This is a genomic window from Deltaproteobacteria bacterium (assembly GCA_016874755.1).
Lineage (GTDB): Bacteria > Desulfobacterota > Binatia > UBA9968 > UBA9968 > DP-20.
Genome location: VGTH01000045.1, coordinates 1 through 46,496 on the forward strand (window position 1 = coordinate 1; position 46,496 = coordinate 46,496).

The following is a 46,496-nucleotide window of genomic DNA, read 5'->3' on the forward strand; positions in this document are numbered from 1 at the left end:
CCTCAGTGTGCTTTTCTCTCATCGGCGTATCCTTTCCTGCCTGCGCCAACAGGCAGCCTTTCGTTTTTAGATTCGCGAAAGGGTACGCCTACCTATTTCCTATTTCCACACGCTTTGATCATAGCTCAAATTGTTCCGGAGGATGACAAATGAGACTGCTAATCGCCACCATGTTCAAGAAAGTTCCAGTGCGCAAGACCAAACAGCGCGCTTGTATCTGCAAACGCTGCGGTACACGCATCTATTCGTTGGCTTTCTTGAAGGCGCACCTCGAAGCGCACGATCGCAAGAACCACTAAGCCGAGCGGCTCGATCGGTGCAAAGTTATGAAGCCCGCCTCATCGCGTCCGGCTTTCTGCGTAACAGGCGCACAGAGCATGTTCAGAAATCATCGGACCGAAGACAATGGCAGAGATCAAAATTATCGCGCGCGGGATGGAGCGCCGGCCTTGTGTCTGCGGCGCTGCCATCGCCCGATCGCCCATGCACACTGAAGGTAAGTCCGAGTTGTGGCTATGCACACGCCACTGTGGCGCGCGCGGACTGACCTATCAAGGCGCGCTGCGCCGAAAAGTGCGACTCGATCTGTTGAGCTGGGGCGACTTGCGCCGCAACGCCCGCGCTCTCATCGACTCGGCTGAAGACGCGCACAGGTTGTGCGCCGCGCCTGCAAGCGAAGCGGCGCTGCCATCTTGTAGATCTGCGCTAATGTGAAAGGCGAGGCGTGCTGTCGCCGCTCGGACACTGTGTCGTAGTGCGGAAGTTTCCGGTTATGTCATCCTGAGCGCTAGCGAAGGATCTGCTTTCGGGCGCCGTCGGAAGCTCAGCCGATCAAATCGTGGATGCTATAAATGGCAAATACGGTGTAGATGGTACCGGTGATAACCAGCGCTTTGGCCGCCAGTTCCGGCTTACGCTTGCCCAACCAAACGATCAGCACCAGTAGTAAACACGCCAAACTCTTGTGATAGAGCACGCTCGCGACCGTGCTCCAGGACAGCGGACCGAAAGTTGCCATGGTGTGGCGCGAGTAGGTAAAAACCCCGTCGACTATTTGCAGAAACAGATTGAAGAGCAGGAGCTGCTGGAGGATTTCCCGCTCTGGTAAGCTTGCCTTGGCGATCTGACCGGTGGCGGTTTTCATGGCGCGACGCTAGAGCGAAGTTGGTGCCATGACCAGCATGGCAACTATTCCACCCGAGAATGCCAAATCCTATCCGTGCGAATCTATGCTAATCGCCTGGCAGCGATCTGCGGGTTTCGACATCGGGCGGCGTCGTCCGCGCCATCGCTCAAAGTGGCTAGTCGCAGCATCAGCGTGGGCTGGCTTGTCACCGATCGGGCGCCATGAAATGATTTGCACCCAGTGATGACGAGCTTTGAAGCGATCCCACTGCCCGATGCTGAGATCTCCTACCTGGCGCAACTGCCGCTGGCCGACACGCCAGAAGCGATCATGCAGGGATTGATCACTGGCACCGCCTGGCGCGCCGAAAAGATTGTCGTTTGGGGCAAAACCTATGCGCAGCCGCGGCTGACCGCTTGGTATGGCAACGAGGGAATCGCTTACACCTACTCGGGCATTCGCCTTGAGGCGCAGCCCTGGACCGAAACATTGCGTGACATCAAACAGCGCGTCGAAAAGCTCGCCGGCGTGACATTCAACAGCGTGCTGCTCAATTATTATCGCAACGAGCGCGACAGCATGGGGCTCCACAGCGATGACGAGCCGGAGCTTGGACGCCGACCGACCATCGCGTCTTTGAGCCTCGGCGCGGAGCGCATGTTCCTCTTGAAACACAAGAGCCGAAAAGATCTCAAACCGGTGCGACTGAAGCTTGCCTCCGGCAGTCTGCTGTTAATGAAAGGGGAGACGCAGCACTGCTGGAAACATGGCATCGAAAAAATGACCCAGCCGTGTCTCCCGCGAGTGAACCTGACGTTTCGGCGGGTGGGTGGTTAGCCTAATATAGCGGCGCAGCGAACCGGCAGATGCTTCGCTTCGCTCCGCATGACAGGGAAAAAAAAGCCAAGAATCCTTCGACGGGCTCAGGATTGAACGGACTTTTGATAAACGATTTCAACTCCGATGCCGCCCGACAAGGGCGACTCATGCGCCGTTCGTCTTGAAACCTTGGCGCAGGACCCTGAATGTTTTCACATCATCACTTAACGCCTGGTCTGAAAGCCTTTGTAATTCTGCGGTTCCTGCCACTCGACCGCCACCTCGGTGACGCGCGCGCCCTCGGGGCCTTGACGGCACCAGGCGATCAATCGCTTGACCTGCTCTCTGTTTCCTTCAGCCCAAGCTTCGACGGAGCCGTCGGGACAGTTCATCACCCAACCGGTGAGCGCTAAAGCCTGCGCTTGCTGCACAGTCGAGGCGCGGTAATAGACGCCTTGGACGCGGCCGGTGATTTTCAGGCGCACGGCGCACTGGTTTTCGGGTGCCATGTGGTACTCCTCAATGTCCTGCAACGGCTTGAATTGTCTCAAAAGTGCCAATTATTAGTTTGACAATCGCTGGTCGACTTCAGTAGTCTGGCGCCGATTTTAGGGTCTGTCTAGCGAAGAGCGCGCCTAGAGAGTGATTCTTAGATCTGTTGCGGCCCTGCCCTTTAGCTTAGCCGATCCCGCGCACATGACGAGCGACGCTTGAGTTGTACAACAAGGAGGGGCCAAGATGGGGGCAAAGCTTTACGTCGGTAATCTTCCCTACAGCATTACCGAAGATCGCCTGCAGCAACATTTTGCACAACATGGAACAGTTGTCAGCGCTCGAATCATCACCGACAAGTTCACCGGTAAGTCTAAGGGGTTTGGCTTCGTCGAAATGAGTTCGGACCAGGAAGCCGGGCGCGCCACCACGGCGTTAAACGGCACCGACTTCGAAGGCCGCAATATCGTGGTCAGCGAAGCGCGCCCGCAGGCGCCGCGCGACTCGCGCGAAGGCGGCGGATTGGGCGGCGGCCGGCCGTCGCGCCGTGAGCGCTACTGACGGCGACTGGGCAAGCTAGCTCAAACTGTTTTCCAGCAACTTTAGCAGGGCGTCTTCGTCGAGAACGGCGACGCCCAACTCCTGGGCTTTTTTGAGCTTGGAGCCAGGGTCGGCGCCGGCGACAAGATACGTGGTGTTTTTGCTAACGCTGGAGGTGACGCGACCGCCAAGCGCCTCGAGGCGTTTTTGCGCTTCGAGACGCGACATCGTGTCTAAACCGCCGGTGAGCACAAAAGTGGCGCCTGAGAGGGCACCGGTTTTTTTCTGTTCGATTCTGAATCGCACGCCGGCGTGGCGCAGTTTCTCGATGACCCCGCGGTTACTTTCCTGATGAAAAAAGCGCACGATGCTTTTGGCTACTTCGGGGCCAATCTCGCGCACGTCGACGAGCTCCTCTTCGCTGGCGTCCATGATTTTGTCCAGCGTGCCAAAGTGCTCGGCCAATAACTTGGCGGTGGCTTCGCCGACATGGCGAATGCCCAGGGCGGCGATGCAGCGCGGCAGACTGGCGCCTTTGCTTCGTTCGAGGGCGGCCAACAGGTTCTGCGCCGATTTTTCCGCCATGCGCTCAAGCCCGGCCAACTGGTCTTTGGTCAGACTGTAAAGATCGGCCACGTCGTGGACGAGCTCGCGGTCGACCAATTGCTCGATCAGTTTCTCGCCGAGTCCTTCGATGTCCATGGCGTTGCGCGAGCCAAAGAATTTCAAACTTTCTTTTAGCTTGGCGCCGCAGGAGAAGCCGGTGCAGCGGTAGGCGGCCTCGCCCTCTTCGCGAAACACTTCCGCGCCGCAGACCGGGCAGCGCTCCGGCATGACGAACTGTCTTTCGCCAGCCGTGCGCTTTTCTTCGAGGACTTTCACGACGTAGGGAATGACGTCGCCGGCGCGCTCGACGACAATGGTATCGCCGATGCGAATGTCCTTGCGGCCGATCTCGTCCATGTTGTGCAGCGATGCGCTCTTGACGATGACGCCGCCGAGGGCGACCGGTTCCAGGCTGGCCACCGGAGTCAGCGTGCCGGTGCGACCGACGTTGGCTTGGATGTCCAATATCTTTGTCGTCGCCTGGCGCGGCTTAAATTTGTAAGCGATCGCCCAGCGCGGCGAGCGGGCGATCTGGCCGAGCCGCTGCTGCAGCTCGGTGCTGTTGACTTTAACCACCAGCCCGTCGATCTCGTAGGGCAGCGCATCGCGCTCGGCTTCGATCTCATCGCGGTAGCGCAGCACGTCGTCCAAGCCATGACAGAGGCGGCCGCGCGGCACCGGCTTTAAGCCCCAGTGGTGAATCATCTCACGAAAATGCCAATGGCTCGTCAGCGTCGCGCCTTCGACGCTGCCCACGCCGTGGCAAAAAATATCCAGGGGCCGCTTAGCGGTGATCGTCGAATCCAGTTGCTTGAGCGATCCCGCGGCGGCGTTGCGCGGGTTGGCGAACGCCGGCTGGCCTTCTTCTTCGCGCTCGCGGTTCATTTTCTGAAACGCCTCGCGGCCAAGAAAAACCTCGCCGCGCACTTCCAAGCGCCGCGGCACGGGGTGGCCATCGGTGCGCAAGGTGAGCGGAATGGACCGAATGGTTTTGAGATTCAACGTGATGTCTTCGCCGTTGATGCCGTCGCCGCGGGTCGAGCCGACGGTGAACTTGCCGTCGACGTAGACCAACTCGACCGCCAGACCGTCGATCTTGGGCTCGACGGCATATTCAATTTTCTGGTCGTGTTTGAGAAAGCGTTGGAGGCGTTCTTGAAATTCCTGCAACGATTCGGCGTCGGTGGCGTTGTTAAGCGAGAGCATCGGCACCGTGTGCTGCACGGTTTTGAAGCGCTCGAGCGGCGCCGCGCCGACTTTCTGGGTCGGCGAATCCGCGCTTGCAAATTCGGGATGCTGCCTTTCCAGCTCCGTCAAACGGCGAAATAACTGGTCGTACTCGGCATCGCTGATCTCCGGATCGTCGAGCACGTGATAGCGGTAATTGTGCTTCTCAATCTGCTGGCGCAGCTGCGCGATCTCTTGTTGAATTTGCGTTGTCATTGGGAATCGTCGTCAAAACCTATGTACGATTAACATACTCCTCCGAGCGAATGAAGTTTTGGGTCGCGACCGTTAGCGTCGTCAGATTCCTTTTCTGTGACAAGGACGGTTCTATGACTTCGTCCTCTTGCCTTCGTGATCTCCGTGTCTTCGTGGTGAACCATTTCCTTGCGAAACCGTCGCTGATCTCCAGCGATCCATCGTCGTTGACACGCTCGACCGAGCGGCAGTATATTTTCGGCTAGGGAAAGCGATTCCCGTATCCTAAAAGATTTCGAAAAAAGACCAGGCGTGCCGATGCTGTTCATTGATTTTGCAACGATTGCGAGCCCACCCGTCAGCACCGAAGCCGCTGCTCGGCATTGTGTCGTCGACACCGAGCTCGACGTGATTGGCTCTCGATCCCATACCGAGGTGTTAGCAGTCTCCACCTTGGCAAGGAGCCTCTCATGTACGGATTCGAAACCATAGGAAACGCCACAGTTACCTGTTTTGACGGTAAGCCCGTCCTCACCACCGATCCCTGGATTACGCCCCACGCGTACTTTGGCAGCTGGACCCGTGAGCAAGAGATTCCCCAGGCTCAGCTCGAGAACATTCTGACGAGCCGCTACGTTTGGTTCTCGCACGGCCATCCGGATCATCTGAATGCGGACTCTCTGGCTGAGCTCACCGGAAGGGAATTTCTGTTGCCGGATCACGTCGGCGGACGCATCGCCAACGACTTCCAGCATGCTGGACTAAAATATCAAATCTTACCCGACCGCAAATGGGTGAAGCTGTCTCCTCGAATCGAGGTGATGTGCCTTTCTGACTACTACCAAGACGGGGTTCTGTTAATAAAGATGGGGCAGACGCTGCTCCTGAATATGAACGATACCTCCCCCAGGGGTCACGCCGGTTTCGTGCAGCGACTCGCCAAACAATTTAACCAGCGCATCCTGCTGAAGACCTTTGGCTACGGCGACATCGACATGATCCATTGCTTCCGCGAAGACGGGTCGCCGATGATTCCGGTTGCCGCGGATTTGAAAAGTCGCGGCACGCTAGCGGATCAATTGGGATTTTGGGGAAAGTTTTATCGAGCGACCGATATTGTGCCCTTTAGCTCCTTCCACGTGTATCAGCGCAGCGACAGCCGGTGGGCATCCCAATACACCGCTCCTTTGGAGGCCTTCTACAACCGCGGGAGCGAAGTTCAGGGCATCAGAATATTGCCGGCGTTCATCCAGTACAATTGCGAAAATGATTGCGTGACGGAGATCCGGCCAAAGAAACTTCCTCTGAGCATCAAGCACCCCGAGGAATTTGGCGACCGATGGAACGAGGTTTTGGACAAAAGTGAGGCCTTGAGGTCGAGAGTTATTTTCGCAAGATCGAGTCCCTGCGTAGAAGTATCGCGGCCATTGAGCTGAAGGTCGGCGGCAAGACCTTGACGGTTGCTTTTTCTGAGGCCGAAACCGAGCGGCGGCTGCGATTCGAAGTCCCGCGGCAGTCGCTGTTAACTGCGGTTCGTTACAATGTCTTTGACGACTTGTTGATTGGTAATTTCATGAAGACGACTTTCTTAGGAAAGTGGGAACCGCCCAGTCTCGGTGAGTTCACCTTCCTGACCGCGAAGGTCGCCGACAATGGCATGGCGAGGAGCGCTGCGGAAGTGGCTCGCTACATGCAAACCTATCGCGACCGGTTTCCCATTGACTTTGTGCTCCATCGGTTTGGCTCGCGCACGGAACGGCTCTTCCGGAATTTCGTCGGAAGCGGCGGGCCGGCTTTCAAGGCCGCCAAAAAGATGTACTCGATCTTGCGCTAACCGAGCTGCAATGCGCCCAAGAAAAGTTTGCAGCAACACGCAAGCTTGATGTCAATGCTACACTCTACGCGAACCACCTTACGTTGACCCCCCAGGGGGAGTGTGTTAACCGTTCTAGAACATGGGTACACGCCGTTTCGGTTTGATCGCTGCGCTCTTTGTCCTCTCCGGCTGCGCGGCTGCGGTGCCCAATCCTGCCGTCCCCCCTGATGGTCCCGCTGGACAACCCGAAGGGCCGTTCCCCCGACAAGGTCGTATTGAGCTCTCCGGCGATGCGCTCAGCATGTCGCACTATTTGAGAGGCACCCTGCTTAGCAGCGAAGGCGATTTCGAAGGAGCGCTCAAAGAGTTTGAAGCGGCGGCGCGGGCCAATCCCAATGACGCCTTTCTGCACTACCGGCTTGCTACATTGTACCTGCGCCGCGGCGATTTGAAGAAAGCGGTCGTGGAAGCCGAAGCGGCCGCGGCGTTGGAGCCGCAACGGGTGGAGAACCGGCTCTTGCTCGCGGGTCTCTATTCTTCCTTGGGCGAAAATCAAAAGGGGTTGGCCGAGTACAACGCGGTCCTGAAGCTTGACTCGAAAAACCAGGAAGCGCTGCTCTACGCCGGCGCACTATACTTGCAGCTCGATGACCATGCGCGTGCCACGGCGCTGCTCGAAGAGCTTTTGAAGGTCGACGATAATTCGCTCCTGGGTCACTACTATCTCGGGCGCGTGCGCGCCAAAAGCAAACTCTATCTTGCCGCCGAGCAGAGCTACCGCAAAGCGCTGGAGATCAATCCGAAATCGGAAGCGGTGCTGATGGATTTGGCGTTGGTCTATGAGCTGCAAGGCAAAGCCGAAGATGCGATTCAGACCTATCAACGGTTGCTGCAGATCAACGCGCAGAACGTATGGGCGCGCAAACGGCTGGGTGAGCTCTACGTCGGGCAAAACAAACTGAGCGAAGCGCTCAGCCAATTTGAGAAGGTTGAATCCACCGAGGCCGATCCGCGCGAGACGCGCATCAAGATCGGCCTGATTTCATTTGAACGCGGCGATTTCGAGCGCGCCGCCACCGAGTTCAATCTCGTTCTAGTGGGTGATCCGCAGAATGACCGGGCACGCTACTATCTTGGTGCCACCTACGCCGAGCTCAAGTCCGACGACAAGGCGTTGGAGCAGTTCGAGCGCATTCCCGAGAAGAGCGATCTCTACGTCGACGCGCGCTTGCAGGCCGCCTATTTGCACGATCGCAAAGAGTGGCCGCAGAAAGCCATCGAAGTCCTGCAGCCGGCGCTACGCAAGGCCAACGATCGCAAAGAGATTCATGCCTTTCTGTCGTCGCTCTACCGCAAGACCAAGGACTATCCGAAAGCCATCCAGGCGATGGAGCGGGTCGTCACTCTCGATCCGAAAAACGACCAGGCGCACTTTCAATTGGGCGCGCTGCACGACGAAAACAAGAACAAAGAGAAGACCATCGCGAGCATGAAGCGGGCCATCGAGCTCAATCCAAAAAACGCCGCGGCGCTTAACTATCTTGGCTATACCTGGGCGGAGATGGGCGTACAGCTCGACGAAGCCGAAGAATTGATCGTGCGCGCACTGAAAATTGAACCGAACGACGGCTTTTACATCGACAGCCTTGGCTGGGTCTACTATCAAAAAGGCGATTACGTGCGTGCGGTGGAGCAGTTGGAAAGGGCAGCCGAAATCACCGTCGACGACCCGACGATCATCGAGCATTTGGGCGACGCCTATGAAAAAGTCGGCAAGCTCGATCGCGCGCTGGCGCGCTACCGTGATGCGCTGAAGCGCTCCAAAGAGGCCGACCAAACCAAACGCATTCGTGAGAAAATCCAACGGCTGGAGAAAAAGACTTGATCTTGCGACGGCTCAGAAGCTTGAGCTGTCCGCGAGTTCTTGTCACGTTGGTGTTGGCGGCCATGTGCGCCAATCTTGGCGGTTGTGCAACTACTGTGTCGCAACCGGCTCCGGTGCAAGCGCCAGTCCGGCCGTGGCAGGCGAGCGAGCTGATCGGCGCGCTTGAACAAAGAAGCCACCAGTTTCGCTCAGTACGCGCATTGGCGCGGGTCAACTATGCCGGCCCTGAGGGAAAGCAAAGCTTTCAGGAGGCAATTTTGGTGCAGCGGCCGGATCGCCTGCGTTTGGAAACCCTGACGTTCTTGGGCGCCATCCTGATTGTCACAGTCAACGGTGAAGAGGTGATCGCCCATCATCCGCGCGAGGGCATCTTGCTGCGCGGCGCGCCGTCAAAGCAAAACCTGGTGCGCTTCACCCAGATGCCATTGGAACTAAACGACATTACCACGCTGCTAATCGGGTTGCCGCCGGTCAACACCAAAATGCCCTCGGTGCAGGAGAGCAATGCACTGATTTTTTCAGCCAACGGCCGGAAACAAGATCGAGTTGCCTTTGAGTCGCAGCTGCCCGTGCCCACGGAGTGGCAGCGTTTTGCCGAGACGGGTGAAGTTGAGCTGGCGGCGCGCTTCGGCGATTACATCGAAACTCCCGCGGGCGCTTTTGCCACGCGCCTGCAGCTCGAAGCGCCGCTGCAGAACAAGCGCTTGGAGATTCGCATTGAAGAGCCGGAGATCAATACCGCGATTCCGGCCGATTTGTTTACCCAAACTAAACCGGCCCATGTCAAGGAGTATCGGATGGAGGCGGTGGGTTGGTAGGACATGGCAGATTATTTTCGACGGCATTATTTAGGAGGAAGTCGATGATGGCTGTCAGGAAGTTAGCCTTAGTTGCGCTCCTGGTCACCGTGGCCGTTGGGCCCGCTAGCCGGAGCTTCGGCCAAGCGCAGCCAACACCGGTGACCGGCGATTGGCTGTTGGCGCATATCCTGAGCGATCCCGAACAGCTCAATCCGCTCACCAGCAACGACGCCGGCGCCAGTGCGATTCTCGGCTATATCGTGCAGACGTTGTTGACCCGCGATCCGCGCACATTGGAGCTGAAGCCGCTGCTCGCCGAAGCGCGTCCGACCATCGCGGCGGACAAGTTGACTTACACTTTCAAAATTCGCAAAGACGCGCACTTCCAAGACGGCCGCAAACTGACGGGCGAGGATGTGTTGTTCAGCGTCAAAGCGATCAAGAACCCGCTGGTCAACGCGCCATTTGCGCGGGTTTACTATGAGTCGGTGACCGATGCGCAGCTAGTCGACGAGCACACGATACGCTTCAGCATCAAAGAGCCGTACTTTCTCAACGAAACCATGCTGGGCGGCATCGAAGTTTTGCCGCGCCATTACTATGACCCGCAAAATTTGATGAAGGATGTCGGCATCAAAGATCTTGCCGACCCGGCCAAACTTTCCGATAACGCGAAGAAATTTGCCGAGCAGTTCAACAAAAATTACAGCCGCAACCCGATGGGCAGCGGGCCGTACAAGTTTCAAGCATGGAAAACCGGCCAAGAAGTCGAGTTGGTGCGCGACCCGAAATATTGGGGCATCGGCAAGCCGGGCATCGATCAAGCCTACTTCGACCGCCACCGATATCGCGTGATTAACAACCCGGATGCCGCGTTGACGAGTCTCAAGAGCGGCAGCCTGGACACCATGGGGCTGCAGCCGCTGCAGCATATGCAGCAAACCGGTGGCGACCGTTTCAAGAAAGATTTCGAAAAGCACGAATACTTTTCACCCAATTACTCCTACATCGGCTGGAATAACGATCATCCGATTTTTAGCGACAAGCGGGTGCGCAAAGCGATGACCCATCTGACCGATCGCAAGCAGATGGTCAAGACGATTCTCTTCAATCTCGGTCAAGTGGTCGACGGGCCGATTTACTTTCATCGGCCGGAATACGACAAGAGCTTGGCGAGTATTCCCTACGACCCGAAAAAAGCGCTGGAGCTGCTTGCCGAAGCCGGTTGGAAAGATAGCGATGGCGACGGCATCTTGGACAAGACCATCGATGGCAAGAAGGTGCCGTTCCGGTTTGAGATCAAGTTCAACTCCGGCAACACGACGCGCAAGAGCGTCGCCCTGGCGCTGCAGGACGAGTTGAAGAAACATGGCATCGGTGCCACCGTGCGCGAGTTGGACTGGACGGTGTTTCTCTCGGAAATCAAAGGGCGCAAGTATGACGCGATGATTCTCGGTTGGGCGATGAGCGTCACCGAGCCGGACGCCTACCAGGTGTGGCATTCGTCGCAGGCGGCGAACAAAGGCTCGAACCACATCGCCTATAAAAACCCGCGGGTCGACAAGATCCTCGAAGAGTATCGGCGCGAGTTCGATCCGAAAAAGCGCATCGAGCTCTATCGCGAGTTTCAGAAAATTCTCCACGATGATCAGCCGTACACGTTTCTCTTTACACCCAAATCGATCTCGGCGGTGAGCCGGCGCTTCCGCGGCGTCGAGGTGCTGCCCATCGGCGGTCTGCGGCCGCTCGATTGGTGGACGCCGGCGGGTGCGCAAAAGTATGGCAGCAAACCTTCCAACAATTAAGCCGCTCGATGGGCTCGTATCTCGTTCAGCGTTTTCTCTTGCTGATACCGACCTTTGTCGGCGTAACGCTGATCAGTTTTTTGATCATGCGGCTGGCGCCCGGCGATCCGGCGGAGTTGCGCGCCGGCGGCGGCCTGCGCGGCGCCGGTGAAGGCGGTCTTGCGACGGAAAAGCGCGGCGTGGTCGACACCGCGATTGCGCAGTGGCGCGCCCAGTACGGTCTCGATAAGCCGCTGCCGGTGCAGTACGCCGTCTGGATGAAGAATCTTTTCACGCTTAATTTCGGCGAGTCCTACAAAGATAACCAGCCGGTGGTGGATAAGATTCGCGAACGGCTGCCGGTGACGATCAAGCTCAACCTGCTGTCGATTTTCTTGGTTTATCTGGTCGCGATTCCCTTGGGTATCTACTCGGCGACTCATTCTTATTCCATTGGCGATCAGCTGACTACGTTGTTTGCTTTCGTCCTGTTTGCGTTGCCGGTCGTGTGGCTTGGCACCATGGCGATTGTTTTTCTTTGCGGCGGCGACTTTTGGTTTATCTTTCCACCGGGCGGCTTGAGCTCCATCGATTACTCGCCCGATTGGCCGCTTTGGCAGCGGCTCAAAGACCAGGCGTGGCATCTGTTCTTGCCGGTTTTGATGCTTTCCTACGCGGGATTCGCCGGTTTATCGCGCTATATGCGCTCAGGCATGTTGGAGCAGCTACGCCAGGACTTCGTGCAGACCGCGCGCTCCAAGGGACTCCCTGAAGGAATCGTGATCTACAAGCATGTGTTGCGCAATTCGTTGATTCCGATGGTGACGATTCTCGCCGGATTGCTGCCGGGCTTGATTGGCGGCAGCGTTATCGTCGAGACGATCTTTTCTATTCCCGGGTTGGGGCAGTTGGGCTACGAAGCGGTGCTGGCGCGCGATTTTCCGGTGGTCATGGCGCTGTTTACTGTAAGCGCTTTGTTGACGCTGTTGGGCATACTGCTTTCCGATTTACTGCTAGCGATGGTCGATCCGCGCATCGCCTTTGGCCGGCGCGGCTAAGTCTAGCCATTTTTTCCGAGAACAGCGTGGAGCAGGTAAACGAAAACCAAGCGCGAGGCGAGACGCTCAGCGCGCGCGTGTGGCGCGAGTTCAAGCGCAATCGCGTTGCCGTTGCCGGCTATTACGTCGTGGTTTTCTTGGTCGGCGTCGCGCTCTTTGCCGACTTTATCGCCAACGAGAAGCCTTACTACGTCCACTACCAAGGCAAAACCTACTTCCCGATTGTGCGCGGCTACTTTGAAAAATTGGGCCTGCTCAAAGTGGCACCGGAGCTGGTGAATGCCGATTACCAGCAGTTGAGTCATCAAGGTGCGCTGTTCCCGCCGATCCCGTACCGGCCGAGCATGGTGAATCTAGACGTGCCCTTTGCGCGCCCGTCGCGGCAGCACTGGCTTGGCACCGATCGTTTGGGCCGCGATGTCATGGCCGGCATTATTCATGGCTCGCGCATTTCGCTCTCCATCGGTTTCGTTTCGGTCGGAATTGCTCTCGTGATCGGCGTCATTCTTGGCGCGCTGGCGGGCTACTTCGGCGGCTGGGTGGATTTAGTGGTGTCGCGCTTGTTCGAGTTGATGTTGGCGATACCGACATTTTTTCTGTTGATTACGATCGCCGCGGTCTTTCCGCCAAGCATCTTTCTGACGATGATCATCATCGGCCTCACCGGCTGGGTCGGCATCGCGCGCTTTGCGCGCAACGAGTTTCTCAAGCTGCGCAGCCTCGACTACGTCACCGCCGCGCAAGCGCTGGGAGTTTCCAATCGCAAGATCATGTTTCGGCACATTCTGCCGAATGCTCTTGCGCCTGTGATGGTCTCGGTGATTCTCGGTGTGGCCGGCGCAATCTTGCTCGAATCGGGATTGAGCTTCTTGGGCATCGGCGTGCCCGCCGACACGGTGACCTGGGGCTCGATTCTCAACGAAGCGCGCAGCAACACGTTTGCGTGGTGGCTGGCGGTTTTTCCCGGCATTGCGATCTTTGTTACCGTGCTCGCCTACTATCTCGTCGGCGAGGGCTTGCGTGACGCTCTCGATCCGCGGCTGCGGGGCTTGCGTTAATCCGACGCTTTCTGTTAATTCGGGTATCCACTTTCGTTGGGGGAGAAGTTCATGAAACGACTGTTGGTCGTCGCCCTGTTTTCTGTTCTGTTGCTGCCGGCGGCTGCGCCTGGGCAGCAGCACACCAAGCCGATCTATGTTTCGCTGCCTGGGCCGGGCAACGTGCAGCACTTGGCTTACTACGTCGCCAAAGAGAAGAAATTTTACGAAGAGTTTGGCCTGATGAACGTCAACATCGTCGTCCTGCGCGGCAACGCGATGAACGTGCAGGCTTTGGTGTCGGGCAGCGTCCACTATTCGTCGGCCTTCGGTCCGTCGATGCATGCGATGTTCAAGGGCGAGCCGCTGCGGGTGTTGCTGCAAATTTTTAATCAGATTCCGTTTGGTTTGATCGTCAACCCGGAAATCAAGCGGCTCGAAGACTTAAAAGGCAAAAAGATCGCGGTGACCTTCGGCGGCTCGACGTATAGCGTGCTGCAGGCGCTGTTCGTCAAGCATGGCTACAACGACAAATTCGCCGAGTATCTCAATATTCCTGACAACGAAGGCAAGGCGGCCGCGATGATGCAGAATCGCGCCTCGGCAGCATTGATGGCGCCGCCGACGGACCGCCACTTGATCAACGCCGGCTTCAAGCGCTTGGTCTACATGGGCGACGAATTCAAAAACGTGCCCTTCAGCGCGCTGCAGGCCATGCAAAAGCAAGTTCAGGAAGAGCCGGACGTGACGCAACGCATGGTCAACGCAGTCATGAAGGCGCTTTATTGGACGCGCGCCAACCGCGAGGGCGCCATCGATATCATCATGAAAGCTGGGAGAATGAATGAACGCCCGGTGGCGGCGTCATTGTGGGATTTGATGCGCGACGCCTATATTCCTGCGCTCAGCGCGGATGGCCTCTACAAACGGGCGGAATTGGAATTTGCCGTGTTGAAAGAGAAACCTAACTTCAAGCCGGAACAGTTTGTCGACGATCGGTTTTACAAAACTGCATTGAAGTTACTAGCCAAAGAACCTGGGGCGAAACTGTAAGTCTGACTAAATTCATTTCTCGCGCAAAGACGCAAAGACGCAAAGGCGCCAAGGTTCGGATCAAAAACCCGAAAGAAAGTTTCAGAGGAGCATCCAGATGGCGGAAAAAACTCTCGAAGAGATCAAAGCCGACATCGCGCACCGCGCCGGGCGCATCAATCCGTTCGAGCGGGTGAAGAAGCAAGATGTCGATGACATTCTGAAAAACTTGACGAGTCTCGATCCAGAGCTGTGGGGCCGCGAGTGGGGCAAGTTCGGTGACAAGTATGAAACGCTTGGTGACGAACAGTTAAAGCAGAGCAAGACCAAAGATGCGGGCGAAACGTTCTACCTCGCCTACGAATATTTCCGCGTTGGCCGCTATCCGGTGCCGAGCAGCCCGGAGAAAAAGAAGTGCTACGCGGGTGCGCTAAGAACTTTTCTCAAGGCCGCGCCGTATATGGATCCGCCGCTGGAGCGCTGTGAGATTCCCTTCGAAGGGAAGAAAGTCGTCGGTTATCTGCAAGTGCCCAAGGGCGTCACCCGCCCGGCGGTGGTCATGCACTGGGGCGGCGTCGACGGCTGGAAAGAAGATCGCCGGACTAACAATGACGTGTTGCTCAAGATGGGCATCGCTTGTTTCACCATCGACATGCCGGGCGCCGGTGAGAATCCGTGCCTTGGGCAAGAGCCGAAAGCGGAACGGACATTTTCCGCGGCGATGGACTATTTGGAAACCCGCAAGGACATCGACGGCAAGCGCATCGCTTGCATGGGCGGCAGCTTTGGCGGCTACTGGGCGGCGAAGCTGGCGCATACTGAACCGAAACGGCTGCGCGGCGCGGTAAATTGGGGCGCCGGTGTGCACCGCACGTTCCAAGAAGAGTGGCTGCGCCCAGCGCTGACGCTGACCGCGTCGCAATATCTCATGGGGCCGTCGAGCCTGCTCGACGCGCGCTCTTATATATTCGGCGTGAAGACATTGGAAGAAGTTCTTAAGACCGCGCCGACATTATCGCTCGTGACGCAGGGGCTGATCGATCAACCCAGCGCGCCGCTGCTCTGCATCAACGGCAAGGACGACGACCAGCATCCGATCAGCGATCTTTATCTGCTCGCCGAGCATGGCAGCCCGAAAGACTTGCGGATCATGGAAGGCGCCGGCCACATGGGGCGAAAAAAAGGACAGTCGAACGACGAGGTGGTGAATATCGTCACCACCTGGCTGAAAGAAAAATTAGCCTAGAAGAATCTGGAATCTGAAATTTGGAATTTGAGATTACGAACGAAGTGAGGACCCATGCCTCGCATTGCAACCATCGACAAGAAAGAAGACCTAAAACCGGAAGATCAAAAAATTTACGACGCCATCGCGCAAAGCCGCGGTGTGGTCGGCGGACCGTGGAAGGCGCTGTTGCACAGCCCCGAGATGGCCTATCGGACTATGCACCTTGGCAGCTACGTGCGGTTCGAGTCGACGCTAGACCATAAGGTGGTCGAGTTTGCCGCCCTGGTCGCCGCGCGGGAGCTGGAGTGCAAGCATGAGTGGGCGGCGCATGTAGGGCATGGACAAAAAGCTGGCATCCCGATGGAAACGATCCGCGCGGTTTATCAGAAGAAGCCGGCCGAAGCGTTTTCATTTGAAGACTCACAGATCGTCAGCTTTGTGCGCGAGATGATTCACAGTCATCGCGTCAGCGAGCCAACGTATCAGGCGATCTATGGCCGCTTTGGCGAAAAGGGCATGGTCGAGCTAACGGCGACCATCGGTTACTACGCTATGCTGGCTTGTACGCTGAACACTTTTGATGTTTACACGGCGACGCCGCCGGATGATTTGAAAATTTGAGCGGGAGAATGCGGCAAAATTCCCTCGGAGTCCTTCGACAAGCTCAGGACGAACGGAGTATTTAGTCCGTTCGCTAAGCAGGTGCTCGACGGCCCTACGCGCTCAGGCGTGCCGGTTCTTGCTCACGTAGTAGGTCGGAGTAGAAGAGCGAGACGACGCGGTTGCGGCCGCTGCCCTTAGCTTTGTAGAGGGCGCAATCGGCACGCTGCACGACGTCGTGCCAGGGTTCCTGGCCGGCGGCTTCGTCGGGGCCGCTCAGGCCGCCGCTGATGGTGACGACTTTGAGTGGATGTTTCTCGTGGGCAATTTTCTTGTCCATCACGCCATAGATCATCCGGTGGGCGAGGGTCTTGGCGCCTTCGCGCGAAGTTTCCGGCAGCAAGACTAGCAGCTCCTCACCGCCGTAGCGGTAAACGCGGTCGGTTTTGCGTACGCTCTCCTTGAGTAGTCCCGCCACTTCTTTCAAAGCCTCATCCCCGGCAACATGACCGTAGTGGTCGTTGTAGAGCTTGAAATGATCGACGTCGAAGAGCACCACGGCGTAGGGACGCTGATAGCGCAGCGCCGAGGCATGCGTAAAGTTGAGATCGACCTCCATGGAGCGGCGGTTACCAATCTTCAAGAGCGGATCTTCGAGCGACATCTCGCGTAATTTCCTATTGACGTCCATCAACTCTTGGGTGCGATTGGCCACGGCGCGTTCGAGAATTTCCGTTTGAGTCTCGAGCACGCGAAAATGAGCCGAGACCAAGTCTGTTTGGGTGACCAGACCGACGAGTTCTCCAGAACCATCGACGACTGGAAGATGGCGAATCTGATTTGATTTGGCGAGGACGAGCGCTTCAAAGAGCTGGGTGTGTTCGGCGACGGTAACCGGTGGGGCAGACATGACCGCTCCCGCCGGCGGATCGTAGTCTTTGCCTTGCTGCTGCAGCTCAAGAAAACGTTTGACAATGTCGCGCTCGGTGACAATGCCGACGGGCCGATTGTTTTCGACCACCACCATGCAGGAGTGACGATTATCTTTCATCGTCTGGACCACCTGCGACAGGGGGGTCGTGGGGGTGGTGCATTTCACCGCTTTGGTCATCAGACTTCTTATTTCGAGATCCTGCATGATTCTCCCGTGCCCGCTTTGCGAGCGCATCGCGGACGCTGCATTTTTTGGAATAAATCGGCGTTTGCGTGTGCAGCTTTAGTACTTGTCTCTAAATGCACCGCGGGTGCTCCGATCAGGCGGGAGCCTCCGAAGAACGGATGGAAGCTTCTCAATGGGACAAAGAATTCCCGAGTTGACACCATCCCCGCCCGGCGGATAGGCTTCAAAAAAAATCGCTGAAAGGAAACGTTAATGAAACTCCAAGGACAAGTCGCGCTCATTACCGGCGCGGGGCGTAATATCGGCAAGTCGATGGCGAAGCTATTCGCCAGCGAAGGCGCCAGGATCATCGTCGCGGAAATGCACGAAGGGCGCGGTCAATCGGTCGTCGATGAAATCAATAAATCCGGCGGCCAGGCGGGGCTCGTCTTGGGCGACGTGTCAAAGTCAGCAGACGTGCAGCGGATGGTCAAAGACGCGGTGGCCAAGTTTGGCGGCATCGATATTCTCGTCAATAACGCGGCGCTGACCGATCACGCCAATATCTTCGACAGCACCGAAGAAGAGTTCGACAAGATCATCGCCGTGAGCTTGAAGGGGCCATATCTGGTTACCAAATATGTCGCGGTGCAGATGAAGAACCAGGGGCGCGGCGGAAAGATCGTCAACTTCGGCTCAACCTCGGGTTTGGTGGGTCGCTTCGATGGCATCGCCTACGCTGCTGCCAAAGCGGGCGTGATCAATATGACCCGTGCCATGGCGGTGCAGCTGGCGGAATATGGCATTCGCGTGAACTGCATCGTGCCGAATCGCTCCGGCTCTCCAGTCGGTTACGATGATGACGTGACCGGCAGCCGCACGTTTCAAAACCTCGCCGGCCGCCTCGGCACGGCGGACGATCAGGCCAAAGCGGCTTTGTTCTTGGTCAGCGATGAATCCAGTTTTGTCTATGGCCATCCCCTGATCGTCGACGGCGGCGTCATGGCGACGGCCAATTTCCCGCGCGAACAGTTTCAGAAAAAATAAAAAAGTGGTGGCGCGCGATTGCTAGCCCGGATTATTCATCGCTGCGGCGCGATCGAAGCGAAGCTCTTCCGGAGCGAAGGCAACAGGTATCCGCTTCGACGCCGCCTTGTGGGGGCGACCGGCGGATCGCCCTTCGTTTTATCGGTAAAGGGTTAGCTTGGCGACACGCCGCTCGATATCCGCCATGACCTCGTTATAGGCCGGTGAGCCGACACCGCCATAGGTGTGCTTGAACTGTACCGCAGACATGTACTCAGGCAGATCTTCGGTGACGGGTATGATGTAAAGCTCGCTCAGACCTGCGGCAACGCGGCGCTGCAGCTTGGTTGCACTGGTCACATTCTTTGTCGCGTGCTCGCCGAATACCGTGCCGGCGCGATCGGCGGCGATATCGTTGAACGAAAAACCGCTGCCGCCGCGAGTATCGGCGATTTCTTTGTAGAGACCGACGGCGTCAGCGAGAGGGGTGCCGGCAAAGGCCGCCAAGGCAGCAGAGACGATGAAATGCTTGGGGAAATCCTCGCGCTTGCTGAGGGTCACAGCTAGCCGCCTGGGGGCGCGCCAACTTTTCGCGCTGGGAAAAAACGATCCCGCCGGACGACCGTAGGTGTACAGCGTCAAGGCCAAGACTGCCGCGCGGTTCTCCGCCACCGCGTCGCCGTCGATGGAACGCTGTTCGGCGAGCTTGAAGAGCGGCACGAGAAACTCGATCAACGAGGCGCTGTGGCTATTGATTTCGTGGGTTAGCGCGGCGAGCCGCTCGTGATAGATGCGCAAGCGCTCTTGCTCCTCGGTGGGCATCAGCGTGTTGCGCACGGTGTCGAGCAAATCTTTGCGCCATTCGTAGGTAAGCGAGACGCGCCCGCTGCCGGCTCTCAGGTTCTTGACCGACGCGGCGACGATCTCTAGTTCTTCAGCGCCGAAAGTCTGAATCAATGCCTTGCGCAGCAGCCAATCGGCGAGGCCGCCGGGCACCGTGATCGCGCCGAATTTCAAAGATTCGAACGGCGGCAGTCCCGCGCCGTCCCGCAGCGTTGCTTCAACGTTGATAAAACGGCGCACGCGGGCAATCGGCAATCGCAGGCTGACGGTCAGCTCAGCCGCGCCTTCCCGAAGTGCGACTCGAGCGCTGCCTCCGGCAAAGCGATGGGCCAGGTAATTGGCGGCGAGATCGAAATCGGCCTGGCTTACGGTGACCGTCTTGATCGTGCCCGCTTTAATGTGGCGTGGGTTGTTGGCTTCGAGGATGCGTTTGGCACGTTCGATGTTCGCCGGGGTGACGTCGGCTTCCCGGTCGACCAACGGCGTGCTATCGATGGCGAGGAAGACCGCGCCGACCACGAGGAACGGGATGGCGAAGAGCCCGAGAACAATCAGTCTCAATAGAAATCGCATCTTGATCGTATAGGGTAATCGATCGCAGGCGCGAAATCCAAAGGGTGGCGAGTCCAGGCTTGGCTTGTTGCTCAAATCGACCGATGCGGCTAAGGTCTTTTGACGGCTTCTTAATGGGCACCATAAAACACCTTCGATGGCTCGATCACTGGGTCGGGCTCCCGCTTTGTTTCCTGCTCACTCTAGCGAGGCGTTTGATCGATTTGGCCCAGCGCACTACCCAGACGCCGCCGCGTTCTGTTGTTTTCATCAAATTGGTCGAACAGGGTTCCACGGTCTTAGCTTATGCGGCGCTGCGCCGCGCCATCGATCGCCTTGGCAAGGAAACCGTCTATTTTATGGTGTTCGAGGAGAATCGTTTTATCCTTGACGCCATGAAAATGATCGAGCCGGCCAACGTGTTGGCGATTCGCAATCGCGGCCGCTTGACGGCCATGGCCGATATGCTGCGAGCGCTTTGGACGCTGCGCCGGCGCCGGGTCGAGGCAGCCATCGATCTAGAATTTTTTGCCCGCGGCTCCGCCGCTCTTGCGTGGCTAAGCGGCTGTGCCGTGCGCATTGGCTTTCACGCCAGCGGCGGCGAAGGACCCTATCGCGGCGATTTGATGACGCATCGGCTGCGCCACAATCCCTATCTCCATACGGCCGATACTTTTGGTTTGCTGGTGGATGCATTGGAGTTGCCGCCCGGTTCGCTGCTGCCCATGGCGAAGACTCATGGCGCCGCGCCGGCGCATGCCGACTTGCCGCCGCAGGTGGCGCCCAGCGATGCCGAACTGATTGACGTCAGCAGCATCGTCCAAAGCGCGCTGGCCGTGGGCAAGTGCAGCTCGCTGATCTTGCTCAATCCCAATTGCAGCGACATCCTGCCGCTGCGGCGCTGGCCGGAGCCGCACTACGTTGAGCTCGCGCGTCTCTTGATTCGGCGCTATCCGCACGTTCACGTCGCGGTGACTGGCGCGCCGGCGGAGCGCAGCGCTGCCGAAGCATTTGTCCGCCGGGTCGATTCACCGCGCTGCTTCAGCCTGGCAGGCCGCACGACGCTGCGCCAGCTGCTCGTGCTTTACTGCATGGCGGAAATTCTCGTCACCAACGACAGCGGCCCGGCGCATTTTGCCACGCTGACGCCGATCGACGTCGTGACATTGTTCGGACCGGAAACGCCGCAGCTCTTTGCGGCGCGCAGTCCGCGCAACCACGTCTTTTGGCGCGCTCTTGCGTGCAGCCCCTGCGTCAGCGCGCTGAACCAGAGAACTTCTGACTGCCGCAACAACACCTGCATGCAGCAAATCACGGTGCAGGAAGTCTTCGCCAAAGTCTGTGAAATCTACGATCGCCGCGCGCTGGCCAACGCGGCGAGCCACGAAGCTCCGGCGGCGGCGGCGCGCGCCACCGGGACCTAAAACGCCGCGCTGCGATTCCCCTCACGGTTTTCCGAGCCGGTACGTCTAACCAATTGGGCCTACGGTCGCAGGAACCGTCGTTCGCGGGAGCACGCTTGAGATTTTCCAATTCTTCACTGGTTTTTGGCACGGTGTTGCTGCTCGCGCTGCGTTTGACAGGCGCGTTCTTGATCGAGCTCGCGCCGCAGGAGGCCTATTATTGGAACTACGCGATGCATCCGGCGCTCGGTTACTTCGATCATCCGCCGGCGGTCGCTTGGGTCATTCGCGCCGGCTACGAAGTAGTCGGCAAATCCGAGATCGGCGTACGGATCGGCGGCTACGTCCTGACTTTACTTTCGACCGGGCTGCTCTATCTGCTCGCGAAGTTGTGGTTCAGCAAAAGGGCCGGTCTATGGGCGGCATTTCTGTTTCAGATTGTGCCGTTGTTTTTGGTCTACGGGATGTTGATCACGCCCGACGTGCCGTTGACTTTTTTTTGGCTGCTAACGCTCTACCTGGTTTCCCGCGCGGTGCGCGAAGCAAGGTCCGGCCTCTGGTACTATGCAGGGGGTTCGCTTGGCCTTGCCTTTCTCTCAAAATATAGCGCCGCGTTTCTAGTGCTGTCGACGTGTTTGTTTCTCCTCTGCGACCCGCGCTACCGCTTTTGGCTGCGGCGCAAAGAGCCCTATCTGGCGCTGGCCATCGCGGCAATATTTTTCACTCCCGTGGTGCTCTGGAACATGGAGCCTGGCTGGGCGTCGTTTAAATTCCAAGTGAGCGATCGATTGGCGGTGCAAGCGAATAACCCGCTGCGCCGCTTTAGCGAGTATGTGCTGATCCAGCTCGGTGTCACCTCGCCGATGTTTATTGCAGCGTTGCTGTTGATTGGCGCCGTGCCACGGTCGCTGCCGTGGCAGCCGCGCCGCGGTGCTTGGCGTTTTGCCTTGGCGTTTAGCTTGCCGCTGCTGCTTTTCTTGTTGGCCTATGGCAGCCGCGCGACGGTGAAAGCGAATTGGCCGCTGCCGGGATACTTGCCGCTCCTGCTGGCGGCTTATCCGGCGTATCGCTATCTGCGCTTCGGCAGCGGCCAGCGCATGAGGATAGCGGCGCGCCGCCTGCTGGTCTGTTGGTTGTGTGCGATGCCGCTGCTCTACGGCGTCGCGATCTATCACTTGACGAAGACTCTGCCGCACGTGAAGGTGCATCGCTGGACCACCGGCTGGCGCGAGTTGGGAAAGCTCGTCGGCAGCCACGCTCGCGTGTTGGAACAGGAATCAAGCCAAAAAGTGTTCTTGTTGGGCCTCGACACGCACTATCTGGCATCGGCCCTTTCGTTTTACGCCGAAGGCGGCTATCCGGTTTTTTCGCGCAACTTGATCGGCCGTCCGGCGTTGGCTTTCGCTTACTGGGGCGCGGCAACGGAGCCGCGAGGCATGAACGCGCTGGCGATCGATGTCAACGAACCGGATCCCTCGAAGCTGCGTCCGTACTTTGAGCGGGTGGACGAGCAGGTGACGCGCGTGCCAGTCATGCTCGGTGAGCGCAGGCTCTACGATTTCTATTTGGTCAAATGTTACGGTTACAAGGGTATCGGAGCGGCGCAGAAAAAGCTGAGCTCAGGTAGTGACTGACGGTGAAATCTAATAGCAATCAATTGAATTGTGGGAATGAAGGAGGGGAAGAAGTCTCTCTAGTTGCTCAAGAATAGGCTGGCGGCCCAGTTTCGCGCCTGCGTTTCGCGCGATTCGCAGATATACGCCATCGCCAAGCGCGCCCGGCAGCGCTGGCTCAACATGCATTAACCGGGTGACCCGTGAGTTTTTATTGGAGCTCGTTTTTCAGCCAGTTCACGATCGTCGGAAAGGTCTGCGGCGTTTGCCCCATGTGGCCGCCGGGAAAGACGCGGGCGGATTTGGGGCTGCCGTATTCCAATAAAATATAGAGATCGGCGATCGGCGTTTGCAAATCTTCTTTGCCGTTGACGATCAACATCGGGCACGACGGTTTGTCGAGCCAGCCTTGATCCTTAAGTGAAAGCGCCGACCAAGGTTTGAAGAGATCGTCAAATTTCTCGACGCCGAACAAGCGGCAGCGGGCGATATCATGGTCCATCAGATAACTTTCGGCGTTGGTCGATTCGCGCAGCCAATCTTCTTGAAAGAAATAATGCACACCGCCGCCCCATACGATCGAGGCGCGTAAGCGTTTGGCTTCGACGTAGGCCATCTTTGCTGACCAGTAGCCGCCGAAGCTGCGGCCCATGATGGCGATTTTTTTCGGATCGACGTCGGCGCGAGTTTCGAGATAATCGATGACTGAGCTGAAAATTACATCTGCCGTCGGTGAGGCTTTGATCGGACATTCGCCGACGCCCGGCATGTCGACGGCGCAGGTGGCCATGCCGTTTTTTTGCAGGCCTTCGTCATATTCGTAGCTTTCGGCCTTGAACGAATCGATGCCGCCGAAGTTGATGACCATCGCGTGTTTCTTGCCGTCTTTGGGCAGGCGCACGTAGATGGGAATTTTCCCGACCTTGGAGTTGATCTCGACGCGCTCCAGCACTGGCTCGAAATATTTGCCGGCCTTCTCGTAGACCTCTAAGCTTTTGCGAAAACATTCCATCTTCCCCGGCGTATGCGGTGTCGGGTAGCGGCCGGTGGCGTAGTAGCAATAGGCTTGGACGTAGTTTTCCCGAGCTTCTTTAAAGTTGCCTTGCTTTTCAGCTTGCGCGGCCTTGTCTTCGTAAGGCTTGGCCACCCGCGACCATTCTTTGGCCCAGAGCTCAGGGTCTTTGCTGGTGAGGTTGGCGAGGACCGATTGGACGTCCTCCATTTTGGCATGGCGAAAGGTGTTGCGTTTGCCGGTGCGCGACAGCACCATCGCTTTAACTTCTTCGAGATTTTTCACGCGGCCCATAAAACCTCCAGTGGCGTTGAATTTCGACACGGTCCTGCGAGCTTACTCGGGAAATTGGATCGTAGCCCGATCGTCCCGAGTAGCGCGCAGCGCGTATCGAAGGATGCCCTTGTCCGTCTACGCTACCTTGACTTTGACTGCAAGCGCCGAGTAATATTCGCCAATTCTTAGACCTAAGTCGCATTCGAGGAGAATGTAATGAAGCGTTTTTCGATCCTAGTCTTAGCCATGTTTTTCCTGGCTTCGGCTTACTCGCTGAGCCAGGCGCAGCAGCCCAAGCGCGGCGGCACGCTGACCATCGGCTTCAAGGAAGAGCCGGACCGGCTCGATGCGCGCTATCAAGGGCGGCGCTTCATTCTCTTTCCCGAAGTCTTCGAAAGCCTAGCGGTGTTTGGCAAAAACATGAGCGATATCCGTCCGGCGCTGGCGGAAAAGTGGGAGCAGCCCAATCTGACCACCTACATTTTTCATTTGCGCAAGGGTGTGAAATTCCACAACGGCCGCGAGCTGACCGCGGAAGACGTCAAGACCAACATCGAGTGGCGCAGCAAGGGCGCGCCCAAAGACTGGCCGCGCATGCGCAATCTGGAAGCGATGAGCAAGATCAAAGAGGTCGAGATCCTAGACAAGCACAAGATCAAAGTCACCATCGATGAGCCTGGCCCGATGATGGTGACGGCGTTTACCGGCGGCGATACGGGTCTGCCGGGAATTATTCCGCCAGAGACGGCGGGCAAGTTGATGCTGGGCAAAGGCGGCACTCTGCCGATCGGCACGGGACCCTTCAAAGTCACCGAATGGGTTTCGGGCAGCCATATTACAATGGAACGCTTCAACGACTACTGGGGACCGAAAGCGCTGGTCGACAAGATCGTTTTCAAGTTTATTTTCGATGACGATGCCCGGCTGATCGCGCTGCAGCGCGGCGACGTCGACATCGCCGAGCAGATCACCGGCGCGGGGTTGCCGATCGTCAACAAAGATCCCAACCTGCAAGTGTTCAAGACGCTGCGCACCTTTCGCGACATCAAGCTTTATTACAACAACAAGAACTGGCCGATGAGCGACGTGCGCTTTCGCCGGGCGCTGACCATGATGGTCGACTTTGACAAGAACGTCGATGTGCTGCGCGGCGAAGCGGTGCGCGCCAAGAGTTTCATGGCGGGGTCGAGTTGGGCCAACGATCCCGAGATCGGCAAGATGTTTCCCAAGCACGACGTCGCCAAAGCCAAGGAGCTGCTTAAAGAAGTGGAAAAGGCCGGCGGCAAACCGTTGCCGGAATTGGTTTACGTGAGCCCCAACCGCGATGTTTACGTCAAGATCGCCAACCTGCATTACGCGGCGTACACGGCAGCGGGCTTGAAGATCAATCTCAAAATGGTCGCGCCCGACCAATGGCTGCGCGACCGCGGCGCGGGCAATTACGACATTACACTGGCCGGGGGCGGCGGGCCGGGCATGGACCCACTTTATCAAGCGCGTATGTTCGGTTCGGCCAAAGACATCGGTCTGATCGAGCGCGACGGTTTCAACATTCCGCGCTGGGTGAATAAAGAGTACGACTCGCTGATCCGCAAGGCGCAATCCACCGAAGACAAGAAGGTGCGCGCCAAGCTCTATCAAGCCGCGGACAAGATTCTTATGGCTGAGCTGCCGGCGGCGCCGTATTATCACGAGGTCTATTCGCACGCGGCCAAGAAATACGTCAAAGGCATCATCACGATGGAGAGCGGCGATCCGCATCTGCATACGCCGGCGGGGCAGGTCTGGCTCGACAAGTAGTTTGCGCTTGGCGAAAACTACTTGTATTTCAGATTTCAAATTGCAGATCTCATCATCGGACTCGGTTGAAGGTGCGGCGCTGCGTTAATCCATGATCTCCTATCTCCTCAACCGATTCGCGCAGCTTGTTCCCGTCCTGGTTGGCTGTTCACTGCTGGTCTTTCTTGCGCTGCAGCTCCTGCCGGGCGATGCGGCGCAGATCTATCTCGGCGATCGCGAGTTTAATCAGGAAGATTACCTGGCGATGCGCGAGTATCTTGGCTTGGACGAGCCGATTCACGTTCAATATTACAAGTACGTCAAGAATATCGTGCACGGGGATTTCGGCCGCTCGGTGCGCACCCATGAAAAGGTTTTGCCGACGATCCTCGATCGGCTGCCGGCGAGTTTGACTTTGGCGGCCGCGGCGCTGTTCGTCGCGCTGATCATCGGCATTCCGGTGGGCATTCTTTCGGCGGTCAAGCCCTATTCGCGCCTCGATCAGGGCAGCATGATCGGCGCGCTGCTCGGCGTTTCGGTGCCGAATTTTTGGTTGGCGCTGATGCTGATCCTGTTTTTCTCGCTTTACCTGGACTGGCTGCCGGCGTCGGGACGGGGCACGCCGCCGGATCTGAAGCACTTAATCTTGCCGGCGATCGTTCTGGGCAGCGCCTATGCCGCGACGATTTGCCGACTGACGCGCTCCTGCATGCTGGAGGTTTTGAACCACGATTTCGTGCGCACGGCGCGCGCCAAGGGCTTGTGGGAGTTTTTCGTCGTTAACAAGCATGCGTTTCGCAATGCGTTGATCCCGGTGGTCACGGAAGTCGGCATTTCGATTGTCGGTTTGATCGAAGGCAGCACGGTGATCGAAGTCGTGTTCGCCTGGCCGGGCATCGCCCGGCTGGCTTTTACCGCGGCGCAGTCGCGCGATTTTCCGATGCTGCAGGGCTGTGTGCTTTTGGTGGCAGCGCTATTTGTCGTGGTCAATCTCTTGGTCGACGCGCTCTATTACTATCTCGATCCACGGATCAAGTTCGCCGGAGCGGCCCATGAAGGCTGAAGCGTCGTTGAACCTAGATTTGGTGGAGACCAGGAGCCCGAGCCTGTGGCGCAACTACGTGCGGCGCTTTCGGCAAAACGGCCTCGGCACGTTCGGCGCCGTGATCAGTATCCTTGTCATTGTTCTCGCCATCGTTGCGCCGCTGATCGCGCCCTACGATCCGATTCAAGTCAATCCCGATAAGATTTTCGCCGAGCGCGGCTGGAGCCACTGGCTCGGCACCGACGAGCTGGGGCGCGACTTTCTTTCGCGCTTGATCTACGGCGCGCGCGTCTCGCTATTCGTCGGGGTCGTCGCGGTGGTGTTCAAAACCATCGTTGGCACGGTGATCGGCCTGGTGACGGGCTACTTTGAAGGTTTCATCGATAATTTTCTGATGCGCTGCCTGGACGTGCTCTACGCTTTTCCACGGACGCTGTTGGCGCTGCTTATTCTCGCCGTGGTGGGACCGAGCATCCCGGCGCTGATTTTCGTCATCGGCTTGGGCGGCATTCCGCAGTTCGCCCGCATCGTGCGCGGCGCGGTGATGTCGGCAAAGCAAAACGAATACGTCACCGCCGCGCGCTCGCTGGGCTCGACCAGCTCGCGGATTCTCAGGCGCTATCTTTTGCCCAACGTGCTGGCGCCGATCTTGATTCTTTCGAGCCTGAGCCTCGCGCGGGCGATCACCGCCGAGGCGGGCTTGAGCTTTCTTGGCCTCGGCATCGATCCGACGATCCCGACTTGGGGCGGCATGCTGCGCGCCGGCGGTCCCTACTTGCGACTCCATCCCCATCTGGCTATCTTTCCGGGGTTGTTAATTATGTTGGCAGTGTTGGGATTTAATGCTATGGGAGATGCAATCCGCGACATATTGGACCCACGCATGATGAGCCGGGTGCGCGGTGGAAGGTCGACGTAAGACCAGAAGATAAGATGACTCACCACGAAGCACACGAAGGACACGAAGTTCGGAAAAGATTTGTCTTTTCCAACTTGCTTCTCTTCCCTTCTTGCTCTTCGTGTCCTTCGTGGTGAAACTGAATTTATTTATGGCAGAACTTCTGCAAGTCAAAAATCTTCGCGTGTCGTTTTTCACTCCCGAGGGTGAAGTGCGCGCCATCGACGGCGTCAACTTCGAGATCGATCAGGGCAAGACCCTGGGTCTCGTTGGTGAATCGGGCTGCGGCAAAAGCGTGACGTCGCTTTCCATCATGCGCTTGATCCCGTCGCCCCCGGGTAAGATCGTCGGCGGTGAAATCTTCTACAAGGGCCGGGACCTTCTCAAGCTCAACAATGAAGAGATGCGCAAGATTCGCGGCAACGAGATCTCGATGATCTTTCAGGAGCCGATGACCTCGCTCAATCCGGTTTTCACCGTTGGCAATCAGATCGGCGAGGCGATCAAGCTGCATCAAGGCCTGGGCAAGGCCGAGACCCGCGCCAAGACCATCGAAATGCTGCGGCTAGTCAAGATCGCCGACCCCGATTCGCGCGTCGATGCCTATCCGCATCAATTGAGCGGCGGCATGCGCCAGCGCATCATGATCGCCATGGCGTTGTCGTGCAATCCGAGCCTGTTGATTGCCGACGAGCCGACCACCGCCCTCGACGTAACAATTCAAGCGCAGATCCTCGAACTGATGAAAGAGCTGCAGCAGAAAATCGGCATGGCGCTGTTGCTGATCACCCACGACTTGGGTGTGGTTGCCGAGCAAGCCGATGACGTGGCGATCATGTACGCTGGTAAGATCGTCGAGCGCTCGAATACGCGGGCAATTTTTACCAAACCGTTTCATCCTTATACCGTGGGGCTATTGAATTCGCTGCCGCAGACCGGCAGTGCCAAGAAGAAAAGGCTGGACGCTATCCCCGGCGTGGTGCCGAGCCCGCTGCGCTTGCCGAGCGGCTGCCGCTTTCGCGACCGCTGCCCCAAGGCGCAGGATGTTTGCGCGCAAACCGAGCCGCCGCTGGTCGAAAAAGAGGCCGGGCACACGGTGGCGTGTCATTTCCCGCACTCCGAAGTGAGGCAAAGCGCAGTCGCATGAAGACTAAGCCGAGGATGGAGGATTGAGAATAGAGGATAGCGATCTTCGATCCTCCATCTTCCATCCTCAAATTCGATTATGAGTTTGTTAGAAATCCGTAACCTTAAGAAACACTTCCCGGTCGGCGATGGGTTTTTCTCGCGCAACAAGGGTGTGGTCAAGGCCGTCGACGGTGTCAGCCTGACCGTGAACGAGGGTGAGACGCTCGGCCTTGTCGGTGAGTCGGGCTGCGGTAAGTCGACTTTGGGCCGCGCACTTTTGCGCTTGATCGAACCGACCAGCGGCGAGGTGATGTTCCAAGGCAAGAATCTGTTGGCGCTGTCGCAGCGCGAGCTGCGCGACATGCGGCGCGAGATGCAGATTATTTTTCAAGACCCCTACGCGTCGCTCAACCCGCGCATGCGCGTCGGCGACATCGTCGGCGAGGGCCTGGAAATTCACAAGCTCGCCAAAGGCAAAGCCAAGCGCGATCGCGTCATGGAGCTTTTGCATCAGGTCGGTTTGCGCGAGGATCACTTCGACCGCTATCCGCACGAGTTTAGCGGCGGGCAGCGCCAGCGCATCGGCATTGCCCGCGCATTGGCCGTGAGCCCCAAGTTTATCGTTTGCGATGAGCCGGTGTCGTCCCTCGATGTGTCGATCCAGGCGCAGATCATCAACCTGCTGCAAGAGCTGCAGGAAAAACTGAAACTCACTTACCTGTTCATTTCCCATGACCTGCGCGTCGTCGAGCACATCAGCCACCGGGTCGCGATCATGTATCTAGGCAAAGTCGTCGAACTCGCCAGCGGCGAGACGATCTATCGTGAGGCCAAACATCCTTATACCAAGGCTTTGCTATCGTCAGTGCCGCTGCCTGATATGGAGCGCAAGAAAGAACGCATCGTGCTCGAAGGCGACGTGCCAAGCCCAGTAAATCCGCCTTCGGGCTGCACGTTTCACCCGCGCTGTTCTTACCGGCAACCGCTGTGCAGCCAGAGCGAGCCTTCGCTGGATTTCGATGCATCCGGCCATGGTACCTCTTGCCATGTCTTTGGTCCTGAGAAACGCGCCTGATCCTCGCTGCGCGAGGAATTCCAAATTACAGATTCCAAATTCCAGAAATTGCTGGAGGTGTGATGGTCGCTTTGTGGCTTAGTTTGCTGTTTTGCGTATCACTGACCGGCGCTGCGTGGGGACAGAAAGCTACGAGCTTGGCCGATCTGGTGAAATACACCAAGGCCGACCGCGAGAAGGTTCTTTATGAAGGCGCGAAGAAAGAGGGCAAGGTCGTTTGGTACACGTCATTGGTGCCGTCTAAAGACATCGCGAAGATTTTTGAAGCGAAGTATCCCGGCGTCGCGGTCGAGGTCTATCGCGCCGGCGGCATCGAGCTGGCCAACAGAGCGCTGTCGGAGTTCAAGGCGCGCCGCTACATCGTCGACACCGTCGAGACCACGCCGGGCGCTTTGATGACCATGCGCGATGAAAATTTCTTCAGCCCTTACACTTCGCCGCATCTGAAAAACTTTCCCGATAGCGCCAAGGAAAAGGCCAAGAACGATTTGGTTTATTGGACCACCGACCGCGAATCGTATATTGGTTTTGCCTACAATAAGAACGCCGCCAAGGGCATCGAGTTGCCGAAGAAATTCGACGACCTGTTGAAGCCGGTGCTCAAAGGCAAGATGGCGATCAGCAGTGACGAGAGCAGCGCCCGGCAGTTTGGTGCCATCGCCTATTTCAAGAGCGATGGCTTCATCCGCAAGCTGAAAGATCAAGAAGTGACGCTGCACGGCGCCTCGGGGCCCGGCTTCAACGAATTGATCGTCTCCGGCGAGGCGCCCATGTCCTTTGTGGGCTTCTCGACCAACGTCGCTCACGCTGCTGCCAAGGGAGCGCCGATTGGGTGGCATCCGTTGGACTTGGCTGTGGCCAACGCCGGCAGCGTCGGCATTTCGGCGAACGCGCCGCGTCCCCATGCCGGTTTGCTGCTGCTCGATTTTCTCATCAGTCCAGACGGGCAAAAGATGTTTTCTGAGACTTTTTCCTATGGTAGCGGCGCGAAGAATTATGGCTTCCAAAAGTTCTATCCGGAAAAGGGGCTGACGACCGCTGAATACGCCGATCGGGTCGAACGATGGATGCGCTTGATCAAGGAAATCACGCGTAAATCTTAGCAGGCCGGTGGAAAAACTCTTCGGAGCCCTTCGACTGAGCTCAGGGCGTACGGATCGGAAGTTGAAATTGTTGGGGAAGATCCGTTCATGCTGAGACCTGTCGAAGCATTCTTACGAGCTTTTAGCGGCCTGCTGGATGCCGCGGGCCTCTTGCTGGCACCGGCCGTTTGATCTATGTAAAGGGGAATCCGAAGCTAAAAGGAGAACGCCATGAAAGACGGATTTAAAGTCATCGACGCCGACCGACATATTCTAGAGCCGACCGATTTGTATCAGAGATATTTGCCTGAAAAGTTCAAAAAACGGGTCCACCTTGCGGGTCCGAACCAGACGGTCCGCGAAGTCGATGGCAAGCCGGTCTCGGATTCTTCGATTCGTCCGAACCGGAGCATGGAAGATTTCGGTTATATCTTTGCTTCTTCAAAAGCGTGGCGCGAATGCTTCGCCGATGCTTACGCCAACAAGTTCGATCCGGCGTCCAACCTGCGTGACATGGATCGCGAGGGCATCGACATCAGCGTGCTGTTTCCGACCATCGGCCTATACATCATGTGGCGTGACGACATCGATCCCGAGCTGAGCGCGGCGATCTGCCGGGCCTATAATACTTGGCTCGCCGATTACTGCGACCACAATCGTAAACGGCTCTATGGCGTTATGTTGATCCCACTGCAGGATCCCAAGCTCGCGGTGGAAGAGGTTAAGTACGCGCGCGAGAAATTGGGCCATGTGGGTATCTTCTGGCGGCCAAACAAAATGTGCGGGCGGACTTTTGCCAGCCCTGACTACTATCCGATTTACGATGTCTGTTCGGAGTTGGGCGTGACCATTTGCGTGCATGAGGGCGCGCGCACGGTGCTGCCGCAGGCGGGCAACGATCGCTACAGTGAATTCGGGCGCCATGTTGCTTGCCATCCGCTGGAACAGATGCTCGCTTCCTTGAACTTCTGCGCCGACGGCATTTTGGAGAAATTCCCCAAACTGAAAGTCGCGCACCTGGAATCCGGCTGCGGTTGGGCGCCCTTCTGGCTTGAGCGCATGGACGAGCACTGGGAACATGAGTCGCACGGCTCGGCGAAACTGACCAAAGAAAAACCGAGCTACTATTTCAAACGGCAATGCTGGATCAGCTCGGAAGCGGGCGAAGAGCTGACGCCGGTGTTCTGCGAGCACGTCGGCGACGACTATTTGATGATCGCCACCGATTATCCGCACAGCGATGCCATCGGGAAATTCCCCGACAAGACCGTGGGTGCCATCAGTGGCAACGAGAAAATCTCCAAAGCCTCGCGCGCCAAGATTCTCTGGGACAATCCGACCAAGGCATTCGGCTTGGGGGCGTAGCTGAGCTGCGAAAAATTTAAACAGAGCGTGAAGAAAAGGCCCGGCGTGTGAACCCGGGCCTTTTCGTTTTTTATGGCTGGAACGAAGAAGCGTGGCGGCACGACGAGCAGAACCGCGCCCGGTCCATCGCGCACCGGGTCGCCGTTTCTGCGCCAGGTGACGCATCGCGAGGAAAAATGGAACCGTGGGCAATGGCCGTTCAACATCAGCGCGTTCTCGCAGGGGATCGATCTCCATTTGCGCAACAAAGTGACGTTCTTCGTCGGCGAGAACGGCCGCGGCAAATCGACCCTTCTGGAAGCGATCGCCGAATGCTGCGGTTTTGACCCCCAAGGCGGCAACCGCGATCACAACATCGAAGCGTTTCGCGAGCGCTCTGCGCTGGCCCAGGCGCTGAGCCTTTCGTGGCTGCCAAAAGTTACCGAAGGGTTCTTTTTGCGCGCCGAGAGCTTTTACAATTTCGCGACGTACCTCGACCAAGTCTCCAATCTGCGCGCCTATGGCGGCAAGTCGCTGCACGCGCAATCGCACGGCGAATCGTTCTTGGCGCTGTTTGTAAACCGTTTCGAGCAGGGTCTCTATCTGCTCGACGAGCCGGAAGCCGCGCTGTCGCCGCAGCGGCAGTTGTCGTTTCTCAAAATCATCCATGATTTGGCAGAGCCGGGCCACGCGCAGTTTCTTATCGCGACGCACTCGCCAATTATTTTGAGCTATCCGGGCGCTGCGCTATTCAGTCTGGATGGGGATTCGATCCGAGAAATCGCCTACAGCGAGACCGAGCATTATCGGGTGACACGTGACTTTCTCAATGCCCCGGAGCGGTTCCTCAAACGACTCTTCGAAGAGCCCGAAGAGTAGGGGCGACCGGTTGGTCGCCCGTTTTCCGGAAACTGAAATGTAGAATGTAGGATGGGTTGAGCGAAGCGCTACCCATGCGGTGCAATCGTTGGCGGAAGATGGGTTTCGCCGCTTCTTGGATGCCCATGGAACAAAACATGGACTCTTTCGTCTAAGAAAGAGTTAAATCGATGGCCTGGCACGCCCAGGCCTACTGGTATCCCCTAGGAGGTTCCGATGAGAGCGAATGCATTGGCACTCAGAATCAAGGGATTGTCGTCGATGGCTGCCATGTTAGCACTGGTCACCAGTTGTAGCTTTGAGACCTCTTCGGATCGCTCTAAGGTTGCTTCCCCACCGCCGCCTCCACCGCCGTCTAGTGCACCCGCACCAAGGGACTCCGTGGCCCGCGAACAGCGCTCTGCGCCTGCAATGGGCGGTGGGTTATCGCGCCCCTATCCAATGCCGCCCTATTATCCGCGCCCGCCGGTTATTCCGCCCAGCACCGACCGCTTTCCGGATAAAGAGCCCGCCGGTGTGCTGAGCGTCGCCGAACATCCGGTCTCAACTTTTAGCGTCGACGTCGATACCGCGTCCTACGCTTTTGTCCGCCGCAATCTGACCTCCGGGCGCTTGCCGGCGCGTGAGGCGGTGCGCGTCGAAGAGATGATCAACTATTTCCCTTACAACTATCCGGCACCGAAGAATCGTGGTGAGCCCTTTCGTGTGACGACCACGGTCATGCCCAGTCCTTGGAGCCGGGACAATCGGCTAATGCACATCGCCATCCGCGGTTACGATATCGAGCGCTCCGAGCGGCCACGGGCAAATATCGTTCTGCTCGTTGATACTTCGGGCTCGATGGCGCCGGCGGACCGGCTGCCGCTTTTGCAGCAGGGCTTTCGCTTGTTCACACAGCAGCTTCGGGATGACGATCAGGTCGCCATCGTCACCTACGCCGGGCAGGCGCACACTGCGCTGGAGCCGACTAGCGGCCGCGACCGGCACAAGATTATCGACGTCATCGACAATCTGCGCGCGTCGGGTTCCACGGCTGGCGGCGATGGTCTGCGGCGCGCCTATCGTCTGGCTGAGCGGCACTTCGATCGCGAGGCGGTCAATCGGGTGATTTTGGCTACTGACGGCGACTTCAACGTTGGCATCACCGATCCGAAAGAGCTCGAACGATTCATCGCCGACAAGCGCAAAACCGGCATTTATCTTTCGATTCTCGGCGTCGGTACGGGCAATCTCAACGATGCGCTGATGCAGTGCTTGGCTCAAGCCGGTAACGGCAACGCGGCGCATATCGACTCGCTCCTCGAAGCGCGCAAAGTCTTAAGCGAAGAGATGGCATCGACGCTGTTTACCATTGCCGACGATGTCAAAGTGCGAGTCGAGTTCAATCCGGCGCAAGTCGCCGAATATAGGCTGATCGGCTACGAAACCCGCATGCTGCGGCGCGAAGATTTCAAAGACGACAAGGTCGACGCCGGCGACATCGGTGCCGGCCATACGGTCGCGGCGATCTATGAGATTACCCCCGTAGACGCGCGCGAACGGCGCATCGACCCGCTGCGCTATCAACGAGAGAAAGAGTCAAATGTGCCAAGCAGCACTCGCCGCGACGAACTCGCCTTCGTCAAGCTACGCTACAAGCTTCCCGGTGAATCGACGAGCCGGTTGATCGAACGACCGGTGCGCGAGGCTGATGCCTTTGCCAATTTTGAGCGTGCCCCGGAAGATCAGCGCTTTTCCGTGGCCGTCGCTGCCTTCGCACAGCGGTTGCGCGGCGAAAGCGCGCCTGACCGCATGACCTACGGCGAAATCGCAACCATGGCCAACGAAGCACGCGGTCGCGATCCCGAAGGCTACCGCGCCGAGTTCGTCCGCCTCGTGCGCATGGCGGAGACGCTCGGGGCGACAGCACGGCTTCGGTGAGGAGCTCCATGATCTAAAAAGTTTGCTTCCCTTGGCCAATCCGGGTTAGAGTTCGGCTGTTCGAGTTTCAATGCTAATGGGCAGCCACGGCGAACAATCTGTCATGCCGCCAGCTTCCTTGAAAGGAAGTCGGCGGTATCACCAACTATCAGACCAATCTTCCGCAAATTGCATGGACTCTATCGCGCTGATGCGCGGACTGCGGGTTTTGTCCTACCCGAGAGCGTTCATCCGTTATTGGGCGGTGGAGATAAGTCTCAAGAAACGTGTTCTGAAGACGAGTCAGCCATAAATAAAATGCGTTGCGTTCGAGTGCTACTGTTCGAACTAAAGCAATATTAAACAGATATCCATTCCTAAACAGTGGAACGTGGAAACGTCCGTGACCAGCAAGCCAGATTCTCTGAAAGACCTAACCGAAATCATCCGTAGCGGCCTTGAAGCCTATCCTAAGGATGGTTTGAAGAAACCGATGACGGCCTTGTTCGGTGATAGGTACCAGAAACGAGACTTCGAGCCTACGATGCTCCGCGATGCTTATGGACTCGCCAACGAAGGTGAGGATTCTGGTGTCCCATATGCCGGGTTTATCAACCCCGCCAACCCACCAAGCGGCCCGTACGGCGGAACGAGCCTTGTATGGTTCCCGACAAGCGATGCGGGAACACTTATCGGCTTCGGCGTCGGCACGCGAGGGCTTACCCCTGATGAAGGAATCCTAATGCGGCCCGGTCACCGGCGACGCATCGTAGCATTGCGACGGTACTTGTCCTGGCTCGGAGTAGAAGCTTGGACAAAGCCCGATCCCGCAGCTCTTGGAGTGGTAGTTCCCAAGGGTGTGCGTGAACGCTTCCCTGGATTTGAAAAAACATTCCAACGCTACGGCCGCGAAATGTATTGCAACGCGGTTGTACCAAGAACTGATGCAGAAAAGGCTCATAAAGTTGTACAGGCATTTATTGATCTGTACGCCCTTGAGCGGAATTGGCAAATTTTGAAGGCCTTCGAACCCGAATATACCAGCCTACATGATGCACTACGCGCCAATCTTTTCATTGTTCCTAACGTTAACGCTGTGAACGACCTCCTCCAACAGCGACGGTTTGTCATTTTGCAGGGTCCCCCGGGAACAGGAAAGACACGCCTCGCCGGTGAAGTTCTCAAAAGTGTTTTTAAAGGGCATGGAATGACGGTGCAGTTCCATCCCGCGATCACGTATGAAGATTTCGTAGTAGGGCTCTCACCGAATGAAAAAGCCGGCTCCCTGCAGTTTCATGTTCGCAAGGGCTGGCTCCTTGAGGCAATCGCACAAGCTAAGGACCATCCTTTCTTGCTCATCGTCGATGAAGTGAACCGAGCAGATTTGGGTAAAGTCCTCGGAGAGGCAATATTCCTATTCGAGGCTGGAGAGGTCGGCGGAAAGCAAGCGCGTAAAATTTGCTTGCCTCATCCCGTCGATGGGATTTCTGAACTGAGCATTCCAGAGAACTTCTACCTGCTAGCAACAATGAACACCGCTGACCGAAGCATCCAGAACCTTGATCTCGCCGTACGACGCCGCTTTGCGTTCATGACTGTTTCTCCAAATCGTGCCGTTGTAGCGGAAAATGCGCCCGATATTGCCGCCAGCTTTTTTGACCGGCTGGCAGAGGTATTCGTTGAACATGCTCCTGCCGATACTCTCGACTTGATGCCTGGTCATGCCTACTTCCTTGCGGACAATGAAGACGAATTGAAATCGCGCTTCCGACACGAGCTGATACCTCTCATTGACGAGTACCTCCGACAGGGATTTCTAGGACCTGCCTCCAGCGAACTGCATGCCGTCCGTGACGCACTCGAAGATTGGATCCATTGACGCAATGCGCAAGGCGGTCAGACACAGTCCTGCCCACAAGATCCGGCGGTATGTGTTTCACTCGCCGGAACAGAAGCCCCTCTTTGTCGGCACTGACCATGGCAATCCAATAACCATTTCGGCCGAATACTTTGCGCCTAAGCAGCAAGGGGGTGGTTGGGGGCCATTCGCCGAGTCATTCTTGCGAGCCAACGATCTCGCATTCAAACATCTCGAACTCCAGCTGGAGGTCGGCGCAAGCTCACAAGGCACTATCATACGCCTTCACCCCGGCGGCCGGGCTGGCGCAATGCCGTTGTGTTCAGCGCAAACGCAGCAAGTGGTCGGCGGCATTATCATCAAGCCACGCTTTGGATGGGGCGGTGTCGGAGAAGTTCTCAACGAGGTCGGTTGGCATGCTTCACTCGAGTTTGCCGACCTACCGATGGTACCTGGGAGTGGCCGGGAAGTACCCCCGTGGGTGATCGCAGGACCGGTCATATCCCGGCTGGCTGCATTGCTCGCACAAGTTCGGCGCGGCTACCGCGTTGCACATGAGACACTTACGAAACCACGCGGACAAATCATATGGAACGAATACCTCGCCGGACCTCTCCGCACTGGCATGTGGCATCAGCTTCCTTGCACATTCCCAGAGCTATCTAACGACCCTCAATTACGTTCGATGGTGAGGTGGTGTCTTGAACGGCTCCGTCGGGGGCTCCTCGAGACTGGAGGTAACGACAAAACAGCCACCACTTTGGCAATGGTCGCTGAGAAGCTTATCGGGCTCTTGCGCGATGTTCATTCCCGCATGCCTCGGAAAGCTGAGATCGAAGCGCGCATGGGTGGCAGCTACCTTGAGCATGACGCGATTCGGCGAGGCATCGAGGCGATGGGATGGGTCGCTGATGAGCGCGGTCTTGGCGGTGGCCGCGAGCTCGATGGACTCGCATGGCATCTCCCACTTTCTGAACTCTGGGAGTCGTTCGTTGAAATGATTGTTCGTCGGGAAGCATCGCTGGTGGGAGCAGACGTCCGGTGTGGTCGAAAATTAGAGACGGTATTCCCGATACGTTGGACCGATTCTAGCCTGCGGGGCATGTCACATCTCGTCCCAGACTTCGTGGTTAGGCATCGAGATCAAGTAAAAATCATCGATGCGAAATATAAAGCCCACTTTTCTGAATTGGATGAGTCGGGCTGGCTTAAGATGGCCGAGAACTCTCGTGAAGCCCACCGAGCAGATTTCCATCAGGTTCTGGCAGATGCCGCACTTTTCGATGCCAAGCAGACGACGGTCACCCTTGTTTATCCGCTTCGGCACTCGACTTATGAGGCCTTATCCGCGCGCAAGCGCGACGTTGTTCGTGCAGATCTCAGCTTTGCTGGAAGAACGATTCAAGCAGAGCTTCGCGGAGTGCCATTCGGGGCGGAGTGGAATAACTGATCCAGATAAAAAAAAATAGGTGCTTCCCAACAAGGTGTAGAAACAGCCGGCGCGAGAGCTGTTGCCTCGCAAGGGAGAAGACATCTACGTGCTTGAAGCTTAATCGAGCAGCTAATACGCCCCGGTCGTTTGGGGACTCTTGAAGGATGTCCCTGTTCTGACGTAGGTTAGCCGGGTCCAGAGGAGGTGTCTATGCTAACGACGCAAGGAATGCTTCATTTCAGCCTTGCCGTGACCGATCTGGCGCGCAGCCGGAAGTTTTACGAAGAAATTCTTGGCTTGAAAGTCGTTGGCCAGTCACCGCGCATGGTGTTCCTGGAGATTGGTAACGTGCACCTGATTCTCGCCAAGGGCAACGATGTCATGAAGTACGATTCGACCAAGAGCTCGCCTGTGCATCATGCGTTTCGCGTCAAACCGGAGGAGTTTCAATCGTCGATCGATGATCTGCGCCGCAACGGCGTCGAGGTTTTCAATATCGAGAACCGCAACCAAGGCGTGTTCTGGGGGCCGCAGGCTTATTTTCTCGACCCCGACGGTAACAAGCTCGAGATCTACGCCGGGCCCGGAGCCCAGGCGATCGAAGGCGTGGTCGAATTTAACTAGTTATCGGCGGCGCCGCCGCCGAGTCAGTTTAACAATCAGGCAAAATAAGAAGCGCACGCTTTGGGCGGGCGCTTCTTTGAGGATTCTTCCGGACTTCGGGTTAATTCAGCCTTCCGCTTTCATAGCTCCTACTTCTTCGTTGCTGTCCACTTGGTGCCGACCTTCACCGTGCCATCGATCGTGTTGCCGTTCACTCGGCCGGCGTATTCATTGCCGCCCGCGCTAAAGGTGATTTGCTCGCCGTTCATCTTGCCGGTAATCGGCGTTACGACATTACCGTTTCGCAGCGTGCCAGAGAGCATCTGAAAAGTTTGCTTTAGTGTCAGCTCGCCCTGCGGGGTTTGCCAGGTGCCTTCGACCTTGGCGGGTACGATCCACAACATGGCCGTGCACCAGTTGGTGCAGCCTTCGACCCGTTCGGTCTGATCGGGCTTCCACTCTTCCATGTCGAACGAGTTCGAGACGATGCGTGTGCCGGGTTTCAGGTTGAGGATTTTCGGGCGTAGTTTCAGGTTGATACTTGGGAGTAGGAACATCGTGATCACTTGCGCCTGAGAGAAGTCGCTTTCGAAGAGATCGGCCTTCGCGAAGCTTGCCTTGTCGGTGACGCCTTCCTTGGCCGCGTTGCGTTTCGACAACTCGACCATGTCGGGGTTGTACTCGATGCCGTGCGCTTTCGAACCGCGTTTGGCTGCGGTGATGACCGTGCGGCCGTCGCCCGAGCCCAGGTCGATTACGTAGTCCTTTGGCGTGACTTTCGCCATGTCGAGCATTTTGTCCACTAGCGCCTGCGGTGTCGGCACCCAAACCACGTCTTTGCCTGCCTGGCCAACCTCGGGCTGATAGTCTTTGGCGGCCTGCGCAAATACGCTGCTGTAGCTGGCGACTAGCGACAAACAAAGCGCCGCGATTAGCCCGCGCTCAAGTTGCAAACGGTTCATTTTCCCTCCTCAAAGCCCCTATGAATTTCACTCAAGCGTAACATGCCAATCCGGAAAATAAAGGATAGCGCGAGCCATTTTGGGAAGGAGTCCCCTTGCGACTTTGGTCTCAAAGAGGGCTTCGTGGTGAAACACAAACGAGCGCATCGCAACGATAAGCACGCTGATGGGTGGGACGCCACACTAGGATTCTAAACTGCGGATCGCCGGAATGCGCCACGCCACCAGCAGTGTGAGCAGGATGACAATGGCGCCCATGGCCGCGACGGTCATCGGCGCGCCGACAAAGTGCGCGAAGGTGCCGGCGAACAGGGCGCCCAGCGGCATAAATCCGCGATCGAGCATGTACAGGCTCAACACGCGACCGCGCAAACTGTCCGGCACGATCATTTGCAGCATGGTCGCGGTGCTGGCGAGAAAAAACATTTGGAACATGCCAACGAGGACAAGGCTCACCAGCGCCAGCGGAAACCAGGTGATCTGCGAGAAGAGCATCAGAAAACTGCCGAGCACGACGATGCTGCCAATCAGAAACGTCCCCTGGCGCCGGATGCGATCGCCCAGCGAGGCGATGGTGAGAATTGCGATCACCGCGCCGAGGCCGGGCGCCGCCATGAGCAGCCCGAGGCCTTCCGGGCCGATCTTCAACACGTCTTTTTGAAACACCGGCATCAGAGTTTGATAGGGCACGGCGAAAACCCGCGGCACGTAGGCCAGCGTCATCAGCGCGAGCACCGCCGGCGTCGACCAGACGTAGGCGAAGCCTTCTTTGAGATTGGCGAGCGCCGATCCTTTTTTGGCTTCGGCGGGCTGCGGCGGCACGTTCATTTTGTAGATCATCGCTAGCACGCCGAGGTAGGCGACGGCCTGGACAAAAAAATTCTCCGCGGCGCCAAACCAGGCGATCAGTGCGCCGCCCAGCGCCGGACCGATGACCTTCATCATGTTGAAGCCGCCGGAGTTGAGCGCCACCGCGTTGGCCAATTCCTCTTTGGGCACGGCGCTGGGGATCAAACTCATGCGCACCGGTTCAGTGATAGTCCAGGCGATGCCGGTGACTAGCGTGAAAACGAAGAGATGCGATACGTGCAAGTAGGGCGACGCGACCAGCGCGCCAAAAACAACCGCGGTGACGATCAGCACCCACTGCGTGCCGACCAAGAGCTTGCGACGGTCCATGCGATCGGCGGCGACGCCAGCCAAAGGCCCGGTGACGAGAAATGGCAACGCGCGCAGGCCGTTCAGCGCACCGAGCAGCACCGAGTTGCCAGTGAGATCGTAGAGCAGCCAGCCGAGGGTGACTTGCTGCACCCATTGGCCGGCGCTCATCATCACCGTGCCGGTCCAAAGATAGCGAAAGTCGAGATGACGCAGCGATGAAAAGGTCTGAAAGCGCGAACGGCTTGGCGCAGTTTTGACCTGCGAGTCGACTTGTTCGGCGGGTTTTTCTTGTTCGAGAGTTTCGTCGCGGGCCGCTGATTCTGGTCGAGACATGGGACTTGTTTCAACCTAACAAGAATCGGACTGGGTTACGAACGGATTGGCTGTCACTGGCGAACTTGCGCTTCCCAACGTTGCGCCACTGTGTTACAACGCGCCCAAATTCAACGAGCTGGTCCCCCCCTTTGTAAAGGGGGGGGAGGGGGATTTTCTTCTCTTCGCGCGGAGCGAATTTCCCTCGGTCTCCCTTTTACAAACGGAGATGGTAAGGAGGTAACGCTGTGAGCAAAATTATTTCTACGGTTTTTTGTCTCCTTCTGTTACAAACACCGGGCCTCGCTCAGGAGAAAATCAAATTCCCCGTCGGCGTTTCCTCCAAAGTCCTTGGCTACGGCCACCTCTGGGCCGCCTGGCGGCGCGGCTATTTCGACCGCGAAGGCTTCGACGCGCAGGTCGTGCTCATGCGTGGCACCGCGCCGGCGGTGCAGGCGCTGGTCGGTAATTCTATTTCGGCGGCGTTGCTTGCTACCGACGGTACCATCACCGCGGTGGAGCAAGGCGCCGATTTGGTGATGGCGGCGAGCGGCAGCAAGATTACGCATTTCCTGATCGGTGCGAAGAACTACAAGACCTACGAAGATCTGCGCGGGGCAACCATTGGTTCTTCGACGCTAACGTCCGGAACTACGTTTGTCCTGCGGCGAGCTCTCAAATTGAAGGGCTTGGAGTATCCGCGCGATTACAAGTTGCTCAGTGTCGGGGGCACCACCGAGGCATTCTTGGCGATGAACGCTGGGCAAACCGTGGCGTCGATGATGGCGGTGCCCTATGCATTTCGCGCCCAGGAACAGGGATTCAACGTGATCGGCAAAATGTTCGAGGTGTTTCCGAACTATCTGCTTTCTTCGTATTCGTTTCGGCGCAGTTGGGCCGAGAAAAATCGTCCGGTTGTCGTGCGATTTTTTAAAGCGATCATCCGGGCCAAGAAATGGTTCGAGCAAGACAGGAAAACGGCGATCGAATTCTTGTCCAAGGGATTTCAGCTGACGCCGGCGCACGCCGAGAAAGGCTTGGACTTTTATCTGCAAACGCCGTCGTGGAACCCCGAGCTGGAAATCGAAATGGACGGGCTCAAGACCGTCGTCGATATTTATGCTGAGCAAAATAACTTAAAAGGCCCGCCGCCCAATCCGGAAAAATACGTCGACCAGAGTTACTTGCGCCAGGCGCTGAAGGAACTCGGATTGCGATAACCCCCGCTTGTTTTGCGACGTGAAGATTTTGTTTGGATTTGTCGACGGTAAGATCCACGTGCCTTGATGGCAGAAACTGATCTTACTGCAAACAACGTCCCACAAAGCCTGCGGGCTCGGATAGTTGCATGGCTCCACCGGCATGAAAAACAACTCTGGTGGTTTCATAGCCTGTACGCTCTGCTCCTGGGCATCGGCATCATGTGGCTGGGCAACCGCAACTACGCGTTCCTGCGCCTCGCGGTGTTTCACGTCGGTTTCATATGGCTTTCCAGCTTGCTACTGCGGCGAGTGATAGAGTCGACCACGCTGGCGCCAAAATGGGCGGGATGGATTCGCGCGATCATCAACTATTTCAATAAGAACTTTTATCAGCAGGTGCTCTTCTTTGTGCTGCCGATTTATTACGGCAGTGCCACGCTTGCCGCCGGAAATTTTATTTTTGTCGTTTTGATCGCGGTCTCAGCGCTGCTCTCCAGTCTCGATGTCGTTTACGATCGCCAGCTCTCGGTGCGGCGCAGTTTGAGCGCGATCTTTTTCGCTTTCAACCTGTTTGTGCTCATCAACGTCATGTTGCCGGTGCTCTGGAGCGTCAGCAATGCTTGGGCGATGCGGGCAAGCGTTTTGTGCGCGATGGTTGGCTTTGTGACGCTGTACTTTCCGTGGCTGCGGTTGCGCAGCTTCAACCGAGTTGTCGTGGCCGTCGTCGCTGTTGCACTGGTCGTGCTCGTCGAGCTTGGCCGCGCCTACGTGCCGCCGGCACCGCTGTGCTTGGTGTGGAGCGAGTTTGGCCGCGAATTCGACAAGAGCGCAATGCGCGTGACCAATCCGGTAGAGTCCCTCGAACCCGGTGGTCCGCTGCGGCTTTGGGGATTGACCGCGATCCGTGCACCCCTCGGCCTAAAAGAACGGGTGCGCCATCGCTGGTATCTGGACGATAAACTGATTTTCAGCTCGGCAGCTTTCGAGATTACCGGTGGGCGTGAGGACGGCTTTCGGCTATGGACGGTTGTATCGATTGAAAAACTCTCTGCCGGTTCAAAACTTTACGTCGATGTCGAGACCGAGAGTGGACAATTGATCGGACGAGCACGCATCAGAGTGCCAGAGTAGGATATCTCGCGCCAAGGCGCCAAGACGCCAAGTTGCGATAATTAGTGTTTCTTAACTTTGCGCCTTAGCGCCTTTGCTGGCCCCCCTTTTTCAAAGGGGGGAATCGAACTGCCACTGACGTTAAGTCTCGAAGCGTCGCTCTTGTTAGTGCTCGTGTTGCTTGTCGTTTGCTGAGGCTGAAATCACGATAATCTGCGCTGTGGCGCAAGTTTTGTACCGCGTTAAGGTCCGCAGCCATAAAGCTGAAAATAATTTTTGTCTTCTTGTCAGTTCATTCGCAAATGTTGCTTGCAAACCGCTATGTGTCCACTCTACTCGTTTGAAGCCTGCGCGTTCCAGGGCATATTGTGCGGCTTGATACATGGCGCAATAAGCGCGGCTCACTGCAGAGTTATAGAGGCCTTTGTCATAGCAAAGTCCAGCAGCTTCAAGGGATTCCGTCGCTTTGTTTGTGTCCATCGTTCAGCGACCCATGTTAGTGTAAAGCCAATGCAGTAACAAGCTATCGTGAATTCGAGGTTAGACATGAACATTGATCTACATTCTCATTACTTTCCCATCGAAACACTGACCAATCCAGGCAAATACGAAAACCGCACGCCGAAGCTTGTGCTCGACAAAGGAAAGCTTGCTGTGACTTCAGCGATTGGTTCCCGCCCCAACCTCGGCGCGGGCGCGTACGATCCGGTGGCGCGGATCAAGGCGTTGGATGAGATGCAGATCGACATGCAGGCGATTTCGCCGTCGCCGATTCTTTTGTTCTATTGGGAAGACGCCGCCGTCGCGGCGCACTTTTCACGCAAGCAGAATGAGGCGATTCAGGATGTTGTTAAGAAATATCCCGATCGCTTTGTGGGTTTCGGCAGCGTGCCGCTGCAGAGCGTGGCGGAATCGATTGCCATCGCCGAAGAGGCGAAGAGCATGGGGCTGAAGGGTTTGGAGATCGGCAATGCCGTTGGCGACAAGCCGCTGGACGATCCGGTGTTCGAGCCGTTTTTTGATGCGGCGCAGAAGTTGGATTTGTTGTTGTTCGTGCATCCGCTCGAGGGCGGGCTCGATGCTGACGATCCGTTGTCGCCGGTGCTCGGCAACGTGCTGCATTTTACTTTTCGCACGACGCTGATGGTCGAGCGGATGATTCTCAAAGGCATGTTCGTGAAATATCCTAACCTGCGTCTGTGTTTGTCCCACGGCGGCGGGTTGCTGGCGTTTAATATTTGGCGGCTGGATCATTCCTACGGGCTGCGGGCGGATTTGAAGAAAGTCATTTCGCAGAAGCCGTCTGAATATTTGAAGAAGATGTACTTCGATACGATCGTTCATTCCGCGGCCGCGCTGCACTATCTGGTGCAAGTGGTCGGCGCCGATCGGGTTGTAATTGGCACTGACTACCCAATGGGTATGGGGGATTTCGAATCGGTCAAGAAAGTGCTGGAGCTGAACGTGTCGGCGCAAGAACGGGAGCAAATCCTCGGCGGCAACGCCGCGCAGGCACTGGGGTTGTGAGACGGCGCGGCAATTAACCGCGCCGCTTGTTGAACGACTTACTGCCAGTAGAGCTTGCGATAAGTGTCGATTAGCACAGCATCCTGGTTTCCCGTCAAAAATTCGATCAGCGTGCGATTAAACTCCTCGGCGCGCTCGTACTGCGGCCAGTGGCCGGACTTGTCGACCAGTACGAAGCGCGAGCCGGGTACACTTTGGTGCACCTTGAACGCCACCGGCCAGGGGCAGGTCGGGTTGTGCGTCGTCCAGAAAAATAGTATTGGCGCCTGAAGTTTGGGGATGCGATCGATCAAGTGATAAACTTCCCGGTCGCGGCTCTGCAGCACTTCCTGCATCGCCGGGTTGCTGTAGATCTTCAACCGGATGTCGACCAATTCGTCGGGCAATTCTTTGGGATCGTGGAACAACCACTCCATCCGTTTGCGGATGGTTTCGTTTGTCGGCGTTCCGGTGGCGTCGCGCGTCAGTTGTTGCAGCTGGTTTAGGCCAGCCATTTGGCCGTGCTCGTTGGATGGTATGCCGCCGACGATCAGTCCCATTCGGTGGACCCGCTCGGGATGCTCGGACGCGGTCAGCACGCTGATTTGCCCGCCCTGTGATTCGCCGATTAGGTGCGCCTTTTGAATGCCTGCAGCGTCCATGAAGTCGAGCAGATGCTTCGAGAAGTTCGGGAGATTGTAGGCGACCTTGGGTTTGTCGGTCTAACCGTGGCCGAGAGAGTCGATGGCCAGCACGCGGAACTTTTCCGCGAGTGGAACTAAATTGCGCACCCAGGTCTCCGCGTGACCGCCGGCGCCGTGCAGCAGAATCACCGGCTCGCCTTCGCCTTTTTCAAAGCAGCGCGTGCGCACGCCGCCGGCGTTGTAATAGCGCTCGTATGTGGCAAGTGTCTCCAGTTCTTGGGATGCCATGTTTTGCTGCTTCTTTGGCCGATTTCTAATGACTCTCAGACTAGGTGAGCCTGAATAACAGAGCGCTGACCCAAGAGTTACACGCCGACCCATATCTTGTGCTTGTTTTTCAGCGCTGGAGCTATGATCAAAGCGTGTGGAAATAGGAAATAGGTAGGCGTACCCTTTCGCGAATCTAAAAACGAAAGGCTGCCTGTTGGCGCAGGCAGGAAAGGATACG

The 46,496-nt window shown here is 57.2% G+C and carries 42 protein-coding genes; 31 read left to right on the forward strand and 11 right to left on the reverse strand.

Annotation, left to right across the window (positions count from 1 at the left end; all coding sequences use genetic code 11):
* The first annotated feature begins 405 nt into the window (after nt 1–405).
* Nucleotides 406–714: a hypothetical protein gene (locus FJ145_21515; protein ID MBM4263986.1), complete on the forward strand. Its 309-nt coding sequence runs from the start codon at nt 406–408 to the stop codon at nt 712–714.
* A gap of 109 nt (nt 715–823) precedes the next feature.
* On the opposite strand, the gene FJ145_21520 is transcribed toward FJ145_21515, so the two are convergent.
* The gene (locus FJ145_21520; GenBank protein MBM4263987.1) at nt 824–1,144 is read right to left on the reverse strand and encodes a hypothetical protein; all 321 of its coding nucleotides are present in this window, start codon (nt 1,142–1,144) and stop codon (nt 824–826) included.
* 225 nt (nt 1,145–1,369) lie between these two features.
* Here FJ145_21520 and FJ145_21525 point away from each other — a divergent pair, with 225 nt between their 5' ends.
* A complete protein-coding gene (locus FJ145_21525; GenBank protein ID MBM4263988.1) occupies nt 1,370–1,963 on the forward strand; it encodes an alpha-ketoglutarate-dependent dioxygenase AlkB in 594 nt (197 codons plus the stop codon).
* A gap of 206 nt (nt 1,964–2,169) precedes the next feature.
* Here the strand turns inward: FJ145_21525 and FJ145_21530 are convergent, their stop codons facing one another.
* Entirely contained in the window at nt 2,170–2,454 is a 285-nt protein-coding gene (locus FJ145_21530) for an acylphosphatase (protein MBM4263989.1), read from the reverse strand.
* Between the two features lie 229 nt (nt 2,455–2,683).
* On the opposite strand from FJ145_21530, the gene FJ145_21535 reads away from it, so the two are divergent.
* On the forward strand, nt 2,684–2,998 hold the full coding sequence (locus FJ145_21535; GenBank protein MBM4263990.1) for an RNA-binding protein: 315 nt from the start codon (nt 2,684–2,686) through the stop codon (nt 2,996–2,998).
* A gap of 15 nt (nt 2,999–3,013) precedes the next feature.
* Here the strand turns inward: FJ145_21535 and ligA are convergent, their stop codons facing one another.
* Nucleotides 3,014–5,026, reverse strand: a complete 2,013-nt coding sequence (gene ligA / locus FJ145_21540) for an NAD-dependent DNA ligase LigA (protein ID MBM4263991.1) — start codon at nt 5,024–5,026, stop codon at nt 3,014–3,016.
* Between the two features lie 449 nt (nt 5,027–5,475).
* Between ligA and FJ145_21545 the strand changes: the two genes are divergently transcribed.
* The 10 genes from FJ145_21545 to FJ145_21590 all read left to right on the forward strand — a co-directional run bounded on the left by FJ145_21545 (nt 5,476) and on the right by FJ145_21590 (nt 16,266).
* Nucleotides 5,476–6,441 carry a hypothetical protein gene (locus FJ145_21545; protein MBM4263992.1) on the forward strand — a complete coding sequence of 322 codons (966 nt, stop codon included), beginning with the start codon at nt 5,476–5,478 and terminating at the stop codon, nt 6,439–6,441.
* Nucleotides 6,442–6,458: 17 nt separating this feature from the next.
* Nucleotides 6,459–6,839 carry a hypothetical protein gene (locus FJ145_21550; protein ID MBM4263993.1) on the forward strand — a complete coding sequence of 127 codons (381 nt, stop codon included), beginning with the start codon at nt 6,459–6,461 and terminating at the stop codon, nt 6,837–6,839.
* 121 nt (nt 6,840–6,960) lie between these two features.
* Complete coding sequence (locus tag FJ145_21555; protein MBM4263994.1) at nt 6,961–8,706, forward strand: tetratricopeptide repeat protein; 1,746 nt, start codon at nt 6,961–6,963, stop codon at nt 8,704–8,706.
* 2 nt (nt 8,707–8,708) lie between these two features.
* Entirely contained in the window at nt 8,709–9,524 is an 816-nt protein-coding gene (locus FJ145_21560; protein MBM4263995.1) for a DUF4292 domain-containing protein, read from the forward strand.
* A 44-nt stretch (nt 9,525–9,568) separates the two neighbouring features.
* Nucleotides 9,569–11,311 (forward strand): hypothetical protein, encoded by a 1,743-nt coding sequence (locus FJ145_21565; protein ID MBM4263996.1) that lies wholly within the window; start codon nt 9,569–9,571, stop codon nt 11,309–11,311.
* 8 nt (nt 11,312–11,319) lie between these two features.
* A complete protein-coding gene (locus FJ145_21570) occupies nt 11,320–12,348 on the forward strand; it encodes an ABC transporter permease (protein MBM4263997.1) in 1,029 nt (342 codons plus the stop codon).
* Between the two features lie 77 nt (nt 12,349–12,425).
* Entirely contained in the window at nt 12,426–13,406 is a 981-nt protein-coding gene (locus FJ145_21575; protein MBM4263998.1) for an ABC transporter permease, read from the forward strand.
* A gap of 51 nt (nt 13,407–13,457) precedes the next feature.
* Complete coding sequence (locus FJ145_21580) at nt 13,458–14,438, forward strand: ABC transporter substrate-binding protein (GenBank protein ID MBM4263999.1); 981 nt, start codon at nt 13,458–13,460, stop codon at nt 14,436–14,438.
* A gap of 97 nt (nt 14,439–14,535) precedes the next feature.
* Nucleotides 14,536–15,663, forward strand: coding sequence for an alpha/beta fold hydrolase (locus FJ145_21585; protein ID MBM4264000.1), 1,128 nt, complete (start codon nt 14,536–14,538; stop codon nt 15,661–15,663).
* 54 nt (nt 15,664–15,717) lie between these two features.
* Entirely contained in the window at nt 15,718–16,266 is a 549-nt protein-coding gene (locus tag FJ145_21590; protein ID MBM4264001.1) for a carboxymuconolactone decarboxylase family protein, read from the forward strand.
* A 94-nt stretch (nt 16,267–16,360) separates the two neighbouring features.
* Here FJ145_21590 and FJ145_21595 read toward each other — a convergent pair whose 3' ends face one another.
* Nucleotides 16,361–17,413: a diguanylate cyclase gene (locus FJ145_21595; GenBank protein ID MBM4264002.1), complete on the reverse strand. Its 1,053-nt coding sequence runs from the start codon at nt 17,411–17,413 to the stop codon at nt 16,361–16,363.
* A 204-nt stretch (nt 17,414–17,617) separates the two neighbouring features.
* On the opposite strand from FJ145_21595, the gene FJ145_21600 reads away from it, so the two are divergent.
* The gene (locus tag FJ145_21600; protein ID MBM4264003.1) at nt 17,618–18,391 is read left to right on the forward strand and encodes an SDR family oxidoreductase; all 774 of its coding nucleotides are present in this window, start codon (nt 17,618–17,620) and stop codon (nt 18,389–18,391) included.
* Nucleotides 18,392–18,529: 138 nt separating this feature from the next.
* Here FJ145_21600 and FJ145_21605 read toward each other — a convergent pair whose 3' ends face one another.
* Complete coding sequence (locus FJ145_21605) at nt 18,530–19,774, reverse strand: hypothetical protein (protein ID MBM4264004.1); 1,245 nt, start codon at nt 19,772–19,774, stop codon at nt 18,530–18,532.
* 95 nt (nt 19,775–19,869) lie between these two features.
* On the opposite strand from FJ145_21605, the gene FJ145_21610 reads away from it, so the two are divergent.
* Both FJ145_21610 and FJ145_21615 read left to right on the forward strand, forming a co-directional pair.
* Nucleotides 19,870–21,189 carry a glycosyltransferase family 9 protein gene (locus tag FJ145_21610; protein MBM4264005.1) on the forward strand — a complete coding sequence of 440 codons (1,320 nt, stop codon included), beginning with the start codon at nt 19,870–19,872 and terminating at the stop codon, nt 21,187–21,189.
* 95 nt (nt 21,190–21,284) lie between these two features.
* A complete protein-coding gene (locus FJ145_21615) occupies nt 21,285–22,802 on the forward strand; it encodes a glycosyltransferase family 39 protein (GenBank protein ID MBM4264006.1) in 1,518 nt (505 codons plus the stop codon).
* Between the two features lie 190 nt (nt 22,803–22,992).
* On the opposite strand, the gene FJ145_21620 is transcribed toward FJ145_21615, so the two are convergent.
* Nucleotides 22,993–24,087, reverse strand: coding sequence for an alpha/beta hydrolase (locus FJ145_21620; protein MBM4264007.1), 1,095 nt, complete (start codon nt 24,085–24,087; stop codon nt 22,993–22,995).
* A gap of 198 nt (nt 24,088–24,285) precedes the next feature.
* On the opposite strand from FJ145_21620, the gene FJ145_21625 reads away from it, so the two are divergent.
* The 12 genes from FJ145_21625 (at nt 24,286) to FJ145_21680 (ending at nt 39,112) form a co-directional block, all read left to right on the forward strand.
* Nucleotides 24,286–25,869, forward strand: coding sequence for an ABC transporter substrate-binding protein (locus FJ145_21625; protein ID MBM4264008.1), 1,584 nt, complete (start codon nt 24,286–24,288; stop codon nt 25,867–25,869).
* A gap of 91 nt (nt 25,870–25,960) precedes the next feature.
* A complete protein-coding gene (locus tag FJ145_21630) occupies nt 25,961–26,911 on the forward strand; it encodes an ABC transporter permease (protein ID MBM4264009.1) in 951 nt (316 codons plus the stop codon).
* Nucleotides 26,901–27,812 carry an ABC transporter permease gene (locus tag FJ145_21635; GenBank protein ID MBM4264010.1) on the forward strand — a complete coding sequence of 304 codons (912 nt, stop codon included), beginning with the start codon at nt 26,901–26,903 and terminating at the stop codon, nt 27,810–27,812. Before FJ145_21630 ends, FJ145_21635 begins: the two co-directional genes overlap by 11 nt.
* A 130-nt stretch (nt 27,813–27,942) precedes the next feature.
* Nucleotides 27,943–28,938 carry an ABC transporter ATP-binding protein gene (locus FJ145_21640; protein MBM4264011.1) on the forward strand — a complete coding sequence of 332 codons (996 nt, stop codon included), beginning with the start codon at nt 27,943–27,945 and terminating at the stop codon, nt 28,936–28,938.
* Between the two features lie 78 nt (nt 28,939–29,016).
* Nucleotides 29,017–29,994 (forward strand): dipeptide ABC transporter ATP-binding protein, encoded by a 978-nt coding sequence (locus FJ145_21645; protein ID MBM4264012.1) that lies wholly within the window; start codon nt 29,017–29,019, stop codon nt 29,992–29,994.
* Between the two features lie 62 nt (nt 29,995–30,056).
* Nucleotides 30,057–31,097 carry an extracellular solute-binding protein gene (locus tag FJ145_21650; protein MBM4264013.1) on the forward strand — a complete coding sequence of 347 codons (1,041 nt, stop codon included), beginning with the start codon at nt 30,057–30,059 and terminating at the stop codon, nt 31,095–31,097.
* A 210-nt stretch (nt 31,098–31,307) separates the two neighbouring features.
* Nucleotides 31,308–32,441, forward strand: coding sequence for an amidohydrolase (locus tag FJ145_21655; GenBank protein ID MBM4264014.1), 1,134 nt, complete (start codon nt 31,308–31,310; stop codon nt 32,439–32,441).
* Between the two features lie 72 nt (nt 32,442–32,513).
* Nucleotides 32,514–33,299: an AAA family ATPase gene (locus tag FJ145_21660; protein MBM4264015.1), complete on the forward strand. Its 786-nt coding sequence runs from the start codon at nt 32,514–32,516 to the stop codon at nt 33,297–33,299.
* A 216-nt stretch (nt 33,300–33,515) separates the two neighbouring features.
* Nucleotides 33,516–35,219, forward strand: coding sequence for a VWA domain-containing protein (locus FJ145_21665; protein ID MBM4264016.1), 1,704 nt, complete (start codon nt 33,516–33,518; stop codon nt 35,217–35,219).
* A 382-nt stretch (nt 35,220–35,601) separates the two neighbouring features.
* Complete coding sequence (locus FJ145_21670; GenBank protein ID MBM4264017.1) at nt 35,602–37,077, forward strand: restriction endonuclease; 1,476 nt, start codon at nt 35,602–35,604, stop codon at nt 37,075–37,077.
* Nucleotides 37,040–38,506: a hypothetical protein gene (locus tag FJ145_21675; protein MBM4264018.1), complete on the forward strand. Its 1,467-nt coding sequence runs from the start codon at nt 37,040–37,042 to the stop codon at nt 38,504–38,506. The genes FJ145_21670 and FJ145_21675 overlap by 38 nt, the downstream gene beginning before the upstream one ends.
* A gap of 192 nt (nt 38,507–38,698) precedes the next feature.
* Nucleotides 38,699–39,112, forward strand: a complete 414-nt coding sequence (locus FJ145_21680; GenBank protein ID MBM4264019.1) for a hypothetical protein — start codon at nt 38,699–38,701, stop codon at nt 39,110–39,112.
* A gap of 128 nt (nt 39,113–39,240) precedes the next feature.
* Here FJ145_21680 and FJ145_21685 read toward each other — a convergent pair whose 3' ends face one another.
* Nucleotides 39,241–40,053 carry a class I SAM-dependent methyltransferase gene (locus FJ145_21685; protein ID MBM4264020.1) on the reverse strand — a complete coding sequence of 271 codons (813 nt, stop codon included), beginning with the start codon at nt 40,051–40,053 and terminating at the stop codon, nt 39,241–39,243.
* 183 nt (nt 40,054–40,236) lie between these two features.
* Entirely contained in the window at nt 40,237–41,547 is a 1,311-nt protein-coding gene (locus FJ145_21690; protein MBM4264021.1) for an MFS transporter, read from the reverse strand.
* Between the two features lie 227 nt (nt 41,548–41,774).
* On the opposite strand from FJ145_21690, the gene FJ145_21695 reads away from it, so the two are divergent.
* On the forward strand, nt 41,775–42,746 hold the full coding sequence (locus FJ145_21695; protein MBM4264022.1) for an ABC transporter substrate-binding protein: 972 nt from the start codon (nt 41,775–41,777) through the stop codon (nt 42,744–42,746).
* A 66-nt stretch (nt 42,747–42,812) separates the two neighbouring features.
* The gene (locus FJ145_21700; GenBank protein ID MBM4264023.1) at nt 42,813–43,859 is read left to right on the forward strand and encodes a DUF2914 domain-containing protein; all 1,047 of its coding nucleotides are present in this window, start codon (nt 42,813–42,815) and stop codon (nt 43,857–43,859) included.
* Between the two features lie 144 nt (nt 43,860–44,003).
* Here FJ145_21700 and FJ145_21705 read toward each other — a convergent pair whose 3' ends face one another.
* Entirely contained in the window at nt 44,004–44,318 is a 315-nt protein-coding gene (locus FJ145_21705; protein ID MBM4264024.1) for a HEPN domain-containing protein, read from the reverse strand.
* Between the two features lie 66 nt (nt 44,319–44,384).
* Here FJ145_21705 and FJ145_21710 point away from each other — a divergent pair, with 66 nt between their 5' ends.
* A complete protein-coding gene (locus FJ145_21710) occupies nt 44,385–45,365 on the forward strand; it encodes an amidohydrolase (protein ID MBM4264025.1) in 981 nt (326 codons plus the stop codon).
* Between the two features lie 38 nt (nt 45,366–45,403).
* Here the strand turns inward: FJ145_21710 and FJ145_21715 are convergent, their stop codons facing one another.
* The gene (locus FJ145_21715; GenBank protein ID MBM4264026.1) at nt 45,404–46,006 is read right to left on the reverse strand and encodes an alpha/beta fold hydrolase; all 603 of its coding nucleotides are present in this window, start codon (nt 46,004–46,006) and stop codon (nt 45,404–45,406) included.
* 60 nt (nt 46,007–46,066) lie between these two features.
* Nucleotides 46,067–46,276 (reverse strand): hypothetical protein, encoded by a 210-nt coding sequence (locus tag FJ145_21720; GenBank protein ID MBM4264027.1) that lies wholly within the window; start codon nt 46,274–46,276, stop codon nt 46,067–46,069.
* Between the last annotated feature and the right edge of the window lie 220 nt (nt 46,277–46,496).

Bases quoted from the DNA above. Each gene is read 5' to 3' on its own strand.
- FJ145_21720 (MBM4264027.1), bottom strand. From the start codon at position 46,276: ATGGCATCCCAAGAACTGGAGACACTTGCCACATACGAGCGCTATTAC.
- FJ145_21610 (MBM4264005.1), top strand. From the start codon at position 19,870: ATGCGGCTAAGGTCTTTTGACGGCTTCTTAATGGGCACCATAAAACAC.
- FJ145_21565 (MBM4263996.1), top strand. From the start codon at position 9,569: ATGATGGCTGTCAGGAAGTTAGCCTTAGTTGCGCTCCTGGTCACCGTG.
- FJ145_21625 (MBM4264008.1), top strand. From the start codon at position 24,286: ATGAAGCGTTTTTCGATCCTAGTCTTAGCCATGTTTTTCCTGGCTTCG.
- FJ145_21640 (MBM4264011.1), top strand. From the start codon at position 27,943: ATGGCAGAACTTCTGCAAGTCAAAAATCTTCGCGTGTCGTTTTTCACT.
- FJ145_21525 (MBM4263988.1), top strand. From the start codon at position 1,370: ATGACGAGCTTTGAAGCGATCCCACTGCCCGATGCTGAGATCTCCTAC.
- FJ145_21555 (MBM4263994.1), top strand. From the start codon at position 6,961: ATGGGTACACGCCGTTTCGGTTTGATCGCTGCGCTCTTTGTCCTCTCC.
- FJ145_21515 (MBM4263986.1), top strand. From the start codon at position 406: ATGGCAGAGATCAAAATTATCGCGCGCGGGATGGAGCGCCGGCCTTGT.
- FJ145_21545 (MBM4263992.1), top strand. From the start codon at position 5,476: ATGTACGGATTCGAAACCATAGGAAACGCCACAGTTACCTGTTTTGAC.
- FJ145_21665 (MBM4264016.1), top strand. From the start codon at position 33,516: ATGAGAGCGAATGCATTGGCACTCAGAATCAAGGGATTGTCGTCGATG.
- FJ145_21655 (MBM4264014.1), top strand. From the start codon at position 31,308: ATGAAAGACGGATTTAAAGTCATCGACGCCGACCGACATATTCTAGAG.
- FJ145_21715 (MBM4264026.1), bottom strand. From the start codon at position 46,006: ATGGACGCTGCAGGCATTCAAAAGGCGCACCTAATCGGCGAATCACAG.
- FJ145_21570 (MBM4263997.1), top strand. From the start codon at position 11,320: ATGGGCTCGTATCTCGTTCAGCGTTTTCTCTTGCTGATACCGACCTTT.
- FJ145_21535 (MBM4263990.1), top strand. From the start codon at position 2,684: ATGGGGGCAAAGCTTTACGTCGGTAATCTTCCCTACAGCATTACCGAA.
- FJ145_21595 (MBM4264002.1), bottom strand. From the start codon at position 17,413: ATGCGCTCGCAAAGCGGGCACGGGAGAATCATGCAGGATCTCGAAATA.
- FJ145_21710 (MBM4264025.1), top strand. From the start codon at position 44,385: ATGAACATTGATCTACATTCTCATTACTTTCCCATCGAAACACTGACC.
- FJ145_21520 (MBM4263987.1), bottom strand. From the start codon at position 1,144: ATGAAAACCGCCACCGGTCAGATCGCCAAGGCAAGCTTACCAGAGCGG.
- FJ145_21580 (MBM4263999.1), top strand. From the start codon at position 13,458: ATGAAACGACTGTTGGTCGTCGCCCTGTTTTCTGTTCTGTTGCTGCCG.
- FJ145_21675 (MBM4264018.1), top strand. From the start codon at position 37,040: ATGCCGTCCGTGACGCACTCGAAGATTGGATCCATTGACGCAATGCGC.
- FJ145_21705 (MBM4264024.1), bottom strand. From the start codon at position 44,318: ATGGACACAAACAAAGCGACGGAATCCCTTGAAGCTGCTGGACTTTGC.
- FJ145_21600 (MBM4264003.1), top strand. From the start codon at position 17,618: ATGAAACTCCAAGGACAAGTCGCGCTCATTACCGGCGCGGGGCGTAAT.
- FJ145_21660 (MBM4264015.1), top strand. From the start codon at position 32,514: ATGGCTGGAACGAAGAAGCGTGGCGGCACGACGAGCAGAACCGCGCCC.
- FJ145_21700 (MBM4264023.1), top strand. From the start codon at position 42,813: ATGGCAGAAACTGATCTTACTGCAAACAACGTCCCACAAAGCCTGCGG.
- FJ145_21690 (MBM4264021.1), bottom strand. From the start codon at position 41,547: ATGTCTCGACCAGAATCAGCGGCCCGCGACGAAACTCTCGAACAAGAA.
- ligA (MBM4263991.1), bottom strand. From the start codon at position 5,026: ATGACAACGCAAATTCAACAAGAGATCGCGCAGCTGCGCCAGCAGATT.
- FJ145_21620 (MBM4264007.1), bottom strand. From the start codon at position 24,087: ATGGGCCGCGTGAAAAATCTCGAAGAAGTTAAAGCGATGGTGCTGTCG.
- FJ145_21630 (MBM4264009.1), top strand. From the start codon at position 25,961: ATGATCTCCTATCTCCTCAACCGATTCGCGCAGCTTGTTCCCGTCCTG.
- FJ145_21585 (MBM4264000.1), top strand. From the start codon at position 14,536: ATGGCGGAAAAAACTCTCGAAGAGATCAAAGCCGACATCGCGCACCGC.
- FJ145_21685 (MBM4264020.1), bottom strand. From the start codon at position 40,053: ATGAACCGTTTGCAACTTGAGCGCGGGCTAATCGCGGCGCTTTGTTTG.
- FJ145_21645 (MBM4264012.1), top strand. From the start codon at position 29,017: ATGAGTTTGTTAGAAATCCGTAACCTTAAGAAACACTTCCCGGTCGGC.
- FJ145_21590 (MBM4264001.1), top strand. From the start codon at position 15,718: ATGCCTCGCATTGCAACCATCGACAAGAAAGAAGACCTAAAACCGGAA.
- FJ145_21635 (MBM4264010.1), top strand. From the start codon at position 26,901: ATGAAGGCTGAAGCGTCGTTGAACCTAGATTTGGTGGAGACCAGGAGC.
- FJ145_21530 (MBM4263989.1), bottom strand. From the start codon at position 2,454: ATGGCACCCGAAAACCAGTGCGCCGTGCGCCTGAAAATCACCGGCCGC.
- FJ145_21680 (MBM4264019.1), top strand. From the start codon at position 38,699: ATGCTAACGACGCAAGGAATGCTTCATTTCAGCCTTGCCGTGACCGAT.
- FJ145_21650 (MBM4264013.1), top strand. From the start codon at position 30,057: ATGGTCGCTTTGTGGCTTAGTTTGCTGTTTTGCGTATCACTGACCGGC.